The 57,671-nt window shown below is 65.8% G+C and carries 52 protein-coding genes and 2 tRNA genes (2 of these 54 running past the window's edge); 41 read left to right on the top strand and 13 right to left on the bottom strand.

From position 1 onward, the window contains the following. Together AC5Y49_RS03715 and AC5Y49_RS03710 are read left to right on the top strand one after the other, a co-directional pair. Nucleotides 1–4,185, top strand: partial view of an NAD-glutamate dehydrogenase gene (locus tag AC5Y49_RS03715; RefSeq protein ID WP_499884409.1) — the 3' portion only. It extends 768 nt beyond the left edge of the window; only the last 4,185 of its 4,953 coding nucleotides appear in the window; the start codon falls outside the window, past its left edge; the stop codon is at nucleotides 4,183–4,185. Continuing rightward, nucleotides 4,182–4,595, top strand: a complete 414-nt coding sequence (locus tag AC5Y49_RS03710; RefSeq protein ID WP_499884408.1) for an acyl-CoA thioesterase — start codon at nucleotides 4,182–4,184, stop codon at nucleotides 4,593–4,595. Before AC5Y49_RS03715 ends, AC5Y49_RS03710 begins: the two co-directional genes overlap by 4 nt. On the opposite strand, the gene AC5Y49_RS03705 is transcribed toward AC5Y49_RS03710, so the two are convergent. Then, entirely contained in the window at nucleotides 4,596–6,167 is a 1,572-nt protein-coding gene (locus AC5Y49_RS03705; RefSeq protein WP_499884407.1) for a glycoside hydrolase family 13 protein, read from the bottom strand. Beyond that, nucleotides 6,167–6,565, bottom strand: coding sequence for a globin (locus AC5Y49_RS03700; RefSeq protein WP_499884406.1), 399 nt, complete (start codon nucleotides 6,563–6,565; stop codon nucleotides 6,167–6,169). The genes AC5Y49_RS03705 and AC5Y49_RS03700 overlap by 1 nt, the downstream gene beginning before the upstream one ends. A 144-nt stretch (nucleotides 6,566–6,709) precedes the next feature. On the opposite strand from AC5Y49_RS03700, the gene AC5Y49_RS03695 reads away from it, so the two are divergent. Then, nucleotides 6,710–7,357 (top strand): HNH endonuclease, encoded by a 648-nt coding sequence (locus AC5Y49_RS03695; RefSeq protein ID WP_499884405.1) that lies wholly within the window; start codon nucleotides 6,710–6,712, stop codon nucleotides 7,355–7,357. 19 nt (nucleotides 7,358–7,376) lie between these two features. Here AC5Y49_RS03695 and AC5Y49_RS03690 read toward each other — a convergent pair whose 3' ends face one another. After that, nucleotides 7,377–8,297 (bottom strand): carbon-nitrogen hydrolase family protein, encoded by a 921-nt coding sequence (locus tag AC5Y49_RS03690; RefSeq protein WP_499884404.1) that lies wholly within the window; start codon nucleotides 8,295–8,297, stop codon nucleotides 7,377–7,379. Between the two features lie 103 nt (nucleotides 8,298–8,400). On the opposite strand from AC5Y49_RS03690, the gene AC5Y49_RS03685 reads away from it, so the two are divergent. The 8 genes from AC5Y49_RS03685 (at nucleotide 8,401) to AC5Y49_RS03650 (ending at nucleotide 13,027) form a co-directional block, all read left to right on the top strand. Beyond that, a complete protein-coding gene (locus tag AC5Y49_RS03685) occupies nucleotides 8,401–8,928 on the top strand; it encodes a helix-turn-helix domain-containing protein (protein ID WP_499884403.1) in 528 nt (175 codons plus the stop codon). Nucleotides 8,929–8,986: 58 nt separating this feature from the next. Next, nucleotides 8,987–9,211, top strand: coding sequence for an aa3-type cytochrome oxidase subunit CtaJ (gene ctaJ, locus AC5Y49_RS03680; RefSeq protein ID WP_499884651.1), 225 nt, complete (start codon nucleotides 8,987–8,989; stop codon nucleotides 9,209–9,211). Next, on the top strand, nucleotides 9,198–9,665 hold the full coding sequence (locus AC5Y49_RS03675; protein WP_499884402.1) for a DUF5130 domain-containing protein: 468 nt from the start codon (nucleotides 9,198–9,200) through the stop codon (nucleotides 9,663–9,665). The genes ctaJ and AC5Y49_RS03675 overlap by 14 nt, the downstream gene beginning before the upstream one ends. A gap of 106 nt (nucleotides 9,666–9,771) precedes the next feature. Then, the gene (locus tag AC5Y49_RS03670) at nucleotides 9,772–10,452 is read left to right on the top strand and encodes a type VII secretion target (RefSeq protein ID WP_499884401.1); all 681 of its coding nucleotides are present in this window, start codon (nucleotides 9,772–9,774) and stop codon (nucleotides 10,450–10,452) included. Nucleotides 10,453–10,496: 44 nt separating this feature from the next. Next, on the top strand, nucleotides 10,497–10,811 hold the full coding sequence (locus tag AC5Y49_RS03665; RefSeq protein WP_499884400.1) for a hypothetical protein: 315 nt from the start codon (nucleotides 10,497–10,499) through the stop codon (nucleotides 10,809–10,811). 9 nt (nucleotides 10,812–10,820) lie between these two features. Further along, a complete protein-coding gene (locus AC5Y49_RS03660) occupies nucleotides 10,821–11,066 on the top strand; it encodes a hypothetical protein (protein WP_499884399.1) in 246 nt (81 codons plus the stop codon). Further along, on the top strand, nucleotides 11,035–11,247 hold the full coding sequence (locus tag AC5Y49_RS03655) for a hypothetical protein (protein ID WP_499884398.1): 213 nt from the start codon (nucleotides 11,035–11,037) through the stop codon (nucleotides 11,245–11,247). Before AC5Y49_RS03660 ends, AC5Y49_RS03655 begins: the two co-directional genes overlap by 32 nt. A 157-nt stretch (nucleotides 11,248–11,404) precedes the next feature. Beyond that, nucleotides 11,405–13,027, top strand: coding sequence for an alpha/beta hydrolase (locus AC5Y49_RS03650; RefSeq protein ID WP_499884397.1), 1,623 nt, complete (start codon nucleotides 11,405–11,407; stop codon nucleotides 13,025–13,027). A 20-nt stretch (nucleotides 13,028–13,047) separates the two neighbouring features. On the opposite strand, the gene pepN is transcribed toward AC5Y49_RS03650, so the two are convergent. Next, the gene (gene pepN, locus AC5Y49_RS03645) at nucleotides 13,048–15,612 is read right to left on the bottom strand and encodes an aminopeptidase N (protein ID WP_499884396.1); all 2,565 of its coding nucleotides are present in this window, start codon (nucleotides 15,610–15,612) and stop codon (nucleotides 13,048–13,050) included. A 161-nt stretch (nucleotides 15,613–15,773) separates the two neighbouring features. On the opposite strand from pepN, the gene AC5Y49_RS03640 reads away from it, so the two are divergent. From AC5Y49_RS03640 to AC5Y49_RS03625, 4 genes are all read left to right on the top strand, one after another. Continuing rightward, nucleotides 15,774–16,385: an Rv2466c family mycothiol-dependent reductase gene (locus tag AC5Y49_RS03640; RefSeq protein WP_499884395.1), complete on the top strand. Its 612-nt coding sequence runs from the start codon at nucleotides 15,774–15,776 to the stop codon at nucleotides 16,383–16,385. 13 nt (nucleotides 16,386–16,398) lie between these two features. After that, entirely contained in the window at nucleotides 16,399–16,881 is a 483-nt protein-coding gene (locus tag AC5Y49_RS03635) for a ribose-5-phosphate isomerase (protein WP_499884394.1), read from the top strand. Nucleotides 16,882–16,887: 6 nt separating this feature from the next. Continuing rightward, a complete protein-coding gene (locus tag AC5Y49_RS03630) occupies nucleotides 16,888–17,694 on the top strand; it encodes an Fpg/Nei family DNA glycosylase (protein ID WP_499884392.1) in 807 nt (268 codons plus the stop codon). 291 nt (nucleotides 17,695–17,985) lie between these two features. Beyond that, nucleotides 17,986–18,198: a hypothetical protein gene (locus AC5Y49_RS03625; RefSeq protein ID WP_499884391.1), complete on the top strand. Its 213-nt coding sequence runs from the start codon at nucleotides 17,986–17,988 to the stop codon at nucleotides 18,196–18,198. On the opposite strand, the gene AC5Y49_RS03620 is transcribed toward AC5Y49_RS03625, so the two are convergent. After that, entirely contained in the window at nucleotides 18,168–19,346 is a 1,179-nt protein-coding gene (locus tag AC5Y49_RS03620) for a serine hydrolase domain-containing protein (RefSeq protein WP_499884390.1), read from the bottom strand. The two genes, AC5Y49_RS03625 and AC5Y49_RS03620, sit on opposite strands and share 31 nt — an antisense overlap. Nucleotides 19,347–19,430: 84 nt before the next feature. Further along, nucleotides 19,431–19,501 (bottom strand) — tRNA-Gly (locus AC5Y49_RS03615). A 126-nt stretch (nucleotides 19,502–19,627) separates the two neighbouring features. Here AC5Y49_RS03615 and AC5Y49_RS03610 point away from each other — a divergent pair. The 4 genes from AC5Y49_RS03610 to clpP2 all read left to right on the top strand — a co-directional run bounded on the left by AC5Y49_RS03610 (nucleotide 19,628) and on the right by clpP2 (nucleotide 22,473). Continuing rightward, nucleotides 19,628–19,704, top strand: a tRNA-Pro gene (locus AC5Y49_RS03610). A gap of 50 nt (nucleotides 19,705–19,754) precedes the next feature. Next, the gene (gene tig, locus AC5Y49_RS03605) at nucleotides 19,755–21,149 is read left to right on the top strand and encodes a trigger factor (protein ID WP_499884389.1); all 1,395 of its coding nucleotides are present in this window, start codon (nucleotides 19,755–19,757) and stop codon (nucleotides 21,147–21,149) included. Nucleotides 21,150–21,256: 107 nt separating this feature from the next. Continuing rightward, nucleotides 21,257–21,841: an ATP-dependent Clp protease proteolytic subunit gene (locus tag AC5Y49_RS03600; protein WP_499884388.1), complete on the top strand. Its 585-nt coding sequence runs from the start codon at nucleotides 21,257–21,259 to the stop codon at nucleotides 21,839–21,841. Further along, complete coding sequence (clpP2, locus tag AC5Y49_RS03595; RefSeq protein ID WP_065015597.1) at nucleotides 21,838–22,473, top strand: ATP-dependent CLP protease proteolytic subunit ClpP2; 636 nt, start codon at nucleotides 21,838–21,840, stop codon at nucleotides 22,471–22,473. Before AC5Y49_RS03600 ends, clpP2 begins: the two co-directional genes overlap by 4 nt. Before the next feature lie 57 nt (nucleotides 22,474–22,530). Here clpP2 and mmuM read toward each other — a convergent pair whose 3' ends face one another. After that, nucleotides 22,531–23,421, bottom strand: coding sequence for a homocysteine S-methyltransferase (gene mmuM, locus AC5Y49_RS03590; RefSeq protein WP_499884650.1), 891 nt, complete (start codon nucleotides 23,419–23,421; stop codon nucleotides 22,531–22,533). Between the two features lie 248 nt (nucleotides 23,422–23,669). Here mmuM and clpX point away from each other — a divergent pair, with 248 nt between their 5' ends. The 5 genes from clpX (at nucleotide 23,670) to AC5Y49_RS03565 (ending at nucleotide 30,566) form a co-directional block, all read left to right on the top strand. Then, on the top strand, nucleotides 23,670–24,953 hold the full coding sequence (gene clpX / locus AC5Y49_RS03585) for an ATP-dependent Clp protease ATP-binding subunit ClpX (protein ID WP_499884387.1): 1,284 nt from the start codon (nucleotides 23,670–23,672) through the stop codon (nucleotides 24,951–24,953). 311 nt (nucleotides 24,954–25,264) lie between these two features. Continuing rightward, on the top strand, nucleotides 25,265–27,229 hold the full coding sequence (locus AC5Y49_RS03580; protein ID WP_499884385.1) for a 2-oxoacid:acceptor oxidoreductase subunit alpha: 1,965 nt from the start codon (nucleotides 25,265–25,267) through the stop codon (nucleotides 27,227–27,229). Further along, nucleotides 27,226–28,317 carry a 2-oxoacid:ferredoxin oxidoreductase subunit beta gene (locus tag AC5Y49_RS03575; RefSeq protein ID WP_499884384.1) on the top strand — a complete coding sequence of 364 codons (1,092 nt, stop codon included), beginning with the start codon at nucleotides 27,226–27,228 and terminating at the stop codon, nucleotides 28,315–28,317. Before AC5Y49_RS03580 ends, AC5Y49_RS03575 begins: the two co-directional genes overlap by 4 nt. Before the next feature lie 61 nt (nucleotides 28,318–28,378). Further along, nucleotides 28,379–28,933: a molybdenum cofactor guanylyltransferase gene (mobA, locus tag AC5Y49_RS03570; RefSeq protein WP_499884649.1), complete on the top strand. Its 555-nt coding sequence runs from the start codon at nucleotides 28,379–28,381 to the stop codon at nucleotides 28,931–28,933. Nucleotides 28,934–30,041: 1,108 nt separating this feature from the next. After that, nucleotides 30,042–30,566: a transglycosylase family protein gene (locus tag AC5Y49_RS03565; RefSeq protein WP_499884383.1), complete on the top strand. Its 525-nt coding sequence runs from the start codon at nucleotides 30,042–30,044 to the stop codon at nucleotides 30,564–30,566. 49 nt (nucleotides 30,567–30,615) lie between these two features. On the opposite strand, the gene AC5Y49_RS03560 is transcribed toward AC5Y49_RS03565, so the two are convergent. Next, nucleotides 30,616–31,770 (bottom strand): FAD-dependent oxidoreductase, encoded by a 1,155-nt coding sequence (locus AC5Y49_RS03560; protein ID WP_499884382.1) that lies wholly within the window; start codon nucleotides 31,768–31,770, stop codon nucleotides 30,616–30,618. Nucleotides 31,771–31,872: 102 nt separating this feature from the next. Here AC5Y49_RS03560 and AC5Y49_RS03555 point away from each other — a divergent pair, with 102 nt between their 5' ends. The 11 genes from AC5Y49_RS03555 (at nucleotide 31,873) to proB (ending at nucleotide 45,227) form a co-directional block, all read left to right on the top strand. Beyond that, complete coding sequence (locus AC5Y49_RS03555; RefSeq protein WP_499884381.1) at nucleotides 31,873–33,129, top strand: saccharopine dehydrogenase family protein; 1,257 nt, start codon at nucleotides 31,873–31,875, stop codon at nucleotides 33,127–33,129. A 59-nt stretch (nucleotides 33,130–33,188) separates the two neighbouring features. Beyond that, nucleotides 33,189–33,764: a DUF937 domain-containing protein gene (locus tag AC5Y49_RS03550; RefSeq protein ID WP_499884380.1), complete on the top strand. Its 576-nt coding sequence runs from the start codon at nucleotides 33,189–33,191 to the stop codon at nucleotides 33,762–33,764. A 56-nt stretch (nucleotides 33,765–33,820) separates the two neighbouring features. Beyond that, entirely contained in the window at nucleotides 33,821–36,469 is a 2,649-nt protein-coding gene (locus tag AC5Y49_RS03545; protein ID WP_499884379.1) for a valine--tRNA ligase, read from the top strand. After that, nucleotides 36,466–37,866 (top strand): bifunctional tetrahydrofolate synthase/dihydrofolate synthase, encoded by a 1,401-nt coding sequence (folC, locus tag AC5Y49_RS03540; protein WP_499884378.1) that lies wholly within the window; start codon nucleotides 36,466–36,468, stop codon nucleotides 37,864–37,866. The genes AC5Y49_RS03545 and folC overlap by 4 nt, the downstream gene beginning before the upstream one ends. 35 nt (nucleotides 37,867–37,901) lie before the next feature. Further along, nucleotides 37,902–38,240 carry a DUF4233 domain-containing protein gene (locus AC5Y49_RS03535; RefSeq protein ID WP_499884648.1) on the top strand — a complete coding sequence of 113 codons (339 nt, stop codon included), beginning with the start codon at nucleotides 37,902–37,904 and terminating at the stop codon, nucleotides 38,238–38,240. Between the two features lie 75 nt (nucleotides 38,241–38,315). Then, on the top strand, nucleotides 38,316–38,726 hold the full coding sequence (gene ndk, locus AC5Y49_RS03530; protein ID WP_499884377.1) for a nucleoside-diphosphate kinase: 411 nt from the start codon (nucleotides 38,316–38,318) through the stop codon (nucleotides 38,724–38,726). Between the two features lie 419 nt (nucleotides 38,727–39,145). Beyond that, nucleotides 39,146–41,881, top strand: a complete 2,736-nt coding sequence (gene rne, locus AC5Y49_RS03525; protein WP_499884376.1) for a ribonuclease E — start codon at nucleotides 39,146–39,148, stop codon at nucleotides 41,879–41,881. Nucleotides 41,882–42,036: 155 nt separating this feature from the next. Then, entirely contained in the window at nucleotides 42,037–42,348 is a 312-nt protein-coding gene (gene rplU / locus AC5Y49_RS03520; RefSeq protein ID WP_065016722.1) for a 50S ribosomal protein L21, read from the top strand. A gap of 11 nt (nucleotides 42,349–42,359) precedes the next feature. Next, entirely contained in the window at nucleotides 42,360–42,614 is a 255-nt protein-coding gene (gene rpmA / locus AC5Y49_RS03515; RefSeq protein ID WP_065016721.1) for a 50S ribosomal protein L27, read from the top strand. A gap of 82 nt (nucleotides 42,615–42,696) precedes the next feature. Beyond that, entirely contained in the window at nucleotides 42,697–44,133 is a 1,437-nt protein-coding gene (gene obgE / locus AC5Y49_RS03510) for a GTPase ObgE (RefSeq protein WP_499884375.1), read from the top strand. Beyond that, a complete protein-coding gene (gene proB, locus AC5Y49_RS03505; RefSeq protein ID WP_499884374.1) occupies nucleotides 44,130–45,227 on the top strand; it encodes a glutamate 5-kinase in 1,098 nt (365 codons plus the stop codon). Before obgE ends, proB begins: the two co-directional genes overlap by 4 nt. Before the next feature lie 2 nt (nucleotides 45,228–45,229). Here proB and AC5Y49_RS03500 read toward each other — a convergent pair whose 3' ends face one another. Then, nucleotides 45,230–45,862, bottom strand: coding sequence for a TetR/AcrR family transcriptional regulator (locus AC5Y49_RS03500; protein WP_499884372.1), 633 nt, complete (start codon nucleotides 45,860–45,862; stop codon nucleotides 45,230–45,232). Nucleotides 45,863–45,957: 95 nt separating this feature from the next. Between AC5Y49_RS03500 and AC5Y49_RS03495 the strand changes: the two genes are divergently transcribed. After that, on the top strand, nucleotides 45,958–47,217 hold the full coding sequence (locus AC5Y49_RS03495) for a cytochrome P450 (RefSeq protein WP_499884371.1): 1,260 nt from the start codon (nucleotides 45,958–45,960) through the stop codon (nucleotides 47,215–47,217). Nucleotides 47,218–47,221: 4 nt separating this feature from the next. Here AC5Y49_RS03495 and AC5Y49_RS03490 read toward each other — a convergent pair whose 3' ends face one another. After that, complete coding sequence (locus AC5Y49_RS03490) at nucleotides 47,222–48,052, bottom strand: Sir2 family NAD-dependent protein deacetylase (protein ID WP_499884370.1); 831 nt, start codon at nucleotides 48,050–48,052, stop codon at nucleotides 47,222–47,224. Nucleotides 48,053–48,072: 20 nt separating this feature from the next. Beyond that, nucleotides 48,073–48,612 (bottom strand): cysteine hydrolase family protein, encoded by a 540-nt coding sequence (locus tag AC5Y49_RS03485; RefSeq protein ID WP_499884369.1) that lies wholly within the window; start codon nucleotides 48,610–48,612, stop codon nucleotides 48,073–48,075. A 526-nt stretch (nucleotides 48,613–49,138) separates the two neighbouring features. Between AC5Y49_RS03485 and AC5Y49_RS03480 the strand changes: the two genes are divergently transcribed. From AC5Y49_RS03480 to AC5Y49_RS03470, 3 genes are all read left to right on the top strand, one after another. Further along, nucleotides 49,139–50,332 carry a PPE family protein gene (locus AC5Y49_RS03480; RefSeq protein WP_499884368.1) on the top strand — a complete coding sequence of 398 codons (1,194 nt, stop codon included), beginning with the start codon at nucleotides 49,139–49,141 and terminating at the stop codon, nucleotides 50,330–50,332. Nucleotides 50,333–50,377: 45 nt separating this feature from the next. Continuing rightward, entirely contained in the window at nucleotides 50,378–51,514 is a 1,137-nt protein-coding gene (locus tag AC5Y49_RS03475) for a PPE family protein (protein ID WP_499884647.1), read from the top strand. Between the two features lie 68 nt (nucleotides 51,515–51,582). Then, nucleotides 51,583–53,625 carry an NAD(+) synthase gene (locus AC5Y49_RS03470; RefSeq protein WP_499884367.1) on the top strand — a complete coding sequence of 681 codons (2,043 nt, stop codon included), beginning with the start codon at nucleotides 51,583–51,585 and terminating at the stop codon, nucleotides 53,623–53,625. A gap of 77 nt (nucleotides 53,626–53,702) precedes the next feature. Here the strand turns inward: AC5Y49_RS03470 and AC5Y49_RS03465 are convergent, their stop codons facing one another. Continuing rightward, entirely contained in the window at nucleotides 53,703–54,515 is an 813-nt protein-coding gene (locus AC5Y49_RS03465; RefSeq protein ID WP_499884366.1) for an enoyl-CoA hydratase/isomerase family protein, read from the bottom strand. Further along, nucleotides 54,516–55,379, bottom strand: a complete 864-nt coding sequence (locus AC5Y49_RS03460; RefSeq protein ID WP_499884365.1) for a PfkB family carbohydrate kinase — start codon at nucleotides 55,377–55,379, stop codon at nucleotides 54,516–54,518. It lies immediately after the preceding gene. Nucleotides 55,380–55,483: 104 nt separating this feature from the next. On the opposite strand from AC5Y49_RS03460, the gene AC5Y49_RS03455 reads away from it, so the two are divergent. Both AC5Y49_RS03455 and AC5Y49_RS03450 read left to right on the top strand, forming a co-directional pair. Next, a complete protein-coding gene (locus AC5Y49_RS03455) occupies nucleotides 55,484–57,661 on the top strand; it encodes an adenylate/guanylate cyclase domain-containing protein (RefSeq protein ID WP_499884364.1) in 2,178 nt (725 codons plus the stop codon). Then, nucleotides 57,658–57,671, top strand: the beginning of a protein-coding gene (locus AC5Y49_RS03450) for a mechanosensitive ion channel domain-containing protein (RefSeq protein ID WP_499884363.1). The gene runs 1,375 nt beyond the window's last position; the window shows 14 of its 1,389 coding nt (coding positions 1–14); the start codon lies at nucleotides 57,658–57,660; its stop codon lies beyond the right edge, outside the window. Before AC5Y49_RS03455 ends, AC5Y49_RS03450 begins: the two co-directional genes overlap by 4 nt.

The following is a 57,671-nucleotide window of genomic DNA, read 5'->3' as shown; positions in this document are numbered from 1 at the left end:
GATGTCGCCGCCCTGTTGCGCTGGCTGGCTGACGGACACTTCATCCTGCTGGGCTACCAACGTGGCCCGGTGCTCGACGGGCAGGTGTCGGTCGACGAATCAGCGCGACTGGGCGTGCTGAGGCTGCGCAAGGCGTCGCGGCCCCGGCTGACCGAAGACAACAAGCTGCTGGTGCTCGCCCAGGCGACCGTTCCCAGTTATGTGCGTTTCGGCGCCTACCCCTACATCGTCGTCATCCGAGAAAACGGCGGCAACCGCGTCGTCGAGCATCGGTTCGTCGGACTCTTCACCGTCGCCGCCATGAATGCCAACGTCCTGGAGATTCCGTTGATCGCCGGGCAGGTGCAAGAGGCACTCGCGTTGTCCGAACGCGACCCCAGCCACCCGGGGCAGCTGCTGCTCGACATCATCCAGACGGTGCCGCGTTCAGAGTTGTTCGCGCTCAGCGCCCAACGGCTGCTGACGATGGCGAAGGCCGTCGTGGATCTCGGGTCGCGGCGACGAGCACTGCTGTTCCTGCGCGCCGATCGGCTCGGACAACTCGTGTCGTGTCTGGTTTATCTGCCGCGCGACCGCTACACCACTGCCGTCCGGCTGGAAATGCAGGACATCCTGGTCCGTGAATTCGGTGGCAGCAGCCTGGAATACACCGCCAGGGTCAGCGAGGCGCCTTGGGCGCTGGTGCATTTCGTCGTCCGGCTGCCGGAAGCATCTGCTTCGTCGGGTGTCGACACCTCCGAGGCCAACCGCGTACGCATCCAGGGCCTGCTGACTGAGGCCACCCGCACATGGGGCGACCGATTGCTCGGTGCTGTGCAAAGCGGCTCCATCGCGCAACGCGAGGCCGAACACTACGCGGCGGCTTTCCCGGAGGCATACAAACAGGCCGTCGCTCCCGCCGACGCCATCAAGGACATCGCGGTCATCGAATCGTTGAGCGACGATTCAGTCAAACTCGTGTTCTCCGATCATGACGACGGCGACGGGATCGCGCTGCTGACGTGGTATTTGGGCGGCAGGACAGCGTCTCTGAGCCGACTGCTGCCGATGCTGCAATCGATGGGCGTGGTGGTGCTCGAGGAGCGACCGTTCACCGTCGCCCGTTCCGACGGATTGAAGGTGTGGATCTATCAATTCAAGATCTCGCCGCATCCCACCATCTCTCTGGCGTCAGAAGGCCCTGAACGCGAAGCCGCCGCACAGCGATTCGCCGACGCGGTGACCGCGATCTGGCAGGGACGCGTCGAGATCGACCGATTCAACGAACTGGTGCTGCGCGCCGACCTCACCTGGCCGCAAGTCGTAGTGCTACGCAGCTACGCAAAGTATCTGCGGCAGGCGGGTTTCCCCTACAGCCAGCCACATATCGAATCGGTGCTCACCGAAAACCCGGACACCGCAGGGGCGCTGGTCGCACTATTTGAGGCGTTGTTCGATCCGGACCCGTCCAGTTCGCCGAAGAGCCGGGATGCCCAATCCGCGGCCGCGACCGTCGCCGCGAACATCGACGCGCTGCAGAGCCTCGACACCGACCGCGTTCTGCGAGCGTTCGCCTCGCTGATTCAGGCAACGTTACGGACCAACTATTTCGTGACACAGCAGGACTCGGCTCGAAGCCGAAACGTACTCGCGCTCAAGCTCGACGCCCAACTGATCGACGAGTTGCCGCTGCCTCGACCGAAGTTCGAGATTTTCGTCTACTCGCCGCGCGTCGAAGGCGTGCACCTTCGATTCGGTTACGTGGCACGCGGTGGGCTGCGCTGGTCGGACCGTCGAGACGACTTCCGAACCGAAATCCTGGGCCTGGTCAAGGCGCAGGCGGTGAAGAACGCCGTCATCGTCCCCGTCGGCGCCAAGGGTGGATTCGTCGTCAAGCGGCCGCCGCTGCCGACCGGTGACCCCACCGCACACCGCGACGCCAGCCGCGAGGAGGGCGTGGCCTGCTACAAACTATTCATCTCGGGCCTGCTCGAGATCACCGACAACGTCGACCACACCACCGGTGAGGTCAGCGCCCCACCCGAGGTGGTGCGTCGCGACGGCGACGACGCCTACCTGGTGGTGGCCGCCGACAAAGGCACCGCCGCGTTCTCCGACATCGCCAACGACCTCGCCAAGTCGTACGGGTTCTGGCTGGGCGACGCGTTCGCCTCCGGCGGTTCGGTGGGATACGACCACAAGGCCATGGGCATCACTGCCCGTGGCGCGTGGGAGGCTGTCAAGCGCCATTTCCGGGAGATGGGCGTCGACACTCAAAGCGAAGACTTCACGGTCGTGGGGATCGGCGATATGAGCGGCGACGTGTTCGGCAACGGCATGCTGCTGTCCAAACACATCCGGTTGGTCGCCGCCTTCGACCACCGGCACATCTTCCTCGACCCCGATCCGGACGCCGCAGCTTCCTGGGAGGAACGCCGGCGGCTGTTCGAGCAGCCTCGCTCCAGCTGGGACGACTACGACACGTCGCTGATCAGCGAAGGCGGCGGGGTCCACAGCCGCGAACACAAAACCATCCCGATCAGCGATCAGGTCCGCGCCGCGCTGGGAATCGAGGACGACGTCAGCGAGATGGCACCGCCCAATCTGGTGCGCGCGATCCTCAAAGCGCCGGTGGACCTGCTCTACAACGGCGGTATCGGCACCTACATCAAGGCCGAAACCGAATCCGACTCCGACGTCGGCGACCGGGCCAACGATTTGGTACGAGTCAACGCGAATCAGCTGCGCGCCAAGGTCGTTGCCGAGGGCGGAAACCTCGGCGTCACCTCCCTTGGCCGGGTCGAGTTCGACCTGTGCGGCGGCCGGATCAACACCGACGCGATGGACAACTCAGCCGGTGTGGACTGCTCCGACCACGAGGTCAACATCAAGATCCTGGTCGACGCCGCGGTCACCGCCGGCAAGGTCAAGCCCGAGGAACGTACCGAGCTACTGGAGTCGATGACCGACGAAGTCGCCGACTTGGTGCTCGCCGACAACATCGACCAGAACGACCTGATGGGCACCAGCCGAGCCAACGCCGCCAGCTTGCTGCCGGTCCATGCCGACCAGATCAAATACCTTGTGGCAGAACGCGGCCTGAACCGCGAGCTCGAAGCTCTGCCGACGGAGAAGGAGATCCAGCGGCGGGCCGAGGCCGGGCTAGGGCTCACCTCACCGGAACTGGCCACGCTGATGGCACACGTCAAGCTCGTGCTCAAAGACGAGTTGCTGGGCACCGACCTACCCGATCAGGAAGTGTTCGCTTCCCGGTTGCCGCAGTACTTTCCGGCGGTGCTGCGGGAGCGGTTGGGTGCCGAGATCCGCTCCCATCAGCTCCGCCGCGAGATCGTAACCACCATGCTGATCAACGATTTGATCGACACCAGCGGCATCACCTATGCCTACCGCATCACCGAAGACGTCGGCGTGAGTCCGGTCGACGCGGTCCGCACCTATGTGGCGACCGATGCGATTTTCGGGGTGGGGGAGTTGTGGCGCCAGATCCGCGCGGCCGGCTTGTCCGTCCCACTGTCGGACCGCATGACATTGGACACCCGCCGGCTGATCGACCGGTCCGGACGTTGGCTGCTCAACTACCGGCCACAGCCGCTGGCAGTCGGCGCCGAGATCAACCGGTTCGCCAAGACAGTACGGGCGTTGGCGCCACGGATCTCGGAGTGGGTGCGCGGTGACGACAAAGCCATCGTCGAGAAGGAAGCCGCCGAATTCATCTCCCAGGGCGTCCCGGACGAGTTGGCCTACAGCGTGGCCACAGGCTTGTACCGTTACAGCCTGCTCGACATCATCGACATCGCGGACATCGACGACCGGGATGCCGCGGAGGTCGCCGACACCTACTTCGCGCTGATGGACCGCCTCGGTACCGACGGGCTGCTGACCGCGGTCTCTGAGCTGCCCCGGATAGACCGCTGGCATTCGTTGGCGCGCTTGGCTATTCGCGATGACATCTACGCCTCTTTGCGCGCTTTGTGTTTCGACGTGCTGGCTGTCGGCGAGCCTGACGAGAGTGCCGAAGAGAAGATCGGCGAATGGGAACACACCAGCGCGTCGCGAGTCGAGCGGGCACGTCGCACGCTCACCGAGATCTATGAAAGCGGTGACAAGGACCTGGCTACGCTGTCGGTGGCAGCACGTCAGATTCGGCGCATGACGCGCACTAGCGGACGGGGATCATCGGGGTGACCAATGGCTTTGTCGCACCTGTGCCGGTGCGGTGGTCGGACATCGACATGTACCAGCACATCAACCACGCCACCATGGTCACCATTCTCGAAGAGGCCCGCGTGCCGTTTCTGCGGGAACCCTTCGGTGCCGATATCACCACCATTGGCCTGCTGATCGCCGACGTGCGGGTCACCTACAAAGATCAGCTCCGACTGGCGGATTCGCCGCTGCAGGTGACCATGTGGGTGAAGCGGCTGAGAGCGGTGGACTTCACGGTTGGCTATGAGGTGCGCTCGGTCAACGCCGATCCGGCCGCCAAACCCGCGGTGGTGGCCGAAACACAGCTCGCCGCAGTCCACATCGACGAGCAGCGGCTGGTGCGGCTCACGCCGCACCATCGGGAGTACCTGCAGCGGTGGCAGCGGTAGCTACACCAGCCAGGCTGCGGCGTTCGAGGGCAACTCACCGTCTGCGACGGGTGCGCTCGCGAACAGCATTTCACCCTCGGGCAGCCGTAGCGGCCGCTTTCCGGCGTTGAGCACGCATACCAAATCGCCGCGGGTGAACATCACGGCGCCGCGCGGCGCGGTCAGCCAGTCGATCCGGGTGCCTTTGAACTCTGCTCGGCGGCTGCGGAGTTCGAGCGCGCGCCGGAAGAATGTCAGCATCGAGCCGGTATCGGCACGTTGCTTCTCGGCGGTCAGTGCCGCCCAGTCCGGTGGGATCGGCAGCCACGTGTCGGCGGCGGTCGAGAACCCGAATGGCGGTGTGTCAGCCTCCCACGGCATCGGAACGCGGCACCCGTCGCGGCCACGCTCGGTGTGCCCCGAGCGTTCCCACGTCGGGTCCTGCAGCACGTCATCGGGCAACTCCACGTTCGGTAGTCCGAGCTCTTCCCCGTTGTAGATGAACACCGCACCGGGCAGCGCGAGCATGACCATCGCCATCGCGCGCGCCCGGGCCAGCCCGACCGCGCCGCCGCCGTAACGGGTGACTTCCCGTTCGACGTCGTGGTTCGACAGTGTCCAAGTCGGAGTGGCATTTTCGATCGCCGCCGCAGCCAGCGAATTCTCGATCGCGTCGCGGACATCGGTGGCGTCGAAATGCGCCTGCACCAACCTGAAATTGAAGCCCAGGTGCAATTCGTCGGGGCGCAAATACTCTGCCCACCGGGCGTTGTCGTGGACCCACACCTCCCCGATGGTCACCGCACCGGGATAGTCGTCGATGACGGTGCGGATGTCGCGATGAATCGCATGCACTCCCACGTGGTTGAACCGGGGGTCGTCATCCTTATTGCGCAACATCCGGCTGCGGTCGACGGCCGCCATGTCCGGCAGACCGGGCGGCTTGGCCATCCCGTGCGCGACGTCGATGCGGAAGCCGTCCACCCCGCGCTCCAACCAGAACCGCAGCGTCTTCTCGAAATCGTCGAAGATCTCCGGGTTGTCCCAATTCAAGTCCGGCTGCTCGGCATCGAACAGATGCAGATACCACTGGCCCGGATTGCCGTCGGGCTCGCTGACCCGCGTCCAGGCCGGACCGCCGAACACCGACTCCCAGTTGTTCGGCGGCTCCAGCCCGCCGGGGCCGCGGCCGTCGCGGAAGATGTAGCGTTCGCGCGCGTCGGTGCCCGGGCCGGCGGCCAGCGCGGCTTGGAACCACGGGTGCGCCGAGCTGGTGTGGTTGGGCACCAGATCCATCGTGATCTTGATGTTGCGGTCGTGCGCCGCCGCGATCAGCCGCTCGAGGGCGGCCAGACCGCCGAACAACGGGTCGACGTCACGCGGATCGGCGACGTCATAGCCGTGGTCGGCCATCGGCGACACGGTGACCGGATTGATCCAGATCGCGTCGATGCCCAGCTGGGCGAGGTAGTCGAGTCGGGTGGTCACCCCGTCGAGGTCGCCGACGCCGTCGCCGTCGCTGTCGGCGAACGAACGCGGATAGACCTGGTAAAACACGGCATCGCGCCACCACGGCGCACTATGACGACCCATCAGAACGCGGAGTTGACCAGTGAGTGCGCGGCCATCTGCAGGTAGTCCAGCAGCTCCTGGCGATGCTGGTCGTCCAAGGTCTGCGAGTCGATGGATGCGATCGCAGTGTGCATACACCGCAACCAGGCATCGCGTTCGATCGGCGTGATCCGGAACGGCACGTGGCGCATCCGCAGCCGCGGGTGGCCGCGCCGTTCGGAGTAGGTCCGGGGACCGCCCCAGTACTGCTCGAGGAACATCCGCAACCGCTCCTCGGCCCCGTCCAAGTCATCCTCGGGATAAAGCGGGCGCAGAATTTCGTCCTCGGCGACCAGCTCGTAGAAACGCGCGACGATGGCGTGGAAAGTCTCGGCGCCGCCGACGGCGTCATAGAACGACGGTTGTTGTAGCGGTTCCATCTCCTCCATTGTGGGGCATGACGCCGGTGGGCCACCGCCCGCGGTAGCCAGCGCACCGGTTGTTCACCGGATCGACCAGCGCAGACCCGCCAATTTGGCGTGCGGTCGATCGGGAATCATGGTGGACTGTTCGGCGGAGGACGTATGGCGCAGCATAAGAGACGCCGCGGCCACCGCAGTTCCGGTGTCGCGGCAGGGCTAACCGGCCCCGCAACCGGGTCATGCCTGCACAGCGTCGACAGTCCTCCGCCCACCGCGCGTGACGCTGGATCCATCTGGAATCGCCGGCGGGTGCTGCTGCTGAACTCCACCTACGAGCCGCTGACCGCACTGCCGATGCGACGGGCGATCATCATGCTGATCTGCGGCAAGGCCGACGTGGTGCACGACGATCCGGCCGGCCCGGTGATCCACTCGGCGACCCGGTCGATCGCGGTGCCGTCGGTGATCCGGCTGCGATCCTATGTGCGGGTGCCCTACCGGGCCCGGGTCCCGATGACCCGCGCGGCGCTGATGCACCGCGACCGCTTCTGCTGCGCCTACTGCGGGTCCAAGGCTGACACCGTCGACCACGTGGTGCCCCGCAGCCGCGGCGGAGACCATTCCTGGGAGAACTGCGTGGCGTGCTGCTCGACGTGCAACCACCGCAAGGGGGATCGGCTGCTGGCCGAGCTGGGCTGGTCGCTGCGGTTGGCGCCGGCATCGCCGAAGGGCCAGCACTGGCGGTTGCTGTCGACCGTCAAAGAACTCGACCCGGCCTGGGCGCGGTATCTGGGTGAGGGAGCCGCGTAGCAGTCAGGCGAAGCTCGCCTCACTTGGCTGCGACGTGACGCCGATACCAACGCCGCCCATGCCAGCGCTGGTAATGCCAGGTGGCAGCGGACAACCAGCCGCGTTGATGCAGCCAAAAGCCGGCCGGTGGTTCCAGGGTGGCGCTCTCGCGGCCGAGGGTGATTTCGCCGAGAACCACCCCTTCTCCTTCGTCGGCGCGACGTTCGGCGACGACGGCGCCGCTTGCTGTGGCGATCAGCGTTGAGCCTTCGAAATAACCGCGGTATTGCACCGGCAGCCACGGCATCGGACAGGTCAGCGAGCCGGCGTGGGCGGCATGGATGACCGGCGCGCCCACATACTGCGAAAACGACGCCGCCGCGCGACGGGCGGTGGCGGCGTTGTCCTTCTCGAGTCGGGCGAACATCGAGCGGGGTGTCCAGGGCGGAACCGACCACCACCCCGAGCCCGTCATCACCAGATCTACCCGGCCGCGTAGGCGTCGAACGGTTTGGGTGCGCATCAATTCCCAGCACACCGCCGCCCCAACGGCGTGCTCCCCGGTGTTCAGGACGCCGTCGTCGTCGCCGCCCACATAGAACGCGTTCTCCCACATGGTGGGCAGGTCTTTGTTGTGACGTCCAACGACGCCGCCGGCATCAGCAAGCAGGTAGGCGTTACGGACATGGCCGTCAGGGTCGCGGCACAAAAACGAGCCTCCGACTAACGCCCCATGGCGAGCGGCCAGCGTGGTCAATAGTTCGGTGGCCGCACCGTCTGGCGGCAGAGCGGCTGCGGCAAGCGACTTTTCGAACCCAATTCCGGTCGTGAAGAATTCCGGAAGCGCGATGACGGTGGCGCCTGCATGGCCCGCTTCGTCGGCAAGCCGTTCGCAGGCGGCCAGATTGGCCGAGATATCGCCGAGTACCGCCTCTAACTGCACGGCAGCTGCAAGGACCATGCACCAGACGCTAACACAGCGTCAACGATAAGACACAAGGTGTCCTATCGTTGAGCGTGTAAACTCCTCCTGTCGGAAGCCCGCTCGTGATGACGGAGGTGCGATGAGTGCTCTGCTGCGCTCAGTGCGTCTGCAGCGCGGGATGACGCTCGAGCAACTCGCCGAAGCGACCGGACTGACCAAGAGCTACCTCTCGAAGATCGAACGTCAGCGTTCGACCCCGTCGATCGCGGTGGCGTTAGAGGTGGCCCGCGCGCTTGAAGTCGATGTAGCGCAGCTGTTCTCCAAGAATTCAGCGGATACGACGCTGTCGATCGACCGCGCCGAGGGGCGCTCGGTTGACCGGTATCACGCGGTGGCGGTCGGCATGCTGGGAAAAGCCATGTCTCCCTTCATTGTTCATCCCACCCGTGAGTTCGGCGAGCATCCGCACCCCGTGCACGCTGGGCAAGAGTTGGTGTTCGTTCATTCCGGTACCGTCGAAATGCGCTGCGGAGATCAGACCGTCACCTTGGAAGCGGGCGACTGCGCATATTTCGACTCGTCACTTCCTCATCAGCTGCGCCGGATCGGACGCATCCGCAGCGAAGCCATCGTCGTCACATGCACCGACCACAGTCGCATTAGGTAACAACCGAGGCCCTTTCACTGCCAAGCAGCGGTGGGATACGGTTTGCGTCGTGAGCCTGATGGAGATCCACCTCTATTTCCTCGGAATCCCGTTGTTGCTGGTGATCGTGTTGGTGACGCTGATCTGGTCCCACAAGGGGGCCCACCCGGCGACCTACAAGTTATCCGAGCCATGGACCCACTCGCCGATCCTGTGGGCCGCCACCGACGAGGCTGTCGGTGATGGTCACCATGGTCACGGCTCCGAGTTGACCGTGGGAGGTGGCGCCAGTGGCAAGTGGTGAGATTGCGACCGTCGAACCCGCCGGGTTGCCCAGCGGCTCGGTGATCACCGTCAGTGGACGGATCTCCGGGGTCACCGAGCCCGGCGATGTGTCCGTGCACTACCCATTCCCGATCAAAGACCTCGCCACGCTCGACGACGCGCTGACCTACGGGTCGCGCGACTCCAATGCGCGGTTCGCGGTGTATATCGGCGACCTCGGCGACGACACCGCCGCTCGGGCCCGCGAAATCCTCGCCGATGTGCCGACACCCGACAATGCCGTGCTGGTGGCGGTCTCGCCTGACCAGCGTGCGATCGAGGTCGTTTACGGCTCGCAGCTGCGAGGCCGGGGAGCCGAATCGGCCGCGCCGCTGGGTGTTGCTGCGGCTGCGGCGGCGTTCAAGGACGGCGATCTGCTCGACGGGCTGATCAGTGCGGTCCGGGTGCTGAGTTCGGGTATCTCTTCGGCTTAGTTTTCCGTCGGTCGGACAGGTGCGAAATTACCGGTCTGACCCTCGTCTGCACGCCCTTAGACTTATGCGCAGCGTAGGTGGGTGCAATCGCTGAGACGAGGGACACGTGACCCAAGAGAATCTGTTCATGGAGACCGACGGGTTGCGGGGGTTTGCTCAGACCCATGCAGACGTCGTGTCGGGTTTGCTCGGTTCGACCGCCCAGGCGACCGGTGTTGAGTTGACGCATGGACCGATCGCCTCAGCGGTGCATGCAGCCTTGGGCGGTGCGCTCGGTGCGCGGCAGGGCTCGATTCAAGGGGCAGTCAACGTCGGGAGGCACCTTTCGGAGTCTCTGCAGGCCGCAGCGCACGCCTACGACCAAGCCGACCAGGGCTCGGCGACCCGGCTGGGGGCGGCCGGGGAAGCGACCGGCGGTCCGGGCGGGCCGGTACAGGGCGCACCTGGTGGAGGCAAGGGTTCTGGAGCCGGCGCCAGCCAAATGCTGGGGCAGCTAGGTCAGATGGGAGGCCAGCTGGCTCAGGCGTTGGCGGGCCTGTTCCAGGGTGGACCCCAGGCACTGGGGCAGCTGGCTCAACCGCTGCTGCAAGGGGTTCAGCAATCCGTTCAACAAGCCGGCCAAATGGCGCAGCAACACGGCGAGCACGCCGCAGGCGATGTCGAAATGGTGTCGGAGAACCGTGATGAAGCAGCGCCCGGCGAAAACACTCCGGCCGGTAGGGCGCCGACCGAACACGTGACGTTGGCGAGTGAGACCTCGCCGAAAACCGGTGCCACGCCGCTTTAACGGCGCATTGGCACTCGCCGCCTAACGGTTGGGGAGAGGACCCCATGGTCGTGGGCAAGGAGTCTTACCGGTTCCGATGGGTCAGCGAGAGCTTCAATCCGGATGCTACGGGCCATGTTCAGTGGGTCCAACAAAATGACGGAAAGTGGTATCGGGGTGAGTGGATTGACTACCAGTTTGAGCAGAACCACCTGTCGCTCATTGGCGATCCGGGTCGCACACCTCCGCCGATTGGCTTAAACGAATGGAAACCGGTGAGTATCCAGGACATCTATAACATCCACAATTCCAACCCCAAGATCACGATTCACATACCAGACCTTTGTGGTGAAGAGTTCACGATCCCGCCTCGGCCCTGAGGAAAATCGATGACATCGAGTTGGTTGCGGCGACGCTGGTTGTGGGTATTGACCGCCGCAATCCTGGTGGCCGGTGGCGGTGCGGCGACCGTTTGGATTACCTACGACGGCGCGACTCCGTTGGAAAAGGACTGTGCGGCTGTGGAAGACCTTGGCCGCCAGTCGAACGAGTTGACGACGTGGATGAACACCGGGCTCGACGACGGCACGTTAGCTGACCCAGGTGATCGTAGAGAGGGAATCGACGCTCAGTGACAAGCTGCGTGCCGCGGCGGGTTCAGTGAAGACACTGGAGATGAAGAAGCCGTTGACCACGTGGGCGGACGCCATGGGGCTCAACGCGCAACTGCAACGCGAGGCCAACAAGATGTCCGCAGAAGAGTATCCGCCCCGGGAGGATTGCCAACGTCCACAAATACAACACCATGACGGATAACGCGCTCGACGCGCTTAACCAGCAATGCCCGGGGCTAAAGCAGGTGGCGCGCGGCTCGTGATTGATATCAGCACCTGACCGCAAATTTCCGGCAAAGGCCTGGGGTGCGGGCTTTTAGACTTACGAGGGGGACTGGTCGCGGGACAAGGGAGATTGGGTGGGAGCGCTTGCCATCTTTATGTCGACCTGGTCTGACGCCCGCTCCACGTTAGGAAACGGTGCTCCACAAGAGGGCGCAGCATTCGACTGCGGCACTCAATTACGTTGGGCGCAAAGTGGTGTGGAGTCAGCGGCACCGGCGATGCGGTGGACTGGTACGGCGGCCGACGCGTACGCCGAAGCCAATAGCATGCAGGGGCGCGTGCTGGGCCAACTGGCCGTACTGGATCAGCGGCTTGGCGCCGAGGTCGATCGCTCGGCTGCCGTGGTGTCTGCCGGACGACAGATTCTGGATGGTGTCAAGCAGTGGGTGCTCGACGCGGCGGCATCGGTGCCGCGCGGCGCAGATCACGAGCAGGCGCTGATGCCAATCACCCGCAAGGGAATTCGCGACGTGGCCGAGGTGATCAGGCAAGTCGACAGCGACCTTAACCTGATTGGCGCACGTATTCGCACGATCGGTCGCGAGTACCAGGTGCTGGGTGTGAAGGACGGGACGGCGACGGTCGACGATTCGCTGTCCAGGCCGCTGCCGGAGGATCCAAAGCAGTTCCATGACTTTTGGGTGAAGCTGAGCCCCGAACAGCAAGACCGGCTTTACCGCCGAGATCACAGCATCGGCAACCATCCCGGAATGCCGTTCGTCGATAAAGACAGATACAACCGACAACACCTCGATGAGCTGACCAGGACCACACAAGCCGACGTCAAACGGATGCAACACCGTGTCGACGAAGTGGCGCGCCGAATGTACATGGGTGATCGCAGCGGCGCCGCTATCGGCGAATTCACTGCTCTGGCGCCCCAACTCCTGGCGGCACGCCATCGCCTTGAGGGGTACCACGCCGTGCAAAGCGCTTTGGGCAATGATGGGCCCAAACGCTATCTGGGACTAATCGATGATCAGGGCCACGCCGCTGTCTCGATCGGCGAACCCGACCACGCCAAACGCAACGCCACTTTCGTGCCCGGCACCGGCGAAGACCTGCCCCGGTTGCGATACAGCGACGAGAGGTCGCTTGCGATGTACGACGCCGCCTTGCACGCCGACCCCAGTTTGCAGCCCGGCGATGTGGCGGTCACGACATGGATGGGTTATGACCGGCCGATGGATGTGACGCACGCGGCGTCCGCACATTCCGCCCTTGCGGGTGCGGAAGCGTTGGATGCGTTTGAGAGTGGGATGCGGGCATCGCATGCCGGCCCGCCATCGATCGACACGGTGATCGGGCACAGCTATGGCTCGACTCTGGTGGGTGCGGCGGCCTCGGGCGGGCACCACCTCAACGCGGACAACGTGATTGCAGTGGGCAGCCCCGGTGTACTGGTCGACCGTGCCGCCGATTTCAACCTGGCTCCCGGCGCCCAGGTGTACGCCACCCGAGCAGTCAACGACATCATCGAACTGGGCCGCGCTGCCACCGAGTGGACGCTGGGGGCTGACCCGACAGCGCCGGAGTTCGGCGCCACCGTGCTGGACGCCGACCCCGGACCCGCCGGAGGCCGCGGGATTCCCGGCGTTGCCGCCCACAGCAGTTACTGGTCTTCTGGCAAGAAGGCGTTGGACAACTTCGGTGCCGTCATCGCCGGCGTCCCGCCGCCCCATCTGGTGCGGCAGTGACAGCGGTGTCCCGCCACACGTCAATTCACGCCAGCAGCGTCGAACGCGCGGGCCTTCAGCGCCCGCTTCACTCCGGCCTGCCCCTCCAACACCAGCCTTCGCAACGCCGGCGGCAGCTCCGGGTCGGCCAGAAACTCATCGGCGGCAGCGACGCCGCCCTCGCTGATGTCCCAGGACGGATACAGGCCCACCACAACGGTTTGCGCGACCTCGCTGGACCGGCGCTCCCAAACCCCGCGTATCGCAGCGAAATAGCGCGCCGTGAACGGCTGGAGCAACTCGGCCTGTCCGGGGGAGACGAGGCCGGCGATGATCGAACGCCCGGTGATGTTGGGCAGCGTGTCGTCCTCGGTAACTTCGGTCCACGCCTTTTGCTTGACCGGCAACTGCGGACGCGCCGCCGCCGCTTGCGCACCGTGCCGCTTGCCGGCGGCGGTGGGATCGCGCTGCACCTCGGCATCGATGACATCCGTATTGATGGCACCGGATCTGGCCAGGGCGGTGACCACTCGCCAGCGCAGATCGGTATCCACGGCCAGCCCCGCCAACCCCACCTCGGCGGGATCGCCGGCGAGCAGCGCCGACAGCACCTCGATATGACGCTCGGACAGCACTGATGAACACATCGCATTGACATACGCCAGTTGATGATCCGAGCCGGCTTCGGCACCGCGGCTCAACTCCAGTAGCCGATCGGCGAACGCCGGCCAGCCGTCTGCGCGCGCCCACTCTGGTTCGGCATACGACCCCAACGCGGCCTGCGCCTGCAGCAATAGCCGCTGTGCCACACCAACTTCGGTTTCGGCGACAACGCCACGGCAAACCAGGGCCACGAAGTCGCGGGCCCGCAGTTCGGCTTCGCGGGTCATCTCCCAGGCTGCCGACCACACCAAGGTACGCGGCAGGGGCTCGGCGATATCGGCGATTCGCTGCAATGCGGTGTCCAATGACGAAGGATCCAATCGCAGCGAGCAGTAGGTCAGGTCGTCGTCGTTGACCAGAATCAACTGCCCGCGTGATACACCGACCAACGCAGGGACGTCCGTACTCGGGCCGTCGACGTCCAGCTCTTCGCGATGCACCCGCACCAACCGGCCCGATCCGTCGTCGTCGTAAATACCGACTGCGAGGCGATGCACTCGCGTCTCACCGGCACCCGGCGCGGCACCGCTTTGGGTTACCGCGAACCGGGTGAACCGACCGTCGTCGACGTCGAAATCGGCGCGCAGCGTGTTGAGCCCAGTGGTCTTGAGCCACTGTCGGCCCCAGTCGGACAAGTCTCGTCCCGACGACTTCTCCAGCGCACCAAGTAGATCGGCAAACGTGGCATTGTCAAACGCGTGCTCGCGAAAGTAGTCCCGCAGACCGGCCAGGAAATGCTCCAGCCCGACGTAAGCCACGAGCTGTTTGAGCACAGACGCGCCCTTGGCGTACGTAATGCCATCGAAGTTGACCTCGACCGCGGCCAGGTCGGGAATGTCGGCGGCCACCGGGTGCGTCGAGGGCAGCTGATCTTGCCGATAGGCCCACGATTTCTCGGCATTGGCGAACGTGGTCCACGCCTCGCTGAATTCGGTTGCCTCGCTTTGACATAGCACCGAGGCGAAGGTGGCGAACGACTCGTTGAGCCACAGGTCGTCCCACCATCGCATGGTGACCAAGTCGCCGAACCACATGTGCGCCATCTCGTGCAGCACCGTTTCGGCGCGCCGCTCATAGGAGGCGCGGGTGACCTTGCTGCGGAAGACATAGTCCTCCAAGAAGGTCACGGCGCCCGCGTTCTCCATCGCGCCGGCGTTGAACTCCGGCACGAACAACTGGTCGTACTTGCCGAATGCATATGGGGTGCCGAAGTGCTTGTGGTAGAAACCGAATCCCTGCTTGGTCTGAGTGAAGAGCCGCTCGGCGTCCATGAACTCAGCCAGCGTCGCCCGACAGAAGATCCCCAATGGAATCTCGCCGTGCTCGTCGACGTAGGTGTCGTCCCACCGGGCGTACGGTCCGGCGATCAGAGCCACCAGGTAAGTACTCATCCGCGGCGTGGTGACAAACGTGTGCACACCGTTGTCGACGGCAACGGTGGCACCGTTGGACACCACTTGCCAATGGCTCGGTGCGGTGACCGTGATATCGAAGGCGGCTTTGAGGTCGGGCTGATCAAAGCAGGCGAACATCCGCTTGGCGTCCGCGGTTTCGAACTGCGAGTACAGGTACACCTGCTCGTCGACCGGGTCGACGAAGCGGTGCAGACCTTCACCGGTATTGGAATACCGGCACGAGGCGTCCACCACGACGACGTTGTGCTCGGCCAGCCCCTTCAGCGGGATGCCGGTCGATTCGTCATAACCGGACACGTCGAGGTCGCGGCCGTTGACGGTGGCGCTGTGAATCGTGTCGGCGGCGATGTCGATGACGGTGTCGGCGCCGGCGAGCGCCCCGAAGTCCACGGTTGTCGTCGATCGGAAGGTGTGTTCACCGGGCGCGCCGTTGCCATCGGTCAGGTCCAAGCTGATGCGGTACCGGTCGACGGTGATGAGCGCTGCACGTTCGACGGCTTGGTCGCGGGTGAGATTGGGAAGAACCACGTGTCCCAACTTAGCCGGGCGGCAGCAGTTGAAAACCGTCCAGCATGGTTGCCGCGTCGGTCACGCTGCATATCCTTGCTCGGAGCCGGTATCGGGGAACACGCGTCGCGCTGCCTCGGTTGTGCTGGGCGGCTACCGCATCATCAATGAGAGGACCTTCCATGCCCGAGAAGTCAGTTGCCGATTTCTGGTTCGACCCGCTATGCCCGTGGGCATGGATCACCTCGCGCTGGATCCTGGAAGTCGAGAAGGTCCGCGACATCGAGGTCAACTTTCATGTGATGAGCCTGGCCGTGCTCAACGAGAACCGCGAAGACCTGCCCGAGAACTACAAAGAGCGGATGGCAAAGGCGTTCGGCCCGGTCCGGGTGGCGATCGCCGCCGAGCAGGCCCACGGTGCCGACGTGCTCGGGCCGCTGTATACCGCGATGGGCACCCGCATTCACAACGAGGACAACAAAGAGCTCGACGACGTGATCAAGCAGTCACTGGCTGAGGTGGGGTTGCCGGCCGAGTTGTCCGACGCCGCCACCAGCGACGCCAACGATGAGGCGCTGCGCAAGAGCCACCACGCGGGCATGGACCCCGTCGGCGAGGACGTCGGAACCCCAACCATTCATGTCAACGGTGTGGCGTTCTTCGGTCCCGTGCTGTCGAAGATTCCGCGCGATGAGGAGGCCGGCAAGCTGTGGGACGCCTCGGTGACGTTCGCGTCCTACCCGCACTTCTGGGAGCTCAAGCGAACCCGCACCGAACGACCCGAATTCGACTGACACAATGACCGGCATGCGCGTCTACCTGGGTGCCGACCACGCCGGCTACGAACTCAAGCTGCAGATCACCGAGCATCTGAAGAAGTCCGGACACGAGCCGATCGACTGCGGCGCGTTCAGCTACGACGCCGAGGATGACTACCCGGCGTTTTGCATCGCCGCGGCCGTGGCCACGGTCGCCGACCCCGGCAGCCTGGGCATCGTGCTGGGCGGATCGGGCAACGGTGAGCAGATCGCGGCCAACAAGGTCCCCGGAGCGCGGTGCGCGCTGGCGTGGAGCGTCGAGACCGCGACGCTGGCCCGCGAACACAACAACGCACAGTTGATCGGTATCGGCGGCCGCATGCACACCGTTCCGGAGGCGCTGGCCATCGTCGACGCCTTCGTGAACACACCGTGGTCGGAAGCCGAACGCCACCAACGGCGTATCGACATCCTCGCCGAGTACGAACGCACCCGTCAGGCACCGCCGGTGCCCGGTGCCCCAACCGGGTAACCCTCCATGCCCGAGGGCCACACGCTGCACCGACTGGCGCGGCTGCACCAGCGCCGGTTTGCCGGCGGGCCGGTGGCCGTCTCCAGTCCGCAGGGCCGGTTCGCCGCGTCGGCCGCCGCGGTCGACGGCCGGGTGCTGCGCCGCACCAGTGTGTGGGGCAAGCATCTGTTTCACCATTACGCCCTAGGCCCCACGGTGCATGTGCACCTCGGTTTGTACGGCACGTTCACCGAATGGGAGCGCCCGCTCGATGAGGCGATGCCCGCGCCGGTCGGTCAGGTGCGGATGCGAATGGTTGGCGCTGACTACGGCACCGATTTGCGCGGCCCGACGGTGTGCGAACTGCTCGACGACGCACAGGTCGCCGAGGTGGTGGCGCGGCTCGGGCCCGACCCACTGCGCCGCGACGCCGACCCGGCCTGGCCATGGTCGCGGATCACCAAGTCGCGCAGGCCAATCGGCGCGCTGTTGATGGATCAGACAGTCATCGCCGGAGTCGGCAACGTCTATCGCAGTGAGTTGTTGTTCCGCCACGGTATCGACCCCTATCGGTCCGGGCAGAGGGTCAGCGAAACCGAATTCAGCACGGCATGGACGGATCTGGTGGCGCTGATGAAGGTAGGTCTGCGGCGCGGCAAGATCATCGTGGTGCGTCCCGAACACGACCACGGTGCGCCGTCATACGGTCCTGGAAAGCCCCGCACCTACGTCTACCGCCGCGCCGGCGACCCGTGCCGGGTATGTGCGACGACGGTCCGCACCGCCGAACTGGAGGGCCGCAACGTCTTCTGGTGCCCCCAGTGCCAGACGTGACCAACGTTGCGCGCAGGTGCAAGTAATTCGCATGCGGTGCCTAACCTTGTCGGTTGTGTTGTCTACCAACGGTTCTTAACGGATGATTTCGTTTCACGCACAGGCCGCCTGGGTACGGATCAAAGATGAAGAAATCTGTACGGGTCGCTGCAACGACAGCCATGCTTTCGGCAGGCCTTGGCCTGGTCGGACTGGGTGCGGCCAGTGATGCTCAATCCCAACCGACGCCCTCCTCGAACTACCCATGCAACCCGGGCGATACGTGGAATCCCGGAAACGGGCCGTATTGCGATGGCCCCGGACCCGGTCCGGGCATCGGTCCCGGCGGCGATTATGGTCCCGGCGGACCCGGGCCGGGAGGGCCAGGGCCCGGCGGTCCTGGCGGTGGCGGCCCCGGCGGTGGCGGGGGAGACGGTGGCGGCGGACACGGCGGCGGTGGCGGCGGTGGCGGCGGCCACTAGCCGCCGCGCGCGTCAGTTTTTGGTGATGCCCAGCGCCGCGTAGATCTCGTCGGACAGTGCGACGCTGCGGGGGTCGGCATTGGCTTTGGTGGCGTCGTACCGATTCATCACATAGCCGTAGCCGATGCGGTGCTCCAGGTCGACAAATCCGAACGAACCGCCCAGGCCGCCATGCCCGAAGATCCGCGGATTGGGTCCGTTGACGCAGCGTTGGTTGAGCATGTATCCCAAGCCCCAGCCATGGTCCGCGACGCGCGGTCCTAACACCAGATCGGTGTCGAAGCCGCCCTGCGAGGTCCGGACCGCCTCCATGTAGCCGCGACTGAGCAGTTTCTCCTGAGCCAACGCGTTGTAGAGGGTCGCCAGTCCCAGCGCCGACACGTGGCCTCCGATGTCGGGAAGGTCGAGTTGGCGCCACAGTGTGCGGTTGTTGGACCCGAGTTCGTCGCTGGGGATGAACCCCCACGACACCGCCAGCCCCGCCTTCGGGTGGTCATCCAGTGTGACCGGGCAGTCGGGAGCATTGGCCAGCAGCTCGTCGGGATGCGGTTTGCCGATCAGGTCTGCGCAGCGATCCAGGTCGGCCGACGACAAGCCGATGTGGACGTCGGCGTCCAGCGGCTCGGCGATCTCGCTGCGCAGGTACTGACCTAGCGTGTGGCCGGTCACCCGGCGGACTACCTCGCCGAGGATGAAGCCGAAAGTGGACAGGTGATAGCCCTGCGCGGTGCCCGGCTCCCACCAGGGCTCCGCGACGGCCAGTCGCTCGCAGACCAAATCCCAGTCGAGGACGTCCTCGCAGCGCAGTGGACGACGCGGCCCGATCACCCCGGATCGGTGACCCAACACCATGGCGACCGTGATGTCCTGTTTGCCGGCTTGCCCGAACTCGGGCCAGTAGCGGGCCACCGGCGCATGCAGGTCGAGCTCGCCGCGTTCGACGAGTTGGTGCACGCAGGTACTCGTCAGGCCCTTGGTAGCGGAGAGCACGGCTGCCAGCGTGTCCTGGCCCCATGGCCAGGAACCGGACTCGTCCGCCGAGCCGCCCCAGAGGTCGACGACAAGCTCGCCGTCCACGTAGATCGCGACCGCCGCGCCGACCTCGTTACGCAGCGCAAAGTTTTGCTCGAACGCGTCGCGGACTCGCTCGAACCGTGGCGTGCACGTGCCGTGGATGTCGATGTCGGCCATCGTCCTTAGGTGCTGGATTGTCGGTCTCCTCAGCCTCGCAGCGCTCGGCCTCGTCGGCCTTCCCTGTCCGGGAACTCCAGCTTGAGCGGGCGACGGGAATCGAACCCGCGTAGCTAGTTTGGAAGACTAGGGCTCTACCATTGAGCTACGCCCGCACGTATCAGTCGAGCGCGACTGTACGTCGCGGCAGACATCAATTCCAAATGATGCCGTCCCGTGTCCTGCTCGTGAGGTGGCTGCCGGGGATGGCTGGGTCGGGCCGTAAGATCGCGAGGTCAGCGCGGGGTGTAGCGCAGCTTGGTAGCGCATCCGCTTTGGGAGCGGAAGGCCGCAGGTTCAAATCCTGTCACCCCGACCAGCCGCCGAGACCCACCCAAGACCACCAGAACCGACACCGAGGAGTACCCCGTGAAGAGCACCGTCGAGCAGTTGAGCCCCACCCGGGTTCGCATCAATGTCGAGGTGCCGTTCACCGAGCTCGAGCCCGACTTCAATCGTGCCTACAAGGAGCTGGCCAAGCAGGTGCGGCTGCCGGGGTTCCGTCCCGGCAAGGCGCCGGCCAAGCTGCTCGAGGCGCGCATCGGGCGCGAGGCGATGCTCGACCAGGTAATCAGCGAGGCGCTACCCGGCCGCTACAGCCAAGCGGTCACGGAATCCGACGTGCGGCCGCTGGGCCAACCCGAGATCGACGTAACGCAGAAGGAGTACGGCCAGGAGCTGGTCTTCACCGCTGAAGTCGACGTTCGCCCCGAGATCACCCTGCCCGACCTGAGTGCGCTGAAAGTCAGCGTCGATCCGATTGAAGTCAGCGACGACGACGTCGACGCGGAGCTGCAGTCGCTGCGGGCCCGGTTCGGCACGCTGACCGGTGTTGACCGGCCAGCCGCCGAGGGAGATTTCGTGTCGATCGATCTGTCCGCCACCATCGACGGCGAAGATGTGCCCGAAGCGGCGACACAGGGGTTGTCCCACGAAGTCGGTTCCGGTCAGCTGGTCGACGGCCTCGACGAAGCGCTGGTGGGACTGTCCGCCGGTGAATCCAAGGTTTTCACCACCACCATGGCCGCCGGTCCACACGCCGGGAAACAGGCCGAAGTCACCGTCACCGTCGGGTCGGTCAAGGAACGCGAACTGCCCGAGCCCGATGACGAATTCGCGCAATTGGCAAGCGAATTCGACACCATCGAGGAGCTGCGTGCCAACCTGACCGATCAGGTCCGCCGAACCAAGCGCGTCCAACAAGCCGAAGCGATCCGCAACTCCACGCTGGACACCTTGCTCGAGCAGGTCGACATTCCACTGCCCGAAGCGGTGGTGCAGGCCCAGGTCGACGACACCCTGCACAACGCCATCCACGGGTTCGAGCACGACGAAGCCAAGTTCGCCGAGGCGCTGGCCGAGCAAGGGTCATCACGCGAAGAATTCGACGCCGACACCCGGTCGGCGGCCGAGAAGGCGATCAAGACCCAGCTGCTGATGGACACGCTGGCCGAGGATCTCGAGGTCCAGGTCAGCCAGGACGACCTCACCGAGCGGCTGGTGTTGACGTCGCAGCAATACGGCATCGAGCCGCAGCAGCTGTTGGCCTACATGCAACAGAACAACCAGCTGCCGGCCATGTTCGCCGACGTGCGCCGCGGACTGACCATTGCCGCGGTGGTTGAGGCGGCCACCGTCACCGACAGCGACGGCAATGTCATCGACACCAGCGAGTTCTTCGGCAGGCGTGCGGACGATGGGGACGTTGAGGAAGCCGAGGATGCGGTAGCCGCGTCGGAGGAGTCATCGGACGAGCCGAAGTGACGCTCTGAGCGAACGTCGGTACTTGAGGGAGTGCGCGACGACGCCGGTTGGTTAGTGTCGGTGCATATGAAACACGAGAAAGCAGGTACTGGACTGTGAGCGGTGACATGCGTTCGAACACGCAGGGTCTGAACCTCGTCGACTCCGTCTATGAGCGTTTGCTCTCCGAGCGCATCATCTTCCTGGGGTCAGAGGTCAACGACGACATTGCCAACCGGCTCTGCGCGCAGATTCTGCTGCTCGCCGCCGAGGACCCGACCAAAGACATTTCGCTCTACATCAATTCTCCGGGCGGCTCGATCAGCGCCGGCATGGCGATCTACGACACGATGGTGCTCGCGCCGTGCGACGTCGCCACCTACGCGATGGGCATGGCGGCCTCGATGGGCCAGTTCCTGCTGGCGGCCGGCACCAAGGGCAAGCGTTACTCCTTGCCGCATGCCCGCATCCTGATGCACCAGCCGCTAGGTGGTGTGACCGGTAGCGCCGCCGACATCGCGATCCAGGCCGAGCAGTTCGCGGTCATCAAGCAGGAAATGTTCCGGCTCAACGCCCAATTCACCGGCCAGCCGATCGAAAAGATCATCGCCGACTCCGACCGCGACCGCTGGTTCACCGCCCAAGAAGCCTTGGAGTACGGCTTCGTCGACCACATCATCACCAACGCCCCCGTCAACGGAGCCGCATCATGAACCCCGACATCCAGCCGCAGGCCCGTTACATCCTGCCGTCGTTCGTCGAGCACTCCAGCTGGGGTGTCAAAGAATCCAACCCGTACAACAAGCTGTTCGAGGAGCGCATCATCTTCCTCGGTGTCCAGGTCGACGACGCGTCGGCCAACGACATCATGGCGCAGCTGCTGGTACTGGAGTCGCTGGATCCCGACCGCGACATCACGATGTACATCAACTCCCCGGGCGGCGGGTTCACGTCGCTGATGGCGATCTACGACACCATGCAATACGTGCGCGCTGACATTCAGACCGTGTGCCTGGGCCAGGCGGCCTCCGCGGCGGCGGTGCTGCTGGCCGCCGGGACGCCCGGCAAGCGGATGGCGCTGCCCAACGCGCGAGTGCTGATTCATCAGCCGTCGCTGCAGGGCGTGATCCAGGGGCAGTTCTCCGACCTGGAGATCCAGGCCGCCGAGATCGAGCGGATGCGCACGCTGATGGAGACCACCTTGGCTCGCCACACCGGCAAGGACGCGGAGGTGATCCGCAAGGACACCGACCGCGACAAGATCCTGACCGCCGAAGATGCCAAGGACTACGGAATCATCGACACCGTGCTGGAGTACCGGAAACTCTCAGCCAATCCCGCGTAATCCCCTGCGCCGAACGTGAAGCCGTTGCGAATTTCCGCGCGATTTTTCGCAACTGCTTCACGTTCGACGTAGGACGGCGGCCAGTTGAGCGATGTCGGCGGGCCGGACGCGACAACAACCGCCGACCACCCGCGCGCCCGCCGCGACCCACTGCGCGGCCAGCTGCGGTGCGAAACGTCGCGGGCCTACCCAGGCGCGGCGCTCGTTGTCCCAACGTTCGCCGCTGTTCGGATACACGATTACCGGTTTGCCGGTGTCTCGGGCCAACGCGATCGCGGGCAGCACGTCCTGGGGTGCGCAGCAGTTGACGCCGACCGCGATGATCTCCGGAATTCCGGCCGCCGCCGCGAACGCGTCGGTCAACGGCTGCCCGGCGCGGGTGCGGGCGCCGTCGACGGTGTAGCTGAGCCAGGCCGGCACCCCCAGCTGTCGCACCACGTTGAGCAGGGCTTCGGCTTCGTCGACATCGGGGATGGTTTCCAGAGCGAGCACGTCGGCGCCGGCCTCAGCCAACGCCTCCAGCCGCGGCCGGTGCCAGGACTCCAACTGCGCCACGCTGAGCCCGTAGTCCCCGCGGTATTCCGACCCGTCGGCCAGCGCAGCGCCGTACGGGCCGACCGAGGCGGCCACCCAGCGTGCGGCATCGCCGACGCCGGCGTCATCGCGCGCCGACACCGCCAGCTCGACGCTGCGCCGCAACAGTCGCACCGCGTCATCTCGGCTGATGCCGCGGTCGGCGAAGCCCTGGAACGACGCCTGATAACTGGCGGTAGTCGCAATCATCGCCCCGGCACGGAAGAACGCGAGATGCGCGGCCCTGATCTGATCGGGGGCGTCTACCAGTAGCCTTGCCGACCACAACGGGCCGGACAGGTCATGGCCGCGCGCTTCCAACTCGGTGGCCAAGCCGCCATCGCCGATCAAGACGGTATCGTCGGGCACGGCGATTCCCACGGGCCCACAGTAGGACTGCGTCTCTCAGTCACGTAACGGCCGCGACACGCCAGAGACACGGCGGCGCGTTCCGGCGCGCGACAGGCGCCCGCACGGGATATGTTCAGGCGGACAAGCACGAATATCACTGACGCGATTCGGCCTTAACGGTCGCGTCGCGCCGGAACAAGCGGGTAGCGTCGAGAAATACACGCGGCAATACCCACGGATCGACGGTGAACAGGAAGTAGGTTCCCAGCACCATGGCGCGCATCGGAGACGGCGGTGACCTGCTGAAGTGCTCCTTCTGCGGGAAGAGTCAGAAGCAGGTCAAGAAGCTCATTGCCGGCCCCGGCGTCTACATCTGCGATGAGTGCATCGATCTGTGTAACGAGATCATCGAAGAGGAACTCGCCGACGCCGACGACGTCAAACTCGACGAGCTGCCCAAGCCGGTGGAGATCCGGGACTTCCTGGAGGGTTATGTCATCGGCCAGGACACCGCCAAGCGCACCCTGGCCGTTGCCGTCTACAACCACTACAAGCGCATCCAGGCCGGTGAGAAGGGCCGCGATTCCCGGGCCGGCGAACCGGTCGAATTGACCAAGTCCAACATCTTGATGCTGGGACCGACGGGCTGCGGCAAGACCTATCTGGCCCAGACGCTGGCCAAGATGCTCAACGTGCCGTTCGCCATCGCCGATGCCACCGCGCTGACCGAAGCCGGTTACGTCGGTGAGGATGTCGAGAACATTCTGCTCAAGCTGATTCAGGCCGCCGACTACGACGTCAAACGCGCCGAAACCGGCATCATCTACATCGACGAGGTCGACAAGATCGCGCGCAAGAGCGAGAACCCCTCGATCACTCGCGACGTCTCCGGTGAAGGTGTGCAGCAGGCGCTGCTGAAGATCCTGGAGGGCACCCAGGCCTCGGTGCCGCCGCAGGGCGGCCGCAAACATCCGCACCAGGAGTTCATCCAGATCGACACCACCAACGTGTTGTTCATCGTGGCCGGTGCGTTCGCCGGGTTGGAGAAGATCGTCTCCGACCGCGTCGGCAAACGCGGGCTGGGTTTCGGGGCGGAGGTCCGCTCCAAGGCCGAGATCGACACCACCGACCACTTCGCCGAAGTCATGCCCGAAGACCTGATCAAGTATGGGCTGATTCCCGAGTTCATCGGCCGGCTGCCGGTGGTGGCGTCGGTGACCAATCTCGACATGGACTCTCTGGTCAAGATCCTCTCCGAGCCCAAGAACGCCTTGGTCAAGCAGTACACCCGGCTGTTCGAAATGGACGGCGTGGAATTGGAATTCAGCCAGGATGCGCTGGAAGCCATCGCCGAGCAGGCGATTCACCGCGGCACCGGTGCCCGCGGGCTGCGCGCCATCATGGAGGAAGTCCTGCTGCCGGTGATGTACGACATCCCCAGCCGCGACGACGTCGCCAAGGTCGTGGTGACCAAGGAGACCGTGCAGGACAACGTGCTGCCGACCATCGTGCCGCGCAAGCCGTCGCGCACCGAACGTCGCGACAAGAGCGCCTAACGCAGTGCCCGCATGCGGGTGCTAGCTAACGTTACTCACGCGTAGATCGTGTTCTTAGACTTTGCGTGCCAGCAAAAGTGACGAACACCACAGTTGACCTGCGCGTGCGCCGTCCTCATACCTCTGACCTTGATATTCGCCCGACTTACGGTACTGCGGGTGCGCGCGTCGGCGTCGATCAAACCCTAAGAGCAGTGCAATAATCGGTACTAGCAGTGACATAAAAATGGCCGGGGGTCCGCTCCGGCGGCGCCCACCGGTAGCCGCGACGCAGAGTGCCCGTGCGGTAGACAGTGACGGAAGGCGGGGACGTGGGTCCGAACGAGGACGGAGCCAGGTCAGAATCTCATTCAGCAGGCACGGTGGCACCCGAGCGACAGAAGCTGGAGAAGGTCGTCATCCGTTTCGCCGGAGACTCCGGTGATGGCATGCAGCTCACCGGAGACCGGTTCACCTCTGAGGCGGCGCTTTTCGGTAATGACCTGGCGACTCAGCCCAACTACCCCGCTGAGATTCGTGCACCTCAGGGCACGTTGCCCGGGGTCTCTTCTTTCCAGATCCAGATCGCCGACTACGACATCCTCACCGCGGGTGACCGACCCGACGTGTTGGTCGCGATGAACCCGGCAGCGCTGAAGGCCAATATCGCAGACCTGCCGCGCGGTGGCCTGGTGATTGCCAATTCCGACGAGTTCACCAAACGCAACCTGGCCAAAGTCGGCTACCAGGACAACCCGCTGGAAAACGGTGAGCTGTCCGACTACGTGGTGCAGCCGGTCGCCATGACCGCATTGACGCTGGGTGCGGTCGAGGCCATCGGGGCGTCCAAGAAAGACGGCCAGCGCGCCAAGAACATGTTCGCGCTGGGGCTGCTGTCGTGGATGTATGGGCGGCCGATCGAAACCAGCGAGCGATTCATCCGGGAGAAGTTCGCCCGCAAGCCCGACATCGCCGAGGCCAATGTGCTTGCGCTCAAAGCGGGCTGGAACTACGGGGAGACCACCGAGGCGTTCGGCACCACCTACGACGTCTCACCGGCCAAGCTGCCCGCAGGGGAGTACCGCCAGATCTCGGGCAACACGGCGCTGTCCTACGGCATCGTTGCGGCGGGGCAGCTCGCCGGCATCACGGTGGTCCTTGGCAGCTACCCGATCACCCCGGCGTCGGACATCCTGCACGAACTGTCCAAGCACAAGAACTTCAACGTCATCACCTTCCAGGCCGAAGACGAGATCGCCGGTATCGGCGCCGCATTGGGCGCCTCCTACGGCGGCGCGCTGGGGGTCACCAGCACCTCGGGCCCGGGGCTGTCCCTGAAATCCGAGGCGATCGGCCTCGGCGTGATGACCGAGTTGCCGCTGTTGATCATCGACGTGCAGCGCGGTGGCCCGTCGACGGGTCTGCCCACCAAGACCGAGCAGGCCGACCTGCTGCAGGCCCTCTACGGACGCAATGGCGAATCTCCGGTTGCCGTGCTGGCGCCGCGGTCACCCTCCGACTGCTTCGAGACGGCTGTTGAGGCGGTGCGTATCGCGCTGTCCTACCACACCCCGGTGATCCTGTTGTCCGACGGCGCGATCGCCAACGGCTCGGAGCCGTGGCGAATCCCCGACATCGATGCCATCGAGCCGATCGAGCACATTTTCGCCAAGGCCGATGAGCCGTTCCAGCCCTATGCCCGCGACCCGGAAACGCTGGCCCGCCAGTTCGCGATTCCCGGCACACCCGGCCTCGAGCACCGCATCGGCGGGCTGGAGGCGGCCAACGGATCAGGCAACATCTCCTACGAGCCGGCCAACCACGACCTGATGGTGCGGTTGCGCCGAGCCAAGATCGACGGGATCCGGGTTCCGGACTTGGAGGTCGACGATCCCACCGGTGAGGCCGAGCTGCTGTTGATCGGCTGGGGCAGTTCGTATGGCCCGATCGGTGAAGCGTGCCGGCGTGCGCGTCGCCAGGGCATCAAGGTTGCGCACGCCCATCTGCGCCACCTCAACCCGTTCCCGGCCAATCTGGGCGAGGTGCTGCGCCGCTACCCGAAAGTGGTGGCGCCGGAGATGAACCTGGGCCAGTTGGCGCTGCTGCTGCGCGGCAAGTATCTCGTCGACGTGCAGTCGGTGACCAAGGTTGCGGGCATGGCGTTTTTGGCCGACGAGGTCGAGGGGATCATCGATGCTGCCCTGGACGGCACCCTGGGCGAAAAAGAAAGTGACAAAGCCACATTCGCACGGTTGGCGGCGGCTACCGTGGGAAATGGCGTAGGAGCTGACGTATGACTGACCTGATCGGCAATTTGGCGGGCGCAGACCTCGGTGTGACGGAGGCGTTGTCCAAGACCAGCGGAGTGCCCACCACCGACCAGCCGCAGAAGGCCAAGGACTTCACCAGCGACCAGGAGGTCCGTTGGTGCCCGGGTTGCGGTGACTACGTCATCCTCAACACCATCCGCAACTTCCTGCCCGAGCTCGGGCTGCGACGGGAGAACATCGTCTTCGTCAGCGGTATCGGCTGCTCCAGCCGGTTCCCCTACTACCTGGAGACCTACGGCCTGCACTCCATCCACGGCCGCGCCCCGTCCATCGCGACCGGTCTGGCACTGGCCCGCGACGACCTGTCGGTGTGGGTGGTCACCGGTGACGGCGACGCGCTGTCGATCGGCGGCAACCACTTGATCCACGCGCTGCGCCGCAACGTCAACCTGACCATCCTGCTGTTCAACAACCGGATTTACGGTCTGACCAAGGGCCAGTATTCGCCGACCTCCGAGGAAGGCAAGGTCACCAAGTCCACGCCGATGGGCTCACTGGACCATCCGTTCAACCCGGTGTCGCTGGCGCTCGGCGCCGAGGCGAGTTTCGTGGGCCGCGCGCTGGACTCGGACCGCAAGGGGCTATCGGAGGTGTTGCGCGCCGCCGCGGCGCACCGTGGATCCGCGCTGGTCGAGATTTTGCAGGACTGCCCGATCTTCAACGACGGCTCATTTGACCTGCTGCGCAAAGAAGGCGCCGAGGAGCGGGTCATCAACGTCCGCCACGGCGAGCCGGTCGTCTTCGGCGCCAACGACGAATACTGCGTGGTGCGTTCGGGATTCGGTCTCGAAGTGGCGAAGACCGCCGATGTCAGTGTCAGCGAGATCGTCGTGCACGATGCACACGCGGCCGACTCCGCCTACGCCTTCGCGCTGTCGCGGCTGTCCGACCAAAACCTCGAGCACACGGTGATGGGCATCTTCCGCCAGGTCAACCGGCCGACCTACGACGACGCCGCCCGCGCGCAGCTGACGGCCGCTGCCGAAGCCAGGCCGGCGGACCGCGCCGCCCTGCAGTCGCTGTTGCGCGGCCGGGACACCTGGACCGTCGCCTGACGTGGCGGCCATTGCGGCCTCGCTGGCTGGGGTAGTGCTGGCGGGGGGAGCGTCCCGTCGAATGGGCCGCGACAAGGCCACGCTTCCGGTTCCGCAGGCTATCGCCGGCAGCCCAAACCCCACCACGATGGTCGAGCACGTGGTGGGCATCGTCAGCCAACGCTGCCAACCGGTTTTCGTCGTCGCAGCACCCGGACAACCGCTGCCGCAGCTATCCGCAGAGGTGGTGCGCGACGAGGTCCGTGGACTGGGTCCGCTGCTCGCGACCGGGCGGGGACTGCGCGCCGCTCGTGAAGCCGGCGCAAAACGCGCATTCGTGTGTGCCGTCGACATGCCGTTTCTGACTGTCGATCTGATCGACACCCTGGCCGGTGGCGCCGACGAGGTAGACGCCGAGGTGGTATTGCCCTGGGACGGTCGCGACCACTATCTGGCCGCCGTTTACCGCACCGACCTCGCCGAGCGGGTCGACGTGTTGGTGGCCGCCGGCGAGCGCCGGATGCGCGCATTGGTCGACGGCGCCGACACCCAGCGCATCGTGCTGCCGTCCTCGCGGTCGTTGACCAACGTCAACTCGGCGGACGATCTACGCACGCTGTCAGCCTCTGCGCCCTAGCGCACCCGTCCGGGCCAACGCCGCGACAAGCGAGGTCGCCGGGAATTGTCGATCGATAACGCGGTGAAATTTAATCCATTTCCGAGCGAACCATTGTGATAAGTGCCGGTGTCATAAAGACCATTAATTCGTCAATTTCCAGCCGAAGATGCAAATTTCTTTCCGCTATTCTTCGCGGACTCCAGCCATGAGCGCGCTTCGGCTCAGCCAGAAGCTGAACGCCATTGGGGCAGAACGGGTTTAGCTAGCAAGGTCGATTCTGCCCACGCTGCTTACGCGGCGATGCTACAAGTCAGGCAATGATTTTCCGTCGCTGCGATAGCCGCAGGGTTGCATAGCGGTCCACCCTGAGCTGCGGCAGGCGTGGTTTTCCACTGCATGATGCTGATTGTGAAAGTGTTGTCCTGGCAACGTGGTTGGCGGGTCATGGCGATGCCATGGGCTCGCTGCAGCGGTACAGACGCAGCATCGTGGCCCAGTCGATAATGCTGAAATACGCTGGCGTGCTTGCGTTTCAACGCAAAGCATGTGTAGGTATGCGATATTCGCGACCTGCGAAGCACGATCTCTGATCCATCACGAAATTTCGAAATCCGGTCTAGCGCCTGGGTAATCACTCCTGTAACACACCGTGGCGCGTTGGCTCTGCCGATCACGCGGTAGAGACTGGGTGAAAGACGTGGTGCAGTTCACAATATTGCCGTGATTTGGCTCACGATAGCGCAGTTATGGCCCGCTGCCGACGTATACGCAAAAGCCGCACGTGACCAGGGAAGACAATTATTTGAGCCGCTGTGATGTGGCCGTTATTGAACCGAGATAGCCGGCGTGTCGAAGATGACGAATTCAATCTCGTCTCGTACGGTCCGTGTCGGCCCTCAACACGGGCAACACAAAATCGAATCCACGGACCCGCGTGTGAGCGGGGCTGCGGACGGCACTGTCGCCCCGCAGCCACCGGGCCACTAGGCCCGCCGGGCAGATCGTGCCCCCGCTGTCGTGCCTGAACGAGACGGCACGTTTCGAAGCAGCAATCCCGCCTGTACAGGCATCCCAGTCCACATCTGTGGGCTTGCTTTGGCGCGCGCGCACCGCGAAAGGAACGATATTGAACTACGTCCGCAAGACGCTGACTCTGGCGGCGCTCACCGGAGTGCTTGCCACCGCGCCGATTGCCACCGCCTACGCGGATGACGTCGACCTCAACGCGCCGGTCGGCCCCGTGAACGTGGAGGACGTGGCGTTTGACGACGCGCCGGCCGCTCCGGCGCCGCCGGAAGACCTGCCGCCGGCGCCGGAAGACGTGCCGCCGGCGCCGGAGTTCATGCCGCCGGGCCCTTGGGCGCCGCCCGCTCCGGAGCCTGAGCCGGCTCCCGAGGAGGCTCCCGCCCCCGTGCAGGCCTACAGCGTGAACTGGGATGCGATCGCGGCGTGTGAGTCCGGTGGCAACTGGGCGATCAACACCGGAAACGGCTTTTCCGGCGGCCTGCAGTTCACCCCCAGCACCTGGCGGTCCAACGGCGGCTCGGGCTCCGCGCACACGGCGAGCCGTGACGAGCAGATCCGGGTGGCCGAGAACGTCCTGCATTCGCAGGGCATCGGTGCCTGGCCGGTCTGCGGCCGACGCGGCTGACCTGAAGCTCTAAAAGACGGTGCCGGGCCTGTGGGCCCGGCACCGTCGTCTATGCGGGTGCGGGCAGCACGAACGCCGACTGGGCTGCCACAGACGCCAGATGGCGAGTCAGCGCCGCCTCCGGGACCACTACTGTGGCCCGGCTGGCGGCCGCGCTGAGGAACGCCGGGCGCAGATTGACGACCTTGCCGATCAACGCCGACTCACGAACCAAAGACATGACCCGTCGCCGGCGGAAGTCCACGAACCGGGCAAACGCGGTCGGCAAGTCGGCGCCTCGAGCGACAAACGCAGCCAGGATCGCGGCATCTTCCAATCCTTGGCAGCCACCTTGGCCCAAGTGCGGCCGCATGGGATGGGCCGCATCGCCGACCAGCAGGATGGGCCCACGCGCCCAGCGCCGGGCAGGGCCGCGGTCGTAAAGGTCGTTGCGTAATACGTCGGCTGGTGGCGTGGCCGCCAGCATGCTTCCGACGGGATCGGGCCAGCCGGCGAACTTTGCTTGCAGGTAAGCCAGCTCTCCGCCGGACGCCCGTTGTCCCTCGGGCGCGCGTTCGGTGGCAAACCAATATGTTTGATCCGACCCCATCGGGACGTGGCCAGTTTCGATGCCGGGGCCGAGTGTCTCCCCGGCCAGCTCCGGATCCATGGCGTAGCTGGCGACTCCTCGCCATGCGGTGTAGCCGACATAACGGTGGCTCAGCGCGCCGTTGAGGTGGCGGGCTACCACTGAGTAGGTCCCGTCGGCGCCGATCACTGCGTCGGCAGCCCGGACCGTGCGGTCCGACAACTCGACCCGCACGCCGTCGGCGCCCGCAACGAGCCTGGTAGCGGCCAACCCGTATTCCACACTGCCCGGCGCCAGCGCGCCGGCAAGGATGTCGCGCAGCGCCGAACGGTGCACCACTACCAAGGGCTCACCAAGCGCCCGGACGATCCGTTCGGGGGTCGGGTGGCGCAGCCACGAGCCGTCGCGCCAGCGCATGGCACCCGCGGTGATCCGGCCGCCGGCCTCGCGGACGGCGTCGCCGAGGCCGATGCGGTCCAGCGCGGCCAGCGCGTTGGGCCAAATGCTGATTCCGGCCCCCGACGAGGTGTCGGTGCGCTCTTCGATCACGGTGACGGCGTGACCGCAGCGCTGCAGCGCCACCGCAGTTGCCAGTCCCGCGATGCCCGCGCCGACCACGACGATCTGCTGCGCCATGGGCCGAACCTAACCCGGCGACGATGTGGGCTGCGGAGTGGGCCGAGCAAGTGCCGGGGAGAGCAGTGAGCTGACCGAAATCCTCGGAGTAGCGTCGGCGCCGTGACGGGAACGCAGCGCGAATTCGACATTGTGGTGTACGGGGCGACCGGATTTGTGGGGAAGCTCACCGCTGAATACCTCGCCCGTGCCGGCGGCGACGCGCGTATCGCGCTGGCCGGCCGGTCTGCCGAAAAATTGGCCAGGGTGCGCGAAAGCCTGGGCGCCGCGGCGCAGTCCTGGCCGCTGGTGGAGGCCGACGCGTCGTCGCCGTCGACGCTGGATGCGATGGCCGCCCGCACACAAGTGGTGATCACCACGGTTGGCCCCTATACCCGCTACGGGCTGCCGCTGGTGGCCGCCTGCGCGGCGGCCGGCACCGACTACGCCGACCTGACCGGTGAGGCGATGTTCGTGCGGGACAGCATCGACCAATATCACAAGCAGGCCGCCGACACCGGTGCGCGCATCGTGCACGCATGCGGATTCGACTCCATCCCTTCAGATCTGACCGCCTTCGCGCTGTACCGCAAGGTCAGCGAGGACGGCACCGGCGAGTTGGGCGACACCAGCTTTGTACTGCGCCGCTTCGCCGGCGGGGTCTCCGGCGGCACCGCCGCGTCGATGCTGGAAGTGTTCGATACCTCCTCCAGCGACCCCGAGGCCCGGCGACAGCTCAACGACCCCTACACGTTGAGCACCGACCGTGCGGCCGAGCCGGAGTTGGGTCCCCAACCGGATCTGCGCTGGCGCCGCGGTCGTGACATCGCACCCGAACTGGCCGGAGTCTGGACCGCGGGCTTCGCGATGGCGCCGTACAACACCCGAATCGTGCGCCGCAGCAATGCGTTACTGGACTGGGCGTACGGCAGTAAGTTCCGCTACAGCGAAACAATGAGCATGGGTTCGTCGGTGGTGGCGCCGGCGGTCTCAGCGCTGTTCACCGGCGTCAGCATCGGGACGTTCGGGTTGGCCAGCCGTTACTTCCGGTTGTTGCCGCGCCGGCTGGCGCAGCGGCTGGTGCCGAAACCGGGCACCGGTCCCAGCGAGAAGGCTCGTGAGCGCGGCCACTACTGCGCCGAGACCTACACGACCACCACGACCGGCGCGCGATATCGGGCCACGATCGCCCAACAGGGCGATCCCGGATACAAGGCGACGTCGGTGCTGCTCGGCGAGTGCGGCCTGGCACTCGCATTGGACCGTGACAAGCTTTCCGATCTGCACGGCGTGCTCACGCCGGCGGCCGCAATGGGGGATGCCTTGCTGGCGCGGTTCCCGGCCGCAGGCGTGTCGCTGGACACCGTGCGGTTGGCCTGATCGGCCGATTAGTGTCAGCACGACTCACCAGATCCCAGCAACGTTAGGTGGACGGACACATGGCCGGCCTTGACGATCTTTTCGCCCAGATCCCCACCGGGGATATTGCCGCCCAACTCGACGTCGACGAGTCGGAAGTCACCAGCGCGGTTCACCTGCTGGTGCCGGTACTGGTCGGCGGATTGCACCAAAACGCTCAAGATCCCGACCACGCGTCCGCAATCGAGTCCGCGGCCAGCGATCACGCCGCCAGAGGACTGTTGGATACCGGGATCGGTGTCGACCAGGTGGACCAAGCCGATGGCCAGAAGGCGATCGCCAAAATCTTCGGCGGCAACGACCCGGACCGCGTGGCATCGGCGCTATCGGGCGCCGCCACCGGAGACAACGAGTTGTTCGGCAAGCTATTGCCGATTCTGGCGCCGATCGTGCTGGCCTACATCGGTAAACAAATGACCGGCGGCAAGACGGCGCCCGCGGGGCAGGAGGGCGCCGGCGGGGGTCTCAACGAGGTGCTGGGCAGCATCCTGAGCGGGATGTCGGGCAGCAACAAATCCCTGAGCAGCGTCTTGGGCAACGTTTTGGGCAGCAAAGCGGGCGAGATCCTCGGCGGACTGTTCGGCGGCAAGAAGTAACGCACCGCACAAGGGCGGCGGTCGGCGTGGGAGCGGCGCCTTCCTAGAATTGAGCGGTGACCGCCAGCCCTACACCCCCCGTCAACACCCGGGGCGAAGCCCTGCCCAAATCGTGGGAGCCGGGCGCGGTCGAGGACGCGATCTACCAGCGGTGGGTGGATGCCGGTTACTTCACCGCGGACGCGACCAGCGCCAAACCCGGTTATTCGATCGTGCTGCCGCCGCCCAACGTCACCGGCGAGCTGCACATGGGCCATGCGCTGGACCACACCCTGATGGATGTCCTGACCCGCCGCAAGCGGATGCAGGGCTATGAGGTGCTGTGGCTGCCGGGCATGGACCACGCCGGCATCGCCACCCAGATCGTGGTGGAAAAGCAGCTCGCCGTCGACGGCAAGACCAAAGAGGACTTCGGCCGCGAGCTGTTCGTCGACAAAGTGTGGGACTGGAAGCATGACTCCGGTGGCACGATCGGCGCCCAGATGCGCCGGCTCGGCGACGGCGTGGACTGGAGCCGCGACCGGTTCACCATGGACGACGGCCTGTCGCGGGCGGTGCGGACCATGTTCAAACGGCTCTACGACGCGGGGTTGATCTATCAGGCCGAGCGGCTGGTCAACTGGTCGCCGGAGTTGGAAACCGCGATCAGCGACCTCGAAGTCCGATACGACGACGTCGAAGGCGAACTGGTGTCGTTTCGCTACGGGGCGCTGGACGGGCCGCACATCGTGGTCGCCACCACCCGGTTGGAGACGATGTTGGGCGACACCGCCATCGCGGTGCATCCCGACGACGAGCGCTACCGGGACCTGGTTGGTGCCACGCTGCCGCACCCCTTCGTTGACCGGCAGCTCGTCGTCATCGCCGACAAGCACGTCGATCCCGAATTCGGCACCGGCGCAGTCAAAGTCACACCGGCTCACGACCCGAACGACTTCGAGATCGGTTTGCGGCACCAACTGCCGATGCTCACGATCATGGACAGCAAGGGCCGGATCGCGGACACTGGAACAGCATTCGACGGGATGGACCGGTTCGACGCTCGAGTTGCCGTGCGTGAGGCGCTGGCGGCGCAGGGCAGGATCGTGGCTGAGAAGCGCCCCTATCTGCACAGCGTCGGGCATTCCGAACGCACCGGCGAACCGATCGAACCCCGGCTGTCGCTGCAGTGGTGGGTCAGGGTGGAATCACTGGCCAAAGCAGCTGGCGACGCAGTGCGCAATGGCGACACCGTGATTCACCCGGCCAGCCTGGAGCCCCGCTGGTTCGGCTGGGTCGACGACATGCACGACTGGTGCATTTCGCGACAACTGTGGTGGGGCCATCGCATCCCGATTTGGCACGGACCCAACGGCGAGCAGGTGTGCGTCGGCCCCGACGAGGCGCCGCCCGAGGGCTGGCAGCAGGACCATGACGTCCTGGACACCTGGTTCTCCTCGGCGCTGTGGCCGTTTTCCACCATGGGCTGGCCCGACCACACGCCAGAGTTGGAAAAGTTCTACCCCACAAGCGTTTTGGTTACCGGATACGACATCCTGTTCTTCTGGGTGGCCCGGATGATGATGTTCGGCACCTTTGTCGGCGACGACGACGCCATCACCCTGCAGGGACGTCGCGGACCGCAGGTGCCGTTCACCGACGTGTATCTGCACGGCCTGATCCGCGACGAGTTCGGCCGCAAGATGAGCAAGTCGAAGGGCAACGGCATCGACCCGCTGGACTGGGTGGAGACGTTCGGCGCCGACGCGCTGCGGTTCACCCTGGCTCGCGGCGCCAGCCCCGGCGGGGATTTGTCCCTCGGCGAAGACCATGTGCGGGCGTCGCGCAATTTCGGCACCAAGCTGTTCAACGCCACCCGCTTTGCGCTGCTCAACGGCGCAGCGCTGGCTCCGCTGCCCGAGTCCGACAAGCTGACCGACGCCGATCGCTGGATTCTGGGCCGGCTGGAAGAGGTGCGCGCCGAAGTCGATTCTGCGTTCGACAGATACGAATTCAGCCGGGCCTGCGAGTCGCTGTACCACTTCACTTGGGACGAATTCTGCGACTGGTACGTCGAATTGGCCAAGACCCAGTTGTCCGCCGGGCTAGAGCACACCAACGCGGTGCTGGCCGTCGCGCTGGACACGCTGCTGCGACTGCTGCATCCGGTGATCCCGTTCATCACCGAGACGTTGTGGCAAGCGCTGACCGGTCGCGAGTCGCTGGTGATCGCCGACTGGCCGCAACCGTCCGGGATCACACTCGACCCGATTGCCGCGCAACGGATTACCGATATGCAGAGATTGGTGACCGAGGTCCGCCGGTTCCGCAGCGATCAAGGTCTGGCCGACCGGCAGAAGGTGCCCGCCCGATTGTCGGGCATCGGCGGTCTGGATGGTCAAGTGCCCGCAGTGACGTCGCTGGCGTGGTTGACCGAGCCCGGTACCGATTTCAGCCCGTCGGCCTCCGTCGAGGTTCGGCTCAGCAGCTCCACCGTGGTCGTCGAACTCGACACCTCGGGCACCATCGACGTCGAGGCCGAACGCCGCCGCCTGGAGAAGGACCTGGCCGCCGCTCACAAGGAGTTGGCCGGCACCAGCGCCAAGCTCGACAACGACGCCTTCCTGGCCAAGGCGCCCGCGGCCGTCGTCGACAAGATCCGCGACCGCCAGCGAGTGGCCCGCGAAGAAGTCGATCGGATTACCAGCCGCCTGGCCGCGATGTGAGCTCACCACCCACACCCGACGAGATCGCGTCGCTGCTGCAGGTCGAACATCTGCTCGACCAGCGCTGGCCGGAAACCAAAATCGAGCCCAGCCTGACGCGGATCAGCGCGCTGATGGACCTGCTCGGCTCGCCCCAACTCAGCTATCCATCGATCCATATCGCGGGCACCAACGGCAAGACCTCGGTGGCACGGATCGTCGATGCGCTGCTGACCGCGCTGCACCGGCGCACCGGCCGCACCACCAGCCCCCATCTGCAGTCGGCCATCGAGCGCATCGCCATCGACGGCACGCCGATCAGCCCGGCGCAGTATGTGGCGACTTACCGCGAAATCGAGCCGTTTGTGCAGATGATCGATCAGCAGTCGCAGTCCGCGGGTGGGCCGGCAATGAGCAAATTCGAAGTCGTCACCGCGATGGCCTTCGCTGCGTTCGCCGATGCGCCGATCGACGTGGGCGTCATCGAGGTGGGGCTGGGCGGCCGCTGGGACGCTACCAACGTGATCAACGCACCGGTGGCCGTCATCGCCCCGATCAGCATCGACCACGTCGAATACCTCGGGGCGGACATCGCCGGGATCGCCGGCGAGAAGGCAGGCATCATCACCAAAGCTGAAGGCGGCGCGCCGGACACCGTCGCGGTCATCGCCCGGCAGGTTCCCGAGGCCATGGAGGTGCTGTTGGCCCAAGCGGTGCGCGCCGATGCCGCGGTGGCCCGCGAGGACTCCGAATTCGCGGTGCTGAGCCGCCAGGTTGCCGTCGGCGGACAGCTGCTCGAGCTGCAGGGGCTGGGCGGGGTGTACTCCGACCTCCACCTGCCGCTGCACGGGGAGCACCAGGCCCACAACGCGGCGGTGGCGTTGGCCGCGGTCGAGGCGTTCTTCGGTGCGGGCAAGGACCGTCAGCTCGACGTCGACGCGGTGCGGGCCGGCTTCGCCGCCGTCACCAGCCCGGGCCGGTTGGAACGCATGCGCAGCGCGCCGACGGTGTTCATCGACGCCGCGCACAATCCCGCCGGGGCGGCCGCGCTGGCCCAAACTTTGGCCGACGAGTTCGACTTCCAGTTCCTGGTCGGGGTGGTCAGCGTGCTGGCCGACAAGGACGTCGACGGCATCTTGGCCGCGCTGGAGCCGGTCTTGCATCGAATCGTGGTGACGCACAACGGATCCCCGCGAGCGGTGGATGTCGAAACGCTGACGTTGGCCGCGCAGCAGCGCTTCGGCCCCGACCGCGTCGATGCTGCCGAGAACCTGTCCGACGCTATCGAGATCGCGACCGCACTGGTGGACGAGGCGGGCGCCGACACCGACGCGTTCTCCGGAACCGGGATCGTCGTCACCGGGTCGGTGGTCACTGCCGGCGCAGCCCGCACCTTGTTCGGTAAGGACCCCGCGTGAGCGCCCCCGACCCGTGGAAGAGCTTTCGCGGCGTGATGGCCGGCACCTTGATCCTGGAGGCGATCGTGGTGCTGCTGGCGCTGCCGGTCGTTGGTGCGGTCGGCGGCGGCCTCACCCCCGTCGCGTTGGGATATCTGATCGGGTTGGCGGTGCTCTTGGTCCTGTTGGCCGGGCTGCAGGGACGGTCGTGGGCCATCTGGGCCAACCTGGCCGTGCAACTGGTCCTCATCGCCGGCTTCCTGGTGTACCCCGGCGTTGGTTTCATCGGCCTGCTCTTCGCCGGTGTGTGGGCGCTGATCGCCTATTTCCGCGCCGAGGTCTTGCGGCGCCAGCAACGCGGCATGTTGCCCGGCCAGCAGCAACCCCCGGAGTGAACAGCCGGTACGCTTGTCCGCCGTGACCCGCGCCAGCGACGATGCAGTGCGCACCCATGACGAGGAGCGGCGCTTATGACTGAGCGGACTTTGCTGTTGATCAAGCCCGACGGCGTGCAGCGGCGCCTGGTGGGTGAGATCTTGGGCCGAATCGAGCGCAAAGGTTTGACGATCGCGGCACTGGAACTGCGCGACGTCGACGAGGGCCTGGCCCGCCATCACTATGCGGAGCACGAAGGCAAACCGTTTTTCGAGCCCCTGTTGGAATTCATCACGTCGGGCGGGGTCGTGGCGGCCATCGTGGAGGGACCGCGAGCCGTCGCGGCGGTGCGGCAACTCGCTGGGGCCACCGACCCGGTGGAGAAGGCCGCGCCCGGCACCATCCGGGGCGACTTCGGCCTGGAAACCCAGTTCAACCTGGTGCACGGCTCGGATTCGCCTGAGTCGGCCGAACGCGAGATCGCGCTCTGGTTCTCCGGGCGCTAGCCGGCCCGGCGCCGAGACTGCGTTGCTGGCGTCGAACCTGCGCTGAGAGCCTCGATCGCCGCGGATTTGCGCGCTGGGCGCAGGCCCGACGCGCTGGCCGCAGGCCCGGGCGCTAGCCGGCCCGGCGCCAAGTCGGCGCACTTGGTCCGCCTCGAGCCGACCGTATGGGATACTGGAAGACGGGTGAACGTCGCCGGACCGGCGTCCGAAGCCCGAATGAAGACTTAGACAAGCGCGACCACCGCGATTCGTGGTGCGGCGCCGAGTGTCCAGCCATCATTCAGACCGGCGCCGGGTGGGTTCCATACGAGCCGCTCGGGGCGAGACCATCACAAGCCCGGGAGAAGTGACCCGGGTACATAACGAAGCCCTCGCGTGGCCGCGTCTGCACGACGCGCCCGGGGGCTTGAGGAGATTACGTGATAGACGATGCCCCATCCTCAGACCTTCCAGAAGACGCGTCCCGGCACGAGGACTTACCCGACCGGCTGAGGGTCCATTCGCTGGCCCGGGCGCTGGGCACGACCAGCAGGCGGGTGCTCGACGCGCTCACCGAACTCGACGGGCGGATCCGCAGCGCGCATTCCAGCGTGGATCGCGTCGACGCGGTCCGGGTGCGCGACCTGCTGGCGGCTGCACCCCCGGTGGCGGCAGAGGCAACCAAGACCGCTGAGTCAGATGAACCCGAATCCCGGCTCATGCTCGAGACGACGGTTGAGCGTCCCGAATACATGCCGCTGTTCGTCGCGCCGCAGCCGATCGAGAAGGCCGCCAGCGACGACTCCGCTGACGAAGACGACGCCGACGACGACGACGAAGACAGCGACGACGAACAGACCGATCGGCCGGCCAACCGGCGCCGCCGCCGCGGCCGGCGCGGTCGTGGCCGCGGTCGCGGCGAGCAGGGCGGACCGGACAACCGCGGCCAGTCCGACGACGCCGATGCCGAACAGGATTCGGCCGCTGCCGACGGTGGCGAGTCGGACGACGCTGACGGTGGCGACGACGAGAACGGCTCGACGGACGCCGGCAGCCGACGCCGGCGGCGCCGACGTCGTCGCAAGGCCGGTTCCGGCGACGACGGCGACGACAACCCCTCGCCCGACGATCCGCCCAACACCGTGGTGCACGAACGCGCCCCACGCGCCGACAAGAACAGCGACGACAGCTCCGAGATCCAGGGCATCAACGGCTCGACGCGGCTGGAGGCCAAACGGCAGCGTCGCCGCGACGGTCGCGACGCCGGCCGCCGCCGGCCCCCGGTGCTCAGCGAGGCCGAGTTCCTGGCCCGCCGCGAGGCCGTCGAGCGGGTGATGGTGGTGCGCGACAAGGTCCGCACCGAACCGCCACACCCCGGCGCCCGCTACACCCAGATCGCCGTGCTCGAGGACGGCATCGTCGTCGAACACTTCGTCACCAGTGCGGCCTCGGCGTCGTTGGTGGGCAATATCTATCTGGGCATCGTGCAAAACGTGCTGCCGTCGATGGAGGCAGCGTTCGTCGACATCGGTCGCGGCCGCAACGGCGTGCTCTACGCCGGTGAGGTGAACTGGGAAGCCGCCGGCCTGGGCGGGGCCAACCGCAAAATCGAGCAGGCCCTCAAACCCGGTGACTACGTGGTGGTGCAGGTCAGCAAGGATCCGGTCGGGCACAAGGGGGCGCGGCTGACCACCCAGGTGTCGCTTCCGGGGCGTTACCTGGTGTACGTGCCGGGTGCATCGTCGACCGGGATCAGCCGCAAGCTGCCCGACACCGAACGCCAGCGGCTCAAGGAAATCCTGCGAGAGGTGGTGCCGCCCGACGCCGGCGTGATCATCCGCACCGCCTCCGAAGGCGTCAAGGAAGAAGACATCCGCGCGGACGTCAACCGGCTGCAGGAACGCTGGACGCAGATCGAAGCCACCGCCGCCGAGACCAAGGAGAAAGCCGCCGGCGCCGCGGTCGCGCTCTACGAAGAGCCCGACGTGCTGGTCAAGGTCATCCGCGACTTGTTCAACGAAGACTTCGCCGAACTGATCGTCTCCGGTGACGAAGCCTGGAAAACCATCAACGACTATGTGAACTCCGTTGCACCCGAACTAGTTTCGAAGGTGAACAAATATGAGAGCGCCGCCAGCCCGGATGGCGGGACCGGACCCGACGTGTTCGCCGTGCACCGCATCGACGAGCAACTGACCAAGGCGATGGACCGCAAGGTGTGGCTGCCCTCGGGCGGCACGCTGGTGATCGACCGCACCGAGGCCATGACCGTCGTCGACGTCAACACCGGCAAGTTCACCGGTTCGGGCGGCAACCTCGAGCAGACCGTCACCAAGAACAACCTGGAAGCCGCCGAGGAGATCGTCCGCCAGCTGCGGCTGCGCGATATCGGCGGGATTGTCGTCATCGACTTCATCGACATGGTGCTGGAGTCCAACCGAGACCTGGTGCTGCGCCGGCTGACCGAAGCGCTGGCCCGGGACCGCACCCGCCACCAGGTGTCCGAGGTGACGTCGCTGGGGCTGGTGCAGCTCACCCGCAAGCGGCTGGGCACCGGGCTGATCGAGGCGTTCTCGAGCACCTGCCCGCACTGCAATGGCCGCGGCATCACGCTGCACGCCGATCCCGTCGACTCCGGCTCGGGGACCGGTCGCAAATCCGAGGGCGGCCGACGCGGACGGCGCTCCAAGAAGAGCAAGGCCGAGGACACCGTGGTGGCCAAGGTGCCTGCCCACGCGCCCGGCGAGCATCCGATGTTCAAGGCGATGGCCGCGGCCAACGGTCGCCCCGACGAGGACGCCGACGACTCCGGCCTCACCGATGAGGCGGCCGGCGAAGGCCGAGAAGACGCCGATGAGCCCGTCGAAGAGCAGGTAGCCCGCGAGGTCGCGGAGGAAGATCTGGACGACGGCGACTTCGAGGACACCGACGAGGACACCGACGAAGACGACGACGATGATGACGAAGTCGAACTCGACGACGACGAAGATATCGAAGACGAGGACCTCGACGACGACGGCGACGAAGAGGATCTCGACGTCGACGAGGACCTCGATGACGACTCCGACCAGGACTCCACTGAACCGGATGCCTCCGGCACCACCGCGCCGGCTGCCAAGCGACCCCGCCGGCGGCGGGCGGCAGCACGACCGGCCGGCCCACCGGCCCACGAGTAGCGGCGATCGCCGCAGTTGAACCCGCCCGGTTTGACCCCTTAGTCGCTGGTCAAGTACCCTGGACCAGTTGTCGCCAGGCCTGGCAGGCCGGCGCTCTCCGACCACTGCGCATCTTTGGATAGCGCGCGCCTGAAGAAGAAGAGGTAGACGTAACGATGGCGACCTACGCAATCGTCAAGACCGGCGGTAAGCAGTACAAGGTCGCGGTCGGAGACGTCGTCAAGGTCGAGAAGCTCGACTCCGAGCCCGGCGCGAAGGTGTCGCTGCCGGTCGCACTGGTCGTCGACGGTGCCACGGTCACCACCGATGCCAGCGCTCTGGCCAAGGTCGCCGTGACCGGTGAGGTGCTCGAGCACACCAAGGGACCCAAGATCCGTATCCACAAGTTCAAGAACAAGACCGGCTACCACAAGCGTCAGGGTCACCGTCAGCAGCTGACGGTCCTGAAGGTCACCGGCATCAAGTAGGAGCGAACGACATGGCACACAAGAAGGGCGCTTCAAGCTCGCGCAACGGTCGCGATTCCGCCGCCCAGCGGCTTGGCGTCAAGCGGTTCGGTGGTCAGGTCGTCAAGGCCGGTGAGATCCTGGTTCGCCAGCGCGGTACGCATTTCCACCCGGGCGTCAACGTCGGCCGCGGCGGCGACGACACGCTGTTTGCCAAGGCGGCCGGTGCCGTCGAGTTCGGCGTCAAGCGCGGCCGCAAGATGGTCAACATCGTCCCGGAGGCCTAAAGCTTCGCGAGTGTGAAGCTGTTGCGAATTCTCGGCAGAATTTTCGCAACAGCTTCACAGTCGACGGGTGAGAGGATCCCCGATGGCTCGGTTTGTCGATCGCGTCGTCATCCACGTGCGGGCAGGCTCTGGCGGTAACGGCTGCGCCTCAGTACATCGCGAGAAATTCAAGCCGCTCGGCGGTCCAGACGGCGGCAACGGCGGCCGGGGCGGCAGCGTCGTGCTTGTTGTCGACCCGCAAGTGCACACCTTGCTGGACTTCCACTTCCGTCCGCATGTGGTTGCGCCGTCCGGCAAGCAAGGGATGGGGGGCCACCGTGACGGCGCAGCCGGCGCGGATCTGGAAGTCAAGGTTCCCGACGGCACCGTCGTGCTCGACGAGCGTGGCCGATTGCTGGCCGATTTGGTCGGCGCCGGCATCCGCTTTGAGGCCGCTGCCGGTGGACGCGGCGGGCTGGGCAATGCGGCGCTGGCGTCACGGGCACGCAAGGCGCCGGGGTTTGCGCTACTCGGTGAGAAGGGGCAGGTCCACGACCTCACGCTGGAGCTCAAGACCGTTGCCGACGTCGGCCTGATCGGGTTTCCGTCAGCCGGCAAATCGTCTCTGGTGTCGGCGATTTCGGCGGCCAAGCCCAAGATCGCCGACTACCCGTTCACCACCTTGGTGCCCAATCTCGGAGTGGTCTCGGCGGGGGAGCGCACCTTCACTGTCGCCGACGTACCCGGACTCATTCCGGGCGCGTCGCAGGGCCGCGGTTTGGGGCTGGATTTTCTGCGGCACATCGAGCGGTGCGCGGTGCTGGTACACGTCGTCGACTGCGCCACCGCCGAGCCGGGCCGCGACCCGGTCTCCGACATCGATGCGCTGGAGGCTGAGTTGGCTGCCTACCGGCCCACCCTGCAAGGCGATTCGACGCTCGGCGACCTCGCCGAGCGGCCACGGGCGGTGGTACTCAACAAGATCGACGTGCCGGAGGCCCGCGAACTGGCCGAGTTCGTCCACGATGACATCGCCGAGCGCGGTTGGCCCGTTTTTATCGTGTCGACTGTGGCCCGGGAAGGCTTGCAGCCGTTGATATTCGCACTAGCTGACCTGGTTGCGCAGTATCAGGCCGCGCAGCCGGTGTTGGCGCCGCGACGCCCGGTGATCCGCCCGATCCCGGTCGATGAGGCCGGCTTCACCGTGACGCCCGACGGCGAGGGCGGGTTTGTGGTGCGTGGCGCGCGGCCCGAACGCTGGATCACCCAGACCAACTTCGACAACGACGAGGCGGTCGGCTATCTGGGTGACCGGTTGGCGCGGCTGGGCGTAGAGGACGAGCTACTGCGATTGGGCGCGCAACCGGGTTGCGCAGTCACGATCGGCGAGATGACCTTCGACTGGGAGCCGCAGACCCCCGCCGGTGTGGATGTCGCGCTGTCCGGCCGCGGTACTGACGCACGCCTGGAAAGCACCGAGCGCGTCGGCGCCGCCGAACGCAAAGCGGCCCGCCGCCGACGTCGCGAGCACGACTCATGACCGCGCGCGAGGCCGTCCGCGGCGCGCGTCGCGTCGTCGTCAAAATCGGCACCACCGCATTGACCACCTCGGCAGGCGTGTTCGACGCCGGACGACTGGCCGGGCTCGCCGACGCCATCGAGGCGCGCATGAAAGCGGGCTCCGACGTGGTCATCGTCTCCTCCGGAGCTATTGCCGCAGGCATCGAGCCGCTTGGATTACACCGCCGGCCAACGGATTTAGCGACCAAGCAGGCAGCGGCCAGCGTGGGGCAGGTAGCGCTGGTGAACTCGTGGAGTGCGGCGTTCGCCCGCTACCAGCGCACCGTCGGGCAGGTCCTGCTGAGCGCGCACGACGTTTCGATGCGGGTGCAGCACAACAACGCGCAGCGCACGTTGGATCGGCTGCGGGCGCTGCACGCGGTGGCCATCGTCAACGAGAACGACACGGTGGCCACAAACGAGATCCGGTTCGGTGATAACGACCGGCTTTCGGCACTGGTGGCCCATCTGGTCGGCGCCGACGCGTTGGTGCTGCTCTCCGACATCGACGGGCTCTACGACTCCGATCCGCGGAAAGGCTCGGCGTCGTTCATCGCCGAAGTCCGCGGGCCCGCCGATCTCGATGGCGTGGTGGCCGGCCAGAGCAGCCATTTGGGCACCGGTGGGATGGCATCGAAGGTGTCCTCGGCGCTGCTGGCCGCCGATGCCGGGGTGCCGGTGCTGTTAGCTGCGGCCGCCGACGCCGCGACCGCGCTGGGAGACGCCTCGGTGGGCACCGTGTTCGCCGCGCGGCCGCAGCGGATGTCGGCGCGCCGGTTCTGGGTGCGCTACGCCGCCGACTCGGCCGGCTCGCTGACGCTGGACGAGGGCGCGGTGCGCGCGGTCATAGAACAGCGCCGCTCGCTGTTGCCCGCGGGTATCACCGCGCTGTCGGGCCGGTTTCACGGCGGCGACGTCATCGAACTGCGCGGCCCGGATTCGGCCACGGTGGCCCGCGGCGTCGTCGCCTACGACGCCGCGGAACTGACCACGATGATCGGCCGGTCAACCTCCGAGTTGCCCGCCGAATTGCGTCGGCCCGCCGTGCACGCCGACGATCTGGTCGCGGTGTAGCGCTACGGAATCGGCTCCAGATATAGTGCGCTCCAAACGATCTCGGTCAATGCGGTGGCCAACTCGGCATCGTGGTTGGACGGGGTGCCCGGAAGATTTTGCTGGCAGGTCCGCTCGACCATCCAGGTCAGCGCACTGGCTGTAGTGGCCGCGGGCAGCGCGGGGCGGATAGACCCGGCGGCCTGACCATCCTCGATGACCTGGGCCACTCGCGCCGAAATACCGGTCAGCTGATCGCGGTACGCGGCGTTCACCAACGGGTCGTAGGCCGCCATCTCGTTGAGCGCCACCAACAGTGGTTGATGACGGCGATAGCTGGCGATGATCGCCGTCATCGCGGCGCGGACGTCGCCGGGATCGTGTCGCCACGCCACGCTCCACCAGCGTTCGGCGGCTTCGGCGAGATCCCCGAACACCTGCCCCGCGAGCCGGCGCACGAGATCGCCCTTGTCCTCGAAGTAGATGTAGAAGCTGGCCCGCGAGATCCCGGCCTCGCCGGACAACCGGTCCACGGACAGTTCGGTGAAGCTGGCGCCGTCGTGCATCAGCCGCTCAGTGGCGTCCAGCAACCGGCGCTCAATGTGCTGGCGCCGTTCCTGCCGCTTGGCCTGCGGCTTACGGGTCACCGACGGCATGGGTCGAAGCTTAATCGACGTACCGACATCTTGACTAGACACTCTGTCTAAATTATGGTGCTGTGATCCGAGTCATAGCCCACGAAGGACCCACCATGACTGCGACATCAGCGACTATCCGCAGCTACGACCCGATCGACTTGTCCTCGCGGGCGTTTTGGACCACCACCGCCGCCGACCGCGAGCGCTCGTTCGCCGTGCTACGGGCCGAACGGCCGGTGAGCTGGCATCCACCGGTCGAAGACGCGATGCTCAACGACCCCGACGACCCCGGTTATTGGGCGATCACCCGGCACGCCGACATCGTCACGGTGAGCCGCACCAACGAGGTGTTCTTGTCCGGCAAGGGCGTGATGTTCGAGAACTTTCCCGAAGAGTTGCTCGAAAGCACGCAGTCCTTCCTGGCCATGGACCCGCCGCGGCACACCATGCTGCGCAAGCTGGCCAGTGCCGCGTTCACCCCTCGGCAGGTCAGGCGCATCGAGGATTCGATCAAAGCCGCCGCCAAGTCGGTCGTCGAGGAATTGCGGGCCGCCGGCAGTGGCGCCGACTTCGTCGAGCACTGCGCCAAGGAATTGCCGCTGCGCACGCTGTCGGACATGATGGGCATCCCGGATTCCGAGCGCGAGCAGGTCGCGCATCACGCCGATGCCCTGGTGTCGATCAACGATCCGGTTTATCTCGACGGCCGCAACCCGATGCAGGTCATGTTCGAAGGCGTGACGTATTTGCATCAAGTCGCCGGCAGGCTGGCCGCCGAGCGACGCGAACATCCCGGCGACGATCTGTTCAGCAGCCTGGTGAACGCCGAGGTCGACGGTGATCGGCTGACCGACGCCGACGTGGCCGCGTTCTTCGTGTTGCTCGCTGTGGCCGGTAACGACACCACCCGGCAGACCACCAGCCATGCGCTGAAGGCGCTCACCGACTTCCCGGAGCAACGGGCTTGGTTGCTGGAGGATTTCGACAACCGCATCGGCATGGCTGTCGAGGAGTTCATCCGTTACGCCACGCCGGTGATGACCTTTCGGCGCACGGCCGCAACCGATTACGAGTTGGGTGGCCAGACCATTCGGGCCGGCGAGAAGGTGGCGATGTTCTATGCCTCCGGTAACTGGGACGATACGGTGTTCGACCACCCCGAGCGCTTCGACTTGAGCCGAGACCCCAACCCGCACGTTGGTTTTGGCGGCGGCGGCCAACATTACTGCCTGGGCACCCATGTGGCCCGGGCGCAGCTGCGGGCCATCTTCGGTGAATTGCTCCGGCAGCTCCCGGATATCGCCGCCGGAACACCGGACTACCTGGCGGGCAACTTCATCCACGGCATCCGCCGCATGCCCTGCACGTTCTGATGCGTTAAAGCACAGCGCTCGGCATCAGCTCGGCGGCCAGCAGTGTCAACAACTCCGAGCAGCCGCCGTCGACTTTGACCGCGGCCAGATCGTCGCCTCGGGTGGCTCCGCGGTTGACGATGGCGACCGGGATGCCGCGCGCGGCGGCGTGCCGCACGAAGCGGTAGCCGGAGAAGACGGTCAGCGACGATCCGGCCACCAACAGCGCATCGGCGTCGTCGAGCAGTGAATAGGCTTGGGCAACACGGTCTTTCGGCACGTTCTCGCCGAAGTAGACGATGTCGGGCTTGAGCATGCCTCCGCAGCAACAATCGAGGTATCGAAAGGAATCGGTGTCGACGACGACGGCGTCCGCGTCGGGAGCCACCGCCAATCCACCGACGGACTCGGCCCGTTCGATGAAGCCCGGGTTGAGTGCCTCCAGCTTGTCGGCCAGCGCCGCCCGGCTCAGGCTTTGTCCGCAGCTCAGGCACACCACTTGGGCATAGCTGCCGTGCAGATTGATCACGACCGCGCTACCGGCCTTGGTGTGCAGCAAGTCGACATTTTGGGTGATCACTCCGGTTACCACGCCGGCCCGCTCCAGCGCGGCCAGCGCCCGATGCCCGGCGTTGGGCAGGGTGGTGTCCATGTGCCGCCAACCGATGTGGTTGCGGGCCCAATAGCGCTGCCGAAACTTCGGGTCGCCGACGAACTGGTGGATCGTCATCGGATTGCTGGGCGGGGAATCTGGCCCGCGGTAGTCGGGGATACCCGAATCGGTGGACAGCCCTGCGCCCGTCAACACCGCCACGCGGCGACCGGCCAGCGTCGCGACCAACTCCGGGGTTTCCACCCGTCCGACACTACGTCCGATCAGCCCAGGCAGTCCGCGGCCGAGGTCAACTCGGCATCCATATTCGATTCCATCATCTTCAGCGCCGCCGCACCCAACTCGGCGTCGATGTGCGCCACGGTGTCGGTGGGTATCACGACGGGGATGTGGCGCACGAACGCGTCCAGCGCGCTGTAGAGAATGCATTGCTCGGTGACCTGCCCGGTAAGGATCAACCTCTTGGTGCCCAGCCGGCTGAGCAGATACTCCAGCGGAGAGGCGTAGAAGACGCTGTGTCGGACTTTGGTCACCATCCGGCAGCCGGGTCGCGGAAGAATCGGTTCCACCAGATCCGGGCGCGCACCGTTGAGTGCCGAGTCGACGATGTCGGAGAATTCTGCGGTGAAATCACCGTAGTTGTCGTTGACATAGACTAGGTCGACGTCGTCGCGCTGGCGCACCCGCCGAATCAGGCCGGCCAGCGGCTCGATGATCTTTTCCACATTCGGGGTCAGCAGTTCGGCGTCGGGATGCTCGTAGCTGTTCAGCATGTCGACGACGAGCACGGCGGTGTCGCTCATGAGGTCTTGATACCCCATCGGGGACCGTTGACACCGGTCGGGTGAAGTGTCCTCAACCTTTTAGGATCAGCCAGATCGAAACTCGTGGCGGCCTTTGCCCAGGTTGCTCGCCGGCCGGCAACCTGCAATTCACCTGATCGACACGTACATCTACCACGCAGGTTGTTCACAGGCCACGGCCAGTCGAACCCCACACAGTTTGCTGGCGGCAAGCGTTTGTGCGCCGGCTTCGATGATTGCCGACCGTTGTCGGGTCTTAACGTCACGTATGGTCCGGTTGACTGGTGTTGTCGCGTGCTTGCCTCTCCGAACCGTGCGGTTGAGCGGATTGGTTGCCGCAGAACGAAACTCGACCGCCTTAGCTGGATGGAGCTTGGTAGCCGCGAAGCCTTGACGTCCGGAGGAATTCTCGCTCGCATCGCGAACGCGTGCTGCAGATCCGCGGCACTCGCAGAAATCTTTATGCCGAACTGTTTGCAACTTGGCGCCATTGGGCCTCACGACATAGCTGAGAAGGGGAATGCTGATGCTGGATTTCGGGGCGCTGCCTCCCGAGGTCAACTCGAGCAGGATGTACGCCGGTGCGGGTTCGGGCCCGATGATGGCCGCGGCGTCGGCGTGGGATGCCCTCGCCGTCCAGTTGGAATCGGTTTCGCGCGGCTACGAGGCGACGATCTCGGGACTGCTCGGCGACGGCTGGTCGGGAAGTGCATCGAATGCCATGGCCGCCGCGGCCGCGCCATACGTGGCCTGGATGACGACAGCCGGGGCGCAGGCCGAGGAGGCGGCCAGCCGGGCTCGGGCGGCGGCGGCCGCCTATGAGACCGCGTTCGCCGCAACTGTGCCGCCGGCGCTCGTCACCGCGAATCGCACGCAGTTGACGAACTTGGTCGCCACCAACATCTTCGGGCAAAACACCACCCAGATCGCGGCCACCGAGGGCGCCTACGCCGAGATGTGGGCGCAGGATGCCGCCGCGATGTACGGCTATGCCGCGTCCTCATCGACGGCGACGACGCTGACGCCGTTCAGCGAGCCGCCGCAGACCACGAACCTCGCAGGGCAATCACAGCAGTCCACTGCCGTGGCGCAGGCGATGGCCAACTCGACCGCCACCCGGTCTCAGGCCACGCTGTCGCAGCTCATGTCGGCGGTCCCACAACAGCTGCAAACCTTGGGAGCCGGGCCGTCGGCGTCAGCCGCCTCGCCGGTGCCATCGTCGATCCTGACGGCCTTCAGCAACTTCAACACCCTTACGGGGCCCATCAGTTTCGGCAATGCCGTCAGCCGCACGATTACGTCGGCGGGAAGCTTTGGAAGCGCGATCTTCCGGTCGAACCTCCAGGCGGCCGGCAGCCTGCCCGAGGCGCACACCAGCGCTGCGATGGTCGGGGCCAAGGCGTTGGTGCCCGAAGTCGTTCGCAGCCCGGTGCTCGCCAGTGTGGGCCGGGCCGCACCGATCGGCGGTTTGTCGGTCCCGCAGAGCTGGGCCTCGGCGACACCGGTGGCCAGCGCTGTCGAAGAGCCGCTATGGATGTCGGAAATGGATCTCGGAGCTGTCGCGCCGTTGGAGGAGACCGCGGCGACGGGCACGGCCGCCGGGGCTCCGGTTGCCGGCGTGGGCCCGATGGCGGGCATGTTGGCGCGTCACTCGGTCAGCAGCGTCTTGAAAGTCGCGCCGCGCCGCTTCAAGATGCCCCGTCCCACCTTCGGCGGATAGGCGGTGGACTTCGGAGCGCTGCCGCCCGAGGTCAACTCGGCCAGAATGTATGCCGGTCCCGGAGCGGGGCCGATGATGGCGAATGCGGCGGCCTGGGACGCACTGGCCGCGCAATTGGACTCCTATGCGGCCGGCTACTCCTCAGCGATCTCGGAGCTGACCGGCCAGAGTTGGTCGGGCGGCACGTCGGAGGCGATGGCCGGGGCGGCCGCACCCTATGTGGCGTGGCTGACGACGACGGCAGCGCAGGCCGAGCAGGCAGCCGGGCAGGCTCGCGCGGCGGCGGCCGCCTATGAAATCGCATTCGCCGCCACGGTTCCCCCGATGGTGGTCGCGGCGAACCGCACTCAGCTGGCGACGCTGGTCGCCACGAATTTCTTCGGGCAAAACACCCCGGCGATCGCGGCCACCGAGGCTGCCTACGCCGAAATGTGGGCGCAGGATGCCGCCGCCATGTACGGCTATGCCGCCGCCTCGTCGGCAGCGGCGATGCTGACCCCGTTCAGCCAGCCGCCGCAGACCACCAACCCCACCGGCCAATCCGCCCAGGCCGCCGCCGTCGCCAACGCCGTAGGCACCTCGTCCGCCGAACACGCTCAAACCGCCCTGCCGCAGTTGATGGCGGCAGTGCCCCCACAGCTGCAAACGCTGGCATCGGGCGGCTCCGGCACAACGTCGTCGTCCTCGCTCATCAGCGCCGTCGGCGCTGTCAATACGCTTCTCGGCCCCCTGAGCCTGGGGCAGACGACTGCCTATTCCGTGTTTCAGGCGGGAAATTTCGTCACCGGCGCTCAGTTGGCTGCCCTTCAGGCGGCCAAGTCCGCCGCCAGCGGGACCACCCACGCCGTGACGGCGGCGTCCACCGCACCGGCGACTGGAGCAGTCCGCGGTGAGGTGCTCGCCGGCATGAACACCGCCGACCGAGTGGGCAAATTGTCGGTTCCGCAGGGCTGGGCAACGGCAACTCCGGCGGCCGTCGCTGAGCCGCTGGGCGCGACGGGAACGGCCTTTCGGGCGCTGCCGGCGTGGGCGGCGAACCCGCCGTTGGGCACGCCGGGCGGGGCGCCGCCGCCGGGTGTTCTTGGGCCGATGGCCAACACCGCCGAGCGTCGCACCGGCAACGCCGTGTTCCGTATGAGAGACCGACGCTACAAAATTCCCCGCCCTGCCGTCGGCGGATAGCCCAAGGCCGGCATCTGCGCAACCTGTTGATGCAGTGCCGCGGACGGCCACAGGGCAATATGAAGACGATGGACTTCTACAACATTTACCGGCAGGGGTTCTTCCGCGTCGCCGCGTGCACCCATCACACGACGATCGCCGACCCGGCGGCCAACGCGGACTCGGTGCTGCGGATCGCCCGTGAGTGCCACGACGACGGTGTCGGGCTGGCCGTCTTCCCGGAGTTGACGCTGTCGGGCTACTCCATCGAGGACATCCTGCTCCAAGACGTCCTGCTGGATGCGGTCGAGAACGCCGTGCTCGACGTCGTGGTGGCCTCCTCCGACCTGTCGCCGGTCCTGGTCGTCGGGGCGCCGCTGCGCAACCGGCACCGGATCTACAACACGGCCGTCGTCATCCACCGCGGGATGGTGCTCGGGGTGGTGCCCAAGTCGTACCTGCCCACCTATCGGGAGTTCTACGAACAGCGGCAGATCGCACCCGGAGACGACGAGCGCGGTACTGTCTGGATCGGCGACATGCAGGCCCCGTTCGGCCCCGACTTGTTGTTCGCGGCATCTGATGTGCCCGACTTCGTGCTGCACGTCGAAATCTGTGAGGACATGTTCGTACCGGTTCCGCCGAGTGCCGAGGCTGCGCTGGCGGGCGCGACGGTGCTGGCCAACCTGTCCGGCAGCCCGATCACGATCGGTCGTGCCGAGGACCGCTGCCTGCTGGCCCGCTCGGCATCGTCGCGGTGTCTGGCCGCGTACGTGTATGCCGCTGCCGGAGAAGGAGAGTCGACCACCGACCTGGCGTGGGACGGCCAGACCATGATCTGGGAGAACGGGGTGCTGCTCGCGATGTCGGAGCGGTTCCCCAAAGGTGAACGCCGGTCGGTCGCCGACCTCGACATTGAACTGCTGCGCTCCGAACGGCTGCGGATGGGCACGTTTGACGATAACCGGCGCCACCATCGCGATACGGCCGAGTCGTTCCGGCGCATCGAGTTTCGGCTGGATCCGCCAGTTGGTGACCTCGGGCTGCAGCGTGCGGTCGAGCGCTTTCCGTTCGTGCCGTCCGATCCCAACCGGCTGGAGCAGGATTGCTATGAGGCCTACAACATCCAGGTCGCCGGGCTTGAGCAACGCCTGCGGGCACTGGACTATCCGAAGATCGTCATCGGCATCTCCGGCGGGCTGGACTCGACGCATGCGCTGATCGTCGCCGCACGAGCGATGGACCGGGAAAACCGGCCGCGCAGCGACATCCTGGCCTTCACGCTGCCCGGATTTGCCACCGGCGATCGCACCAAGGGCAACGCGATCAGGTTGTCGCGAGCCCTGGGCGTCACATTCGAAGAGATCGACATCAGCGACACCGCCCAACTCATGCTCACCAACATGGATCATCCATTCGCGCACGGGGAAAAGGTCTACGACGTCACGTTCGAGAACGTACAGGCCGGGCTGCGCACCGACTACTTGTTCCGGCTGGCCAATCAGCGCGGCGGCATCGTGCTGGGCACCGGTGACCTGTCGGAGCTGGCGCTGGGGTGGTCGACATATGGTGTCGGCGACCAGATGTCGCACTACAACGTCAACGGCGGTGTGCCGAAAACGCTGATCCAGCATCTGATTCGGTGGGTGATTTCGTCTGACCAGTTCGACGACGAGGTCTGCGAAACCCTGCAGTCGGTGCTCGACACCGAAATCACACCGGAGTTAGTGCCTTCCGGTGAGGACGAGGAAATTCAGAGTAGCGAAGCGAAGGTCGGACCGTATGCGTTGCAGGACTTTTCGCTGTTTCACATCCTTCGCTTCGGGTTCCGCCCATCGAAGATCGCCTTCCTTGCATCGCATGCCTGGAGCGATCCCGACTTGGGCAGCTGGCCGCCGGGTTTCCCGGAGAACAAGCGGCCCTCGTACTCACTGGGTGAGATCCGGCATTGGCTGCAGGTTTTCGTGCAACGGTTCTACTCGTTCAGCCAGTTCAAGCGCTCGGCTCTGCCTAACGGGCCCAAGGTTTCCCATGGCGGTTCGCTGTCACCGCGTGGGGACTGGCGAGCGCCGTCGGACATGTCCGCGCGGGCCTGGCTCGAGGAGATCGAGCGCGAGATACCGGAGGGCTAACTCATTTGCCGAGCGTCGAGTTGTCGGGCGATTCCCGCCGGTTCGCCGCAACAACTCGACGTTGGGCGCAATGGGCGTTACAGCCGGCCGTCGACCCGCAGGTCGGGGTGCACCCAGTTCGGTGACCGCCGCTCACGGAACGCCACAAAGCCCTCGACGGCCTCGGGCCCTTCGATGCTGGCCTCCATCCCGATCCGGTCGTAGAGCCCGAGGTAATTGTCCAGGCTGGCCTTGACGACCCGCCGCGCGGCGGGCGCCGTACGACACGCTTGACCGAGCACCTCGCGTGCGGCGTCCATCAACTCCCCGTGCGGCACCATCCGCGCGACCATGCCCCACTCGACGGCCTCTGCCGCGGACAGCGTCCGCCCGGTCAGCATCAGGTCGCGAGTACGGATGGGTCCGACGACGCGTGCCAGCATTTGGCTGTAATACGTGTCGGCGATGCCGCGGTAGAGCTCCGGGACCCGGAACGTCGCGCGGTCGCTGACCACCGCGACGTCGCTGCACATCGCGATCTGCAGCCCGCCGCCTTGGCACAGCCCGTTGACCGCCGACACCACCGGCTTGGCGGACTTGCGCAGCGTGTCGAACGGCGTGATATCCAGTGACAGCGCTGAGCCCCACTGCATCCAGTTGTCGTCGCCGCCACCGCCGAGATCACCGCCCGGTGCGAACACGTCGCCGGTGCCGGTGATCAGCAGGCCCGCCAGGTCGGCGTCGGCGTTGACATGGGTGATCGCATAACGGATGCCGAAGTACATTGCCGGCGTCATCGCGTTGCGCGCCTCGGGGCGGTCCAGCGTGACGACTCCGAACGGTCCCTCGCGGGTGAACTTCAGGAACTTCGTTCCCAACCAGTCACCCTCGGGTGGACGTGGTGGCGACATTTAATGCTCTCCTTTGGTTTTTGCGACGACGTCATCGATAGCTTCGCCGAGCGGTGCGCAGTCGCCGGCACCGGGTACCAGCGTCGCGAGCGCACCGGCCGCACACGCGCGCCGCAACGCGTAGTCACGCCCGGTGGACCACCCGGCGGCCAGTACACCGGCGAACACATCACCGGCTCCGGCGGTGTCGACGACCTCCACCGCAGGCGCCGGAACCGTGGTGTCGTCGCCGTCTCCGCGGTAACTGGCGCCGGAAGCGCCCCGGGTGACCACCCGATGCGTCACCGGCCACACCCACCGCTCGTCTTCGGACTCGTTGACGATCAACACGTCGGTGAGCCCGGCCAGCTCGCTCAGATCGGTGGCCGGCGGCGAGGCGTTGACCATGACGATCGCGCCTACCGCGTGTGCTTCGCGGGCGGCTGCGATAGCGGTGGCGATTGGAATCTCCAGCTGCACCAGCAACACGTCGCAGTCGGCGACGACAGCCCGGAACCCGTCGGGGTCCAGCGTCAGGCGCCCGTTGGCGCCTGGCGCGACCACGATCGCGTTCTCGCCGGCGCTGTCCACCATCACCACCGCGGATCCACTGGGACCGGCCACCGCGACTAGCCCGCCGGTGTCCACGTCGTTGTCGGCGAGATGCGCGCGCAACTGCGCGGCCGCCGCGTCGTCGCCCACCGCGCCGACGAACCGCACCCGAGCACCGGCACGTGCCGCTGCGACCGCCTGATTGGCGCCCTTGCCGCCGGGCGTCGACTGTGCTGAGGTGGCCAACACGGTTTCGCCCGGTCGCGGCAGCGAATCGACGTCGAACACGGTGTCCATATTCACGCTGCCGACCACGCATACTCGGGTTGTCATTCGGCCGACGTTATGGAGTCGCACGCGGATGCACAACGAGGCGCACGCCGTCGCGTTACTCTGCTGCGTGACCCGTCTTAGCTGCACGAGCGGAAGGAAGCCGATTGACATCGCGGCAGCCGGCAGAACCGGACGGGGAACATGCCCCGACCACGAAGAGTCGACGTCGCCCGCGGCTGCTGTCCCGGGTAAGCATCCAGTCCAAGCTGATGGTGATGCTTTTGGTATCGGGTATCGCATCGGTGGGAATCATCGCGATCATCGAATATGGAGCCGGCCGTAGCGCGTTACGCGAAGCGGCGTCGGACAGGTTGATCGAGTTGCGCGCGTCGCAGAAGCGGGCGATCGAGACGTTGTTCGCCGACCTGACGAACTCGTTGATCATCCACAGTCGCGACTTCACTGCGGTCGACGCGGTGCAGGCGTTTGCGGCGGGATTCGATCAGCTCGACAACGCGCCGATCAACCCCGCGCAGCAGCAGGCGCTCGCCACCTACTACAACAACGAACTCATCAAGCCGATCAAGCAGACGACCGGCGATGAACTCGATCTCGACGCGCTGTTGCCGAAGTCGAACGCGCAGAAGTATCTTCAGGCCCACTACACGGCCCCGTTCACGTCGAACGGTGACTCGAGGAAAGTCGACGACGCCGGCGACGGCAGCGCGTGGTCGGCCGCCAACGCCCGATTCAACGACTTTTTCCGGGAAATCGTCGCCCGCCTCGAATATCGGGATGCCCTGCTGCTGGATACCCGCGGCAATGTCGTCTACACCGTCAACAAAGGCCCCGACCTGGGTACCAACATCCTGGCCGGGCCCTACCGTGAATCCAACCTGCGTGATGCGTACAAAAAAGTGCTGGGCGCCAACGCTATTGACTTCGTCTGGATCACCGACTTCCAGCCGTATCAGCCGCAACGCGGCGCACCCACCGCGTGGCTGGTTTCACCGATCGGAACCGACGGCCGGGTGGACGGAGTGATGGCGCTGCCCCTACCGACCTCGAAGATCAACAAGATCATGACCGCCAACAAGCGTTGGGCCGCGGCCGGGGTGGGCAAGACCACCGAGACCTATCTGGCTGGCCCCGACAACTTGATGCGATCCGATTCGCGGCTTTTTTTGGAAGACCCAAAGCAATACGAACACGACGCGGTCGCCGGTGGCACCCCGCCTGACGTGGTGAACCAAGCGATCCGGTTAGGCGGCACCACCCTGGTGCAGCCGGTGCAGACCGCGGGCCTTCGTGAAGCTCAACGCGGGCAGACCGGCGTCATCGCCGGCACCGACTACCTTGGCAAGAAGGAATTGCAGGCCTACGCGCCGCTGAACGTGCCGGACTCAGACCTGCGCTGGTCGATCCTGGCCACCAGAGATAATTCCGAGGCATTCGCCAAGATCGAATCTTTCACTAAGACACTCGTGTTAGCCACCACCACAATCATTTTCGCGATCTGCGTGGCGGCGATCCTACTGGCCCAGATGTTCGTCAGGCCGATCCGTCGACTGGAGGCCGGCGCGCAACGGATCAGCGCAGGGGATTACAGCGGCGCGATCCCGATTACGTCTCGAGACGAAATCGGAGATTTGACGGCGGCTTTCAACGACATGAGCCGCAACCTGCAGACCAAGGAAGAGCTGCTCAACGAGCAACGCAAAGAGAATGACCGCCTATTGCGGTCGTTGATGCCGGAGCCGGTCGTGCAACGCTACCGCGAGGGCGAGCAGACCATCGCCGAAGAGCACTCCGATGTCAGCGTGATCTTCGCCGACATCATCGGACTCGATGACATGTCCAACCACCTGTCCGGCAGCGAGCTGGTGGGAGTTGTCGACGACCTGGTTCGGCAATTCGACTCGGCTGCGGAAACTCTTGGCGTCGAACGTATCCGCACCCTGCACAACGGGTATCTGGCCAGCTGCGGGGTGAACACCCCGCGACTGGACAACGTGAACCGGAGTGTCGACTTCGCCCTGGAAATGCAGCGCATCATTGATCGGTTCAACAGCCAAACCGGTAGCGAGCTGGCCCTTCGGGCCGGCATCAACACCGGCAAGGTGGTCAGCGGGCTGGTAGGCCGATCGACGGTCGTCTACGACATGTGGGGCGCGGCAGTGAACTTGGCCTACCAGATGCACAGCGGCTCACCGCAGCCCGGTATCTACGTCACGACGCATGTCCACGACGTGATGGCCGACGTGCACCACTTCACCCCGGCCGGCACCATCTCGGTCGGCGGATCCGAGCAACCCATCTGGCGACTGTCGGAGCGGCAGTGAGCGTCTTCGA

The organism is Mycobacterium sp. NGS62 (assembly GCF_059812285.1).
The sequence above is the reverse complement of the archived record's forward strand: the minus strand, read 5'-3'. Positions and strand labels throughout refer to the sequence as shown.

Bases quoted from the DNA above. Each gene is read 5' to 3' on its own strand.
- rpmA (WP_065016721.1), top strand. From the start codon at position 42,360: ATGGCACACAAGAAGGGCGCTTCAAGCTCGCGCAACGGTCGCGATTCC.
- clpP2 (WP_065015597.1), top strand. From the start codon at position 21,838: ATGAACCCCGACATCCAGCCGCAGGCCCGTTACATCCTGCCGTCGTTC.
- AC5Y49_RS03535 (WP_499884648.1), top strand. From the start codon at position 37,902: ATGGCCGGCACCTTGATCCTGGAGGCGATCGTGGTGCTGCTGGCGCTG.
- AC5Y49_RS03700 (WP_499884406.1), bottom strand. From the start codon at position 6,565: ATGGAACCGCTACAACAACCGTCGTTCTATGACGCCGTCGGCGGCGCC.
- AC5Y49_RS03620 (WP_499884390.1), bottom strand. From the start codon at position 19,346: ATGGCCGACATCGACATCCACGGCACGTGCACGCCACGGTTCGAGCGA.
- AC5Y49_RS03500 (WP_499884372.1), bottom strand. From the start codon at position 45,862: ATGCCGTCGGTGACCCGTAAGCCGCAGGCCAAGCGGCAGGAACGGCGC.
- ctaJ (WP_499884651.1), top strand. From the start codon at position 8,987: ATGGAGATCCACCTCTATTTCCTCGGAATCCCGTTGTTGCTGGTGATC.
- AC5Y49_RS03465 (WP_499884366.1), bottom strand. From the start codon at position 54,515: ATGTCGCCACCACGTCCACCCGAGGGTGACTGGTTGGGAACGAAGTTC.
- rplU (WP_065016722.1), top strand. From the start codon at position 42,037: ATGGCGACCTACGCAATCGTCAAGACCGGCGGTAAGCAGTACAAGGTC.
- AC5Y49_RS03560 (WP_499884382.1), bottom strand. From the start codon at position 31,770: ATGGCGCAGCAGATCGTCGTGGTCGGCGCGGGCATCGCGGGACTGGCA.
- AC5Y49_RS03475 (WP_499884647.1), top strand. From the start codon at position 50,378: ATGTATGCCGGTCCCGGAGCGGGGCCGATGATGGCGAATGCGGCGGCC.
- AC5Y49_RS03665 (WP_499884400.1), top strand. From the start codon at position 10,497: ATGGTCGTGGGCAAGGAGTCTTACCGGTTCCGATGGGTCAGCGAGAGC.
- AC5Y49_RS03690 (WP_499884404.1), bottom strand. From the start codon at position 8,297: ATGGTCCTTGCAGCTGCCGTGCAGTTAGAGGCGGTACTCGGCGATATC.
- AC5Y49_RS03660 (WP_499884399.1), top strand. From the start codon at position 10,821: ATGACATCGAGTTGGTTGCGGCGACGCTGGTTGTGGGTATTGACCGCC.
- AC5Y49_RS03630 (WP_499884392.1), top strand. From the start codon at position 16,888: ATGCCCGAGGGCCACACGCTGCACCGACTGGCGCGGCTGCACCAGCGC.
- AC5Y49_RS03495 (WP_499884371.1), top strand. From the start codon at position 45,958: ATGACTGCGACATCAGCGACTATCCGCAGCTACGACCCGATCGACTTG.
- AC5Y49_RS03695 (WP_499884405.1), top strand. From the start codon at position 6,710: ATGGCGCAGCATAAGAGACGCCGCGGCCACCGCAGTTCCGGTGTCGCG.
- obgE (WP_499884375.1), top strand. From the start codon at position 42,697: ATGGCTCGGTTTGTCGATCGCGTCGTCATCCACGTGCGGGCAGGCTCT.
- AC5Y49_RS03485 (WP_499884369.1), bottom strand. From the start codon at position 48,612: ATGAGCGACACCGCCGTGCTCGTCGTCGACATGCTGAACAGCTACGAG.
- ndk (WP_499884377.1), top strand. From the start codon at position 38,316: ATGACTGAGCGGACTTTGCTGTTGATCAAGCCCGACGGCGTGCAGCGG.
- AC5Y49_RS03600 (WP_499884388.1), top strand. From the start codon at position 21,257: ATGCGTTCGAACACGCAGGGTCTGAACCTCGTCGACTCCGTCTATGAG.
- AC5Y49_RS03635 (WP_499884394.1), top strand. From the start codon at position 16,399: ATGCGCGTCTACCTGGGTGCCGACCACGCCGGCTACGAACTCAAGCTG.
- mobA (WP_499884649.1), top strand. From the start codon at position 28,379: ATGGGCCGCGACAAGGCCACGCTTCCGGTTCCGCAGGCTATCGCCGGC.
- AC5Y49_RS03480 (WP_499884368.1), top strand. From the start codon at position 49,139: ATGCTGGATTTCGGGGCGCTGCCTCCCGAGGTCAACTCGAGCAGGATG.
- AC5Y49_RS03685 (WP_499884403.1), top strand. From the start codon at position 8,401: ATGAGTGCTCTGCTGCGCTCAGTGCGTCTGCAGCGCGGGATGACGCTC.
- AC5Y49_RS03640 (WP_499884395.1), top strand. From the start codon at position 15,774: ATGCCCGAGAAGTCAGTTGCCGATTTCTGGTTCGACCCGCTATGCCCG.
- proB (WP_499884374.1), top strand. From the start codon at position 44,130: ATGACCGCGCGCGAGGCCGTCCGCGGCGCGCGTCGCGTCGTCGTCAAA.
- AC5Y49_RS03625 (WP_499884391.1), top strand. From the start codon at position 17,986: ATGGCCCCGGACCCGGTCCGGGCATCGGTCCCGGCGGCGATTATGGTC.
- clpX (WP_499884387.1), top strand. From the start codon at position 23,670: ATGGCGCGCATCGGAGACGGCGGTGACCTGCTGAAGTGCTCCTTCTGC.
- AC5Y49_RS03705 (WP_499884407.1), bottom strand. From the start codon at position 6,167: ATGGGTCGTCATAGTGCGCCGTGGTGGCGCGATGCCGTGTTTTACCAG.
- AC5Y49_RS03470 (WP_499884367.1), top strand. From the start codon at position 51,583: ATGGACTTCTACAACATTTACCGGCAGGGGTTCTTCCGCGTCGCCGCG.
- AC5Y49_RS03460 (WP_499884365.1), bottom strand. From the start codon at position 55,379: ATGACAACCCGAGTATGCGTGGTCGGCAGCGTGAATATGGACACCGTG.
- AC5Y49_RS03575 (WP_499884384.1), top strand. From the start codon at position 27,226: ATGACTGACCTGATCGGCAATTTGGCGGGCGCAGACCTCGGTGTGACG.
- AC5Y49_RS03550 (WP_499884380.1), top strand. From the start codon at position 33,189: ATGGCCGGCCTTGACGATCTTTTCGCCCAGATCCCCACCGGGGATATT.